This window comes from Marinobacter lacisalsi (assembly GCF_042651045.1).
Classification (GTDB): domain Bacteria; phylum Pseudomonadota; class Gammaproteobacteria; order Pseudomonadales; family Oleiphilaceae; genus Marinobacter; species Marinobacter lacisalsi.
Genome location: NZ_JBHSDI010000061.1, coordinates 1 through 57,671 on the forward strand (window position 1 = coordinate 1; position 57,671 = coordinate 57,671).

A 57,671-nucleotide genomic window follows, 5' to 3' on the forward strand; every position below is an offset into this window, starting at 1 on the left:
TTCTGATCAGCCCACTTGGGCTAACCAAAAGTATCCGTCAGTTCACCGGATCTCGCGGGGAATCCACCGGTCCGCTCGCTACCGCGAAGCGGTTTAGTTCAACAGGTATTAGACCGCGTTCCGCATTATTACGAAAAAGCCAATTCTAGATAACTCCGCTTTTCGCAGGATCAGTCGCAGCCTGGAAGTTCCAATTTCCCAACAGGTTAGCTCAATTTCGCCTGCTGAACTACGTAATCGCTTGACTTCCACATTTTGCTCATCTAATACTACTGTACGGATATGGCTCTTCACTTCTTTTAGTGGGTAACCCTTTATTTCCCTGCCGTTTTTGGTCACTGTTATCCCATTCGATTAACCCGATGGATGGTGACCGACATTGGATCAATGCACCCTCTACGAGCAGATTCTTGGGCTCTCAGCTCCTTGGTTTGTCTCAGACGTTGAGCTTGATAAAAGCCAGAGCGAAGTCGTAGTCCGGGTCGACATAGATAAAGGCACAGCGCTTGTCTGCCCTCGATGTGGCCGTGCCTGCCCGGGTTACGACTCCCGGGAACGTCGTTGGCGTCACCTCGACACCTGCCAGTTTCGAACGCAGGTAGTTGCCCGGGTCCCCCGCGTGCAATGTCCGGAACATGGCTGTCTCACGGTCAGTGTCCCTTGGGCTGAGCAGAACAGCCGGTACACGCTGCTATTTGAAGCCTTTGTCATCAGTTGGCTCAGGGCGGCCTCGATCTCTGCGGTCAGTAAGCAGCTGCACCTGAGCTGGACCGCCATCGACAACATCATGGAACGAGCGGTGCGACGGGGCCTTGCCAATTTGCCTGATCGAGACACGACTCGGCTGGCTGTCGATGAGACAGCCTTTCGCAAAGGGCACGACTACGTAACGATCGTCTCCAACGGCCATGGGCAAGTTCTGGCCGTGGAAGACGGCAGGTCTGCGCACAGCCTTGGCTGCTTTTACGCCAGCCTGGATGAGACTCGCAAGCAAGAGATCATCTCGATCTCCATGGATATGAGTCCGGCTTATCAGAAAGCGACGTTTGACCATATCGAGAAGGCCCATAAGAAGATCGCCTTCGATCATTTCCATGTCGCGCAGATGCTGACCCGAACGCTTGATGCCACTCGCAAGGCTGATATGAAACGAGCGGATAGCTCCATGCGGCAAGAGATTCATCGAAGTCGATACACTTGGCTACGGCACCGCAAGTGCCTTGAAGAACAGCAGATCCAACAGATCAGGCAGTTGTCGGATGTGCTCAAAGACACCGGTTTGGTGTGGTACCTCAAGGAGAAGGCGCGAGATATCTGGCGCGGCTACCGGGTCAAAGGCGCTCGTGGGGCGTGGCAGGAATGGATCCAAATGGCCCGGGTCACTGGGGTTCGAGCTCTTATTTCCACGGCCAATCAACTCGAAATCAAGCTGTTTGGCATCCTCAATGCCATGCGTTTCCAGGCCTCCAATGGACTAGCGGAGGCAATCAACGGACAGGTTCGAGCTTTAAAGGTCCGGTCCCGGGGATTCCGGAGCAAGGAGAGATTTAAACGGGCAATCTTGTTCCATTATGGCGGGCTGCCTATGACACCTAACCCACACGGATAAGTGAAGAGCCACGGATATACAGACTTATTAAAAAGGAGCCAATATGGACGGCAATCACCAGGCACCGAAACCACGGCTGCGGGAGCAGTTTCGCGCCGTCATCCGGGTGAACCGGTACAGCATTCGCACGGAAAAATCTTACTGGTACTGGATTCGCTATTTCATCCGCTTTCACAGGATGACCCATCCAAGGGACATGGGGCCACAGGAAGTGAACGGATTTTTGACCTGGCTCGCAGTTGAAAGACATGTCGCTTCTGCCACGCAGGCCCAGGCATTGAACGCGCTGGTATTTCTTTATTCAAAAGTACTGGGCACGCCGCTGGGTGATATTGGGCAGATTGTGCGTTCGAAAAAACCAAGGCGGCTTCCAGTGGTCTTTTCTCATGACGAAGCGATGCGTGTTATCAACCCACTGGATTCACCCTATCGACTACTGGCGTCGTTGATGTACGGCTCAGGATTGCGGGTAACGGAAGCATGCCGTCTCAGAATCAAAGATGTCGATTTCGGGCAGCAGGTTATCACGGTGCGCGATGGCAAGGGCGCCAAAGATCGGACCACGCTACTTCCAGCCACGCTCGCCAGTGACCTGAGAGCCCACATTGAGAGGATTCGTCAGGCATGGAAGCAGAACGAACCGTCCATGCGAAAACCGGTCAGTTTGCCTTTCGCGCTGTCCCGGAAATACCCCAACGCCGGCTCAACACTCGCGTGGCAATGGCTGTTCCCTTCCCACTCTTTCAGTGTTGATGATTTGGGCAATACCGTACGCCATCACATTCATGTCAGTTCGGTCCAGAAAGCGATTAAACAAAGTATCGAAAACGCCGACATTGGCAAACCGGCCAGCAGCCACACGTTTCGTCACACGTTTGCCACTGAGTTGTTAAAGCGTGGCAACGATATTCGTACGGTTCAGGATCTTCTTGGCCACTCCGACCTCCGCACCACCCAGATTTATACCCATGTGCTCGGCCAGGGATTTCCAGGTGTTCGCAGCCCTTTGGGTTAGCCGGCCTGGTCAGGCCGGTCAGTCAATATCGAACGCAGTTCCTGATTGTCGGAAGGTGCCCCCCACCCATTCCCATGCACCAGCTCCTCCAGCGGTAGCCGCGACCGCCAGCCCTTTTTCTGCAGTTCCGGCTGGTCCAGGAACTCGCTGACGTAACCCAGGCACAGGTAAGCCAGGGGGTAGACGTGTTCCGGCAGGTTCAGGGTATTGGCCAGTTGCTGCTGGTCCAGGATGCTGACCCAACCCACGCCGATGCCTTCCGCGCGGGCCGCCAGCCACAGGTTCTGTACCGCCAGGCAGGTGCTGAACAGGTCGGTTTCCACAATGGAGTTTCGGCCCAGCACGTGCTCGCCGCCCCGGCTGCGGTCGCAGGTGATGCACAGGTTGATGGGGCTTTCGAGGATGCCCTGCAGCTTGAGGTTGCGATAGGTGTGCTGGCGCTCGCCGGTGTAGTTTTTGGCGGCCTTTTCGTTTTCCTGGTCGAAGATCGCTACGATCTGTTCCCGCACGGGTACGCTGTCGATCAGGATAAAGTCCCAGGGCTGCATGAAACCGACGGACGGCGCATGGTGGGCGGCCTGCAGCAGGCGGGCCAGGACGTCGTCGGGAATCGGGTCCGGCAGGAACTGGGAGCGCACGTCCCGCCGCTCATGGATGGCCCGGTACAGGCCCTGGCGTTCTTCGTCGGTGAAGGGGCGGTTGGGGTCGGTCATCGGCGTTCCTTTTGCAGGCCCAGCAGGTTTGTCAGCCAGGCCGTGTCCAGATGGTGTTCCACCTGATCGGCCAGGCGGTCAAGTTGTTGCTGCCGGTGTTGCTGATAGTCCACCGACTTGCCACCACCCACCATACCGGCCCAGCTCAGGATGGCGTCACAAGCGGCCGGCTCATTGAAAATGCCGTGTACGTAAGTGCCCACTACCTGGTTATCGTCGCTTACGGCGCCGTCTGGACGGTCGCCCAGCCGTGCCAGGGGCCTGTCCAGCGCGGGCCCGGCCGAGACGCCATTGTGCATTTCGTACCCGCTAAAGCCCACGCGTTCGGCGTGTTCCGGGTCAAGCCCGATAAAGTCTCCGCACACCTGCCTCAGCTGCTTGCCAGCGACCATGCAGGTGGCCATAGCCAGCATACCCAGGCCTTCGGTAATGCCAGCGTCACCTTCCAGCCCATCCGGATCATCAACGCTGTTGCCAAGCATCTGGAACCCACCGCAGATGCCGAAGACCTTGCCGCCATACCGCAAATGCCGTTGGATAGCTTCCGGCCACCCCTGGGAGCGAAGCCATTGCAGATCCGACCGGGTGCTTTTGCTGCCGGGCAGGATGATCAGGTCCGCCGGAGGAATAGCCTGGTCCGGGGCGATGAACTGCAGGTCCACATTGGGGTGCAGGCGCAATGGGTCAAAGTCGTTGTGGTTACTGATGCGGGGCAGCAGCGGCACGATGACTTTCAGGGCGCCGGCTTCACTATCACCGCTGGTGCCGACGCTGTCTTCCGCGTCTACCACCAGCCCATGAAGGTAAGGCAGCACACCCACCACCGGCTTGCCGGTGCGTTCGTTCAGCCAGTCCAGCCCCGGGTCCAGCAGGGCCTTGTCGCCCCGGAAGCGGTTGATGATGAAGCCGCGGGTACGCTCCCGCTCACTGGGTGACACCAGCTCCAGCGTGCCCACCAACTGGGCGAATACGCCGCCCCGGTCGATGTCCCCCACCAACAGCACCGGGCAGTCCGCCGCTTCGGCAAAGCCCATATTGGCGATATCGTTGGCACGCAGGTTGATTTCCGCCGGGCTGCCGGCGCCCTCGGCAATGATCACATCGTAGCGACGGGAAAGGGCCTGCCAGGCCGCCATGACGGACTGCATCGCCTCAGCCTTGTAGGCGTGGTAGTCGAGCGCATCCATGTTGCCGTGCACCCTGCCCCGCAGGATCACCTGGGCGCCCCGGTCGCTCTGGGGTTTCAGCAGCACCGGGTTCATGTCGCTGTGGGGCTCCAGCCCGCAGGCCAGGGCCTGCAATGCCGTAGACCGGCCGATCTCGCCGCCATCCACGGTCACGGCACTGTTCAGGGCCATGTTCTGGGGCTTGAACGGCGCCACTGATACCCCCTGGCGCGCCAGCCAGCGACACAGGGCGGCCACTACGGTGGTCTTACCCGCATCCGAGGTGGTGCCCTGGATCATCAAGGTCGTCATGATTGTTCACTCGTGAACGGGGTCACCGGTCAACGTAAGGGGGTAGCCGGCACCTCGTGGAACAGCGGCAGGGATGCCGCGGAGGAATTTACAGCACAGGGACGTGCTGTAAATTCCGGTGGAACGAGGTGCCGGCTGCCCCCGAGAGTTATCGGATAGGCTCAAAATCAGAGCTCCACTCCCTTTTGCGCCTTCACCCCAAGATCCTTGAAGGCATGCTTGACCACCTTCATCTCGGTCACCGTATCCGCCAACTCGATCAGCTCCTCGGGAGCATGCCGGCCGGTTACCACCACATGCTGCATCTCCGGCCGGGCCTGGAGGTCATCCAGCACCCGGTCCAGGTCGATGTATTCGTACTTCAGGGCGATATTCAGCTCATCCAGCAGCACCATGTCGTAGCTGTCGTCCTTCAGCATACCTGCGGCAATGTTCCAGGCATCTTCCGCAGCCGCCACGTCCCGCTCACGGTTCTGGGTGTCCCAGGTATAGCCCTCACCCATCACGTGGTAATCCACGTTGGGCAGCTTACGGAAGAAGGCATCCTCGCCGGTACTGAAGGCGCCCTTGATGAACTGCACGATGCCCACCTTCATGTCATGGCCCAGGGCCCGGGCGACCATCCCGAAACCGGAACTGCTCTTGCCCTTGCCGGAGCCGGTCAGCACCAGCAGCACGCCCTGCTCCTTCTGGGCACGGGCGATGCGCTCCTGCATGATCTGTTGCTTGGCTTCCATCCGGCGGGCATGGCGATCCGGGTCTTTGGCGCGTTCACGCATGATTGCTCTCCTTCACTTGAATCGGCTCGCCCCGGAAAATCTGCGCAACCACAGCGGGGGCGGAGGGGAAATAACCGTGGAAATAGCTGGCCACCAGGCCGTTGTGACTGAACACCGGCTCCCCCTCGGTACCCGCCACCTTGCGGGTGCGGGCCAGGGGCTGCCAGTCGGTGCTCAGCCGGGAATGATGATAGGTATGGCCCCGCAGTTCACCGTGAGCCGTGGCCAGGCCCTGCAGACCCAGCGCCTGGAGCCGGTCAGCCATTTGAGCCTGGCCGGGCATCAGCCCCAGTAACCGGTGGCTGTCGCCGTTCTTGTCGATCAACTGCTCGCAGCAGGCCATCAGGCCGCCACATTCAGCCAGTATCGGTTTGCTCGCGGCGTGGTGGGCCCTTATGTCGGCCAGCATGGTGGTGTTCGCGGCCAGCCTGGCCCCATGCAGTTCAGGGTAGCCCCCGGGGAGCCAGAGCGCGTCAGCCTCCGGCAAGTGGCTGTCCGCCAACGGGGAGAAGAACATCAGCTCAGCTCCCATGGCTTCCAGCAGGTCCAGGTTGGCGCAGTAGAGGAACGCGAAGGCCGCGTCCCGGGCGATGGCAATCCGGGTGCCTTCCAGCAGTCCTGGCGGTGGCTCGGGAGCCTGGCACTCGAAGTGGACCGGTCTTGGCAACTGGCCAAGGCCGGCCTGTTGCAGGACCTCCGCGGCGGCATCCAGTCGCGCATCCAGGTCGTTCACCTCAGCGGCCTGCACCAGCCCCAGGTGGCGGTCCGGGATGTTCATGGCCTCGTTGCGAGGAATGGCACCCAGCAGCTCGATGCCTTCTGGCAGGCTGGCCCGCAGCATGTCGCCGTGGCGAGGGCTGCCAATGCGGTTGGCAATCACCTGATGCACCGGCAGCTCCGGGTCAAAACGAGCCAGCCCCAGGGCCACGGCCCCGAAGGTCTGGGCCATGCCGCGGGCATCGATCACTGGTAACGCCGGTATGCCCATCAGCTTCGCCAGATCGGCACTGGACGGGTCGCCGTCAAACAGCCCCATGGAGCCTTCCACCAGAATCAGGTCCGCCTCCTGCGCGGCCTCCGCCAGCCGCCAGCGGCATTCATCCTCGCCGGTCATCCAGGGGTGTAGCTGATACACGGGCTGCCCGGAGGCGACCTCCAGCACCATGGGGTCCAGGTAGTCCGGCCCGTGCTTGAATACCCGTACCCGGCGACCGGCATTACGGTGAAGGCGGGCCAGGGCGGCGGTGACCATGGATTTGCCCTGGCCGGAGCCAGGGGCGGTGATCATGGCTGCTGGGGTGGTTGCTTTAAACAAGTCACTCTTTCCTTGTCATCGTGTTTTAGGGCTGCGTTGGATTACGACTTCTTTGGTACGAACACCGGTACTCCATCCGCTTCCACCATGATCAGCTTCTGGTCATACAGTCGCTCCAGAACTGACGGCACCAGCATCCGCTCTGCCGGGCCCCAGCAGGCCTCGCCATTGGGGAACAGGAGTAACAGGTGATCACACCAGCGGGCGGCCAGGTTCAGGTCGTGCAGGCACATGAAGACTGCCTTGCCGGACTTTGCCTGATTTTCCAGCAGCCGCAGCACCGCCACCTGATGGTGCAGGTCCAGATGGTTGGTGGGCTCATCCAGCAGCCAGATGTCCGGGTTCTGGGTCAGTATGGTGGCAATGCCCACACGCTGGCGCTCGCCGCCGGACAGGGTGTTCACCAGCCGGTCCGAGAGGTGTGCCACATCCAGCGCTTCCAGGGCTTTCTCCGCCAGGGCCAGGTCCTCGCCGCCCTCCATCTGCCAGGGCGACAGCCAGGGGTGGCGGCCGATCAGGGCGGTTTCCAGCACCGTGGCGGGGAAGCCATCCTGCCGTTCCTGGAACACCAGGCCAAGCTGTTGTGACACTTCCCGGCGGCGAATCCGGGTCAGTGAACGCTCGCCCAGCCAGACATCGCCGCTGCGGGGCGTCCTTAGTCCGGCCAGGGTATGCAATAAGGTGGTCTTGCCCACGCCATTAGGGCCCAGCACGCCCCACACCTGACCGCTTTCCAGGGCAAAGTCCAGCGGCTGGCCGGAGGCCCGGTCGGGAATGTCGATCACCAGTTGTCGCGTCTGTAACGGATTCATCAGCGGCTCCGGTACAGCAGGTAAAGGAACGTGGGTACACCCAACAGTGCCGTGATCACCCCCACCGGCAGCTGTTCCGGGGCAATCACCACCCGCGCCAGGGTATCCGCCAGCACCAGCAGGGTGCCGCCCGCCAGGGCACAGGCCGGCAGGATCAAGCGTTGGTCGTTACCCAGCAACAGCCGCAGCATATGGGGCACCACCAGCCCGACAAAACCGATACTGCCTGCGGTGGTGACTGCCGTTGCCGTCAGCAGACTGGCGCCGATGTAGATCATCCACTCCAGGGGGCGCACGTTAACCCCCAGCGCGGCAGCCTGCAGCGGGCCACGGGCCAGCACGTTCAGGCTGCGCCCCACCGGCAATACCAGCAGGCAGGTCAGCAGTAACAGCCCCATCGCCGGCCAGGGGCTGCGGGCGTAGGACACATCCCCCATCAACCAGTAGAGCATGCCGGGCAGGCGCTGGGCGGGGGCGATGGCCAGCATCAGGGTGATCACCGCACCCCATCCCGCTGCCACCACCACACCGGTGAGCAGCAACCGCGACGGCGTCCAGCTGCCGGTGCCATGGGCCAGGCCGAACACCAGCAGGGTAGCCAGCAGGGCGCCACCAAAGGCGGACACGCTGACCACGATGGTCGCCAGCCCTGCCAGCATGGCCAGCAGAGCTCCAACGGCCGCACCACCGGACAGGCCCAGCACGTAGGGGTCCGCCAGCGGGTTGCGCAGCAGCACCTGCATCAGCGCACCGGCCACCGCCAGCAGGCCACCGGTGGCAAAGGCAGCGAGGGTGCGGGGCAACCGTAGCTCCAGCACCAGGGTCTGATGTAAAGGCTCACCCCCGCCCAGCGCGGCCGCCAGCACCTCACCCGGCGACAGGCTGACACTGCCGGTGCCCACCGAAAGCACCATGGCGGCCAGCCCGGCACAGGCCAGGATCAGCAGCGGCGCGATCAGCGGGCGGGCGAGTGGCATCGGTTATTGCGCTCCGTGGCGACGACGGGCCCGGGCCTGGTCCAGCTTCTCGCAGAACAGCCGGCTGCCCTCCAGCATCCGGGGCGTGGGCCGCTGGATCAGGGACGGGGGCACAAAGAAAAGGTTGTCACGACGGGTGGCGGTAAGCTCGCCATACTGTTGCCAGTGGGTGAGCCAGTGGCGGTTTTCCTCACCCATGCCACCGGCGAGAATCGCTTCCGGGTCCGCGGCCAACACCGCTTCCTCGCTGATCCTTGGCACCAACCGGTCCAGTTCGCCGAACACGTTCACCCCGCCGCATAGAGTGACCACCTTTCCGATCAGGTGATCGTCGTTCACCGTCATCAGCGGTTCATCCCACACCTGGTAGAACACCGGCACCGGGTCGGCGTCGCGGTAGGTGGCTTCCAGCTCGGCGATGCCCCGGCGGAAGTGGTGGGCGACCTTGTCGCCATGGGCTTCGGTACCGGCGAGGGCCGCCAGCTGCCGGATGGTGTCAGAGACCTCATCAAAACTCCGGGGCTCGATGGAAAATACCGGAATACCCAGCTCCCGGATGGTTTCCAGCTGCTCCGGCGGGTTACCGGTGACCCAGCCGATGACCAGGTCCGGCTTCAATGACACCAGCCGTTCCAGGTCCATGCGGGTATGACTGCCAACCGAGGTGACGTCCCTTGCCTCCGGCGGATAGTCGCTGTACGCCACTACGGCCACCACCTTGTCGCCAGCGCCGGCGGCCCACACCAGTTCAGTTGCACCGGGTGATAACGCCGCAATGCGGGTGGCCGGCTGGTCCAGACACAGCCGCTTTCCGCTGGTGTCGGTGGCGCATACCTCGTCCGCCTGAGCGGTAACGCTCCCCAGCACCAGGGCAATGGTCATGAACGTGCGGATTAGCATGCGGCGAACAGACTCCCGGCAGACTGGCATGATGAATGGTTGTCCTGGCTATCTTCCGGTGGTGGCCCACCCTTGCGGGCCGCGTTGAAGGCCTCCCGCTGCGCTGGCTCCAGCCGGTCGGCCACCCAGTCCATCAGCGGGTGGTCCGGGCGGGTGTGGCCGTCGCCGGGCAGGCCATGGTCGACGATGCCACTGGCAAAGTCACGGGCAAGCTGGTCCAGCACGAACGGGTCGGCGTCCCAGAACCCCCGCTTGGCGGCCAGCAGGGTAATGGCCTGCATATGGGTTTTCACGTGGGCATTGTGCCCCTGTGACAGGAACTCATCCAGCCCCAGCTCATGACGGTCCTGGAAGTAAACGTCGTTAACGTCCCCCCACACGCCGGAACGCACCACCTGCGGGCTGGTCACCTGCCAGCCCCAGAGGTTGTCCAGAAAGTCGCTACCCATAGTCCGCGCCCCGGCATAACCGTGCTCCATCAGCGGCGCCAGCCATTGTGGATTGAGATTGCGGGATCGCAGCTCCACATCCAGCGCCCGTTGCAGGGAGCTGATCTGGGGGTTGGCCGGGTCGGCATACTGCAACACCCGGTTTTGCGGCGGCTCGCCCCGCAGGTGTTCCACGGCGTTGGACAGGCCACCCTGGAAATCAAAGCCGTCGTCATTGTCCAGCAAACCATAAAGGTAGCTGGCCCGACCCAGGTAGGTGTGACCGACGGTCTGTAATTGGCGATCGAACGCCTGGTGGCTGGCCTCGCCATTGCGATTGACGCCATAGACATGGCCCATGCGACGGCGATAGGCGTCGCCCAGCTGTTGCCGGTCACTCCAGGCACCGGAGCGGGAAGCCAGCCGGTTGACGCCGGCACCGTAGGCACCGGGCGCTGCGCCAAATACCCGGTAGGAGGCGGTGGTGCCGGCCTCTTCGGATGACATGCCGTCAGCGATCAGGGTTTGCGCGTCTTCCACCCATCGGCGGGCCACGCCATTGAGTTCCAGGGGCTCGGTGCCGGGGCGACGCATCTCCGGGGGCAAGGTCGATAATGCCTGGTCCAAGGCGGGGGTCAGCGCCGGGTGGGCGCTGCGAATGGTCTCGGCGGACGCATCCAGTGCCATCAATACCGCCTGGTCCAGCCATTCCAGTTGGCTGCCGTACAGGTCCCGGAACAGGCCGGAAGTGGTAAAGACCACGTTGCGACGGGATGTTACGGGTTCGTCGGGCCCCACGGGCAGGCGCTCAAGGTCCTTGACGATGCCGCGGCTGTTCCACACCGGGCGGACGCCCAGCAGTTTCATGCCGAAGGCGATCATCACGCCCTCGTCCCGCACGGTATCCGAGGCCCACAGCACCAGGGCATCGCTGTCCTCGCTCTGCCCGCCCCGGTCATCCAGAGCCTTGTCGGTCAGCTCGGAAGCCAGCGACCAGGCCACGCGGGTGGGGATCAGGTCGTCGGACAGGGCGTGGAAGTTGCGCCCGGTGGGCAGCACTTCCGGTGTCCGCAACGGGTCGTTGCCCTGCCCCGGCGCTACAAACCGCCCATCCAAAGCCGCCAGGAAGCTGTCACGCTCGTGCGCCGGAGACGCCGCCAGCCACTCCCGCCAGTCCGGGTCCGGGTCGCCATCCTGACCGGCCATGGACGTGAGCATGGTATCCAGTTGCTCCGCGTTCCAGTCCTTGCCGAACACGTGCAGGCCCAGGGGCATGAAATGCTCCTGCATGTCGGTGACATAGTGGCCGGCCTCGTGCACCAGCAGGTCCGGCGACAGCTCATCGACGGAGACTTGCTCCCGCGACAGCCCCATCTCGTTGGCGATCTCCCGTTCCAGGTCATCGCCGATGTCCAGGTCGCGGATCTTTTCCCGTAACAATCTGACTGCTCGTTCGCGGGTTGGGCTGTCCGGCTCGGAGGCGGACTCCCAGGTTTCCACCAGCTGACGCAGTTCCAGCAGATCGTCATAGAGTTCGGTGGCCGCCAGCGGTGGTGTCAAGTGGCTGATCATCACGCCCAGGGCCCGGCGCTTGGCCTGTATGCCTTCGCCCACGCCGTCGACGATGTAGGGGTAGATTAGCGGCAGGTTGCCCCCGAGCAGGTCGGGGTAGTCATCCCCGCTCAGGCCGGCCCGACGCCGGGGCAGGAACTCCCGCGTGGAGTGGCGACCCAGATAGACCAGCGCATCCGCCTGGAATTCATCCTTCAGCCAGTGATAGAAACCCACATACTGATGGGTGGGCGGGAAGGTGGTATTGGCGTGCAGCAGTTCCTCGCTCACCTCCCAGCCCCGGGGCGGTTGCGGCCCGATAAAGATATTGCCGAAGCGCAGCCCCGGGAACACCATGTTGCCGTCCACCACCATGGACTGGCCCGGCGCCTCGCCCCAGCCCCGCAGGCCGGGAATGCCCGTGGCCGCCAGGGTTTCCCTCTGGGCTTTCACCGCGTCGCGCTGGCCGCCTTCGGTCAGGCGCTGGCGCCACAGAGTCTCGTACTCGTCCAGCTCTGTCAGGGCCCTCGGGCGGTTGGGGTGTTGCAGGTGTTCGATCAGGTGGCGCAGGTCGCCGATGCCCCGGTCCAGCACATCCAGGGCGATGTCCTGTTCGCCGAGTTCGTGGGCCTGTTCCAGGCGGGCGTGGAGATAGCCCAGCGGTCCGTGGACCAGTTCCTGCTGTACCACGTCGGGAAGCGTTTCCAGGTAGGCACGATAATCACCGGCGGACAGCTGTGGCACCTGGTCCGCCATGGCGCGCAGGGAGCGGGGGTCGTCGGTCAGGTTGACGCCCTGCGCCTGGATGCGGTCCAGCAGGGCCTCCGGGCTTTCCGGCAGGGGGCCCGTATCGTAGCCCTCATCCTTCAGCCAGTGGAGCATCTCGAACAGGGAGGCGGGCACATCCAGGTTGTCCGCGCCCACGTTCTGCCGGCCCGGCGGGTGATTGTAGTAGATGAGGGCAACCCGCTTGTCTTCATTGGCCCGGCTCTGCAACGTCTGCCAGCGGGACAGGCGCTCGGACAACGCGTCAATACGGTCTGGCACCGTACGTGTCAGGGACAGGGCCACGCCGGTGAGTTCGTGGATCTGTTCCGGCTCGGACACCGCCAGCACCAGTGGCTGGCTGACGCCCTGCAGTTCCGGCATGGCCAGCTTGTAGTGCACCTTGTCCGCCGGCACGCCATCAATGGAAAGCTGCCACTGGTTGTGGGTGCGGGAGGCAAGACGAAGGCCCTTGATGACTGGCACGTCCAGTTGCTCCAGGGCCTCGGTCACCTGGCGGCGGCCTTCGCCACCGCCAACAGTAAAGTCCTGCAGGCTGACAATAGCGGACAGGTTAGCGTCGCCGACCGTGTCAGGCAGAGCCCGTACCGCCTCCAGGCTGGCCCCACCCCAGCGGGCGAGCACAGCAAAGCACTGCATGCCGCGGGACTCAAGGGCCTGGCAGGTGTCGTCCAGCACGGCACGGTCGCCGGGGCGGTCGCCACTGTCCAGGTCCAGCAGTGCCACCACGGGCCCTGACTGCAAGCCAAGCTGCGTGGGATCTTCCATCGCCTTGCCGTCCCGGTAGTAGCGGATCAGGGAACGGGATGGCAGCTCGGGTACGTCCAGATCATGACCTGCCTGCACCAGCAGCCAGCGCAGCAGGGCGTCCATATGATCCGGGGTCCGCCCCTGGTAGAGGATGCGGCCCTCAAGCCAGGATGCCTGACCAGCAAACCGGCTCTTCAGGCCCTCGTTATGGGCCGCAACATCGGCACCCGGGTCCGGCGCCGCCATCAGCTCGTTGAGCTGCTGGTCATCCAGATCGGCCAGGGGTGACTCGCCGTCCAGGCGTGACAACCGGGTCAGGGATCGGTCTCCGTTCACCACCAGGATGGGAAAGGGCCGCTCGACGGCTTCAGCACTAACAGCCTGGGCCAGCCGGCCTACCTGCTCGCCAAACACGGCTGCCATGAGCACGGCATCGGCCTTGTCGATCAGGTCGGCCAGTTCGGCCTTATCCAGCCTGGCCACCTGCTCCGGCGTGCGGAGGATGACCTGGTGGTCCGGGTAGGTCTCGGCAAACGCTTCAGCGCCGGCGGCCAGTTCCGCGGCGGAACGCTCTGATACCACGCCCAACAGCGTGGCTCCGGAAACATGCGGCGCCACAGCCGTCAGTATTACCAGGGCAAGGTATTGCAGATAGGCCCGCAGGACGGTCGGAACGTACTCCATCATCACCCTCTCCCTGGTTGGTACTATCGAATGTCGTAACGCACGGTCAGCAATGCCGTACGACCGGCGGCGATGTACTTGTGATCGTCATCATACCGGGCGGTGGAGTATTCCTTGTCGAGAACGTTTGCCACCGTCAGGCGGGTGGACCAGTCCTCAGCAAACTGCCAGCCGGCGCGCAGGTCCAGGGTGGCAAAGCCGGGCAACCGGTCCTCGTTTTCCGGGTCGTCGTAACGGTAGCCCTCGGCCAGCAGGGTGCCGCCAAGATTCCAGTTGCCAATGGTCCGATCGAGGTCCAGGCGCAGGGATTGGGCCGTACGGCGAGTCAGGCGATTGTCGCTATCCCGGTCACGGGGGTCCTGCAGGGTCAGAGCGGCCTTTGCCTGCCACTGATCGAGTTCGAAGCCGGAGCTTAGCTCCAGGCCGCGAATACGGGCGTTGTTGACGTTGCGGGGCGAGTAGTAGGGATCTCCTGGTGTCCAGGCAATCAGGTTGTCCACCTCCAGCTGATAAAGGGCCACGTCCCAAAACCAATGCGCATAGCGGCCGCTGGCGCCCAGCTCGAGGCTTTCGGACTCTTCCGGCTTCAGGTCAGGGTTGCCGACAAAGATTACGCTGCCGTAGTCCTCTTCTGGATAATAGAGGTCATTGAAGGTGGGAGCACGGAACGCCGTGTTGTAACCCGCACGTACCCGGTGATGGGCATCAAACTGGTAGCCCGCAGCCACCCCGCCGGTCGTTTCCTTGCCGAATGCTTCGTTGTCGTCCCCACGAAGGCTCAGTTGCAAGTCTGCCGGGCCGAAGTTGAACGAGGCCTGAGTAAACAGGGCCGCGTTGGTGCGACTGTTTTCATCATAACTCTCGCTGGTATCCACTTCGTCGTTCTGGAGTTCACCACCAATGACCAGCTCGTGTCGCCCCAAAGCCAGGGTATTGTCCCAGCGGGCTGTCCGGCTAGTCGTATTGAACCAGGACTCTGTGGAACCGAAACGGTCCTGTTCATCCCGGGATTCACTCAAACGGATACCCGTGCGCCAGTTGTCACTGACCGGTGCTTCCAGGGACCCGCCAATAGTGCGCACCATGAAGTCGGTGTTGCCACCCTCGAATTCTGAATTGCCGGTGCTTTGCATGAACAGCACACTGGCCTTTCCACCGTTGTCCAGTTGGTGGACCACGCGGCCAAAGCCATCGGTATTACGATGCCCCCGGTCTTCCCCATCTTCAATAATGGCAGTGCCGTCGGTCTCACGATGAAAGCCGCTCAGGGTCATGCCGGTATCGCCGCGGCTGGCGGAAAAGCCTGCCCCGCCCTGGCGGGTATCGAAACTGCCGCCACCCAGCTCGACCCAGCCTTCAGTCGCCTGCCCAGGTTCCGGCAGAAACGCCTGTACCACCCCGCCGACCGCATCGGCGCCATACAGCGAGCTGCGGGGACCGCGGACAATTTCCATGCGGTTGATCATGGATACCGGTACATGCTGCCATGGGGCGCTGCCGTTGGTGGCCGAACGCAGGCGGATGCCGTCAATAAGCAGCACCGTGGACTCGCTGCTGGTACCCCGGGTAAAGACGCTGGTGGTCTTGCCGAATGAGCCGTTGGAGATAACATTGATGCCTGGCTGCCCTTGGAGCAGGTCCTGCATCTCGGCCGGCTGTTGGCGTTCGATTTCTTCTTCATCAATGACAGTCACCGAGGAAAGACTCTCGCCCTGGGTTCGGGGCCCGAGGGTGGCCGTCACCACAATGGGATCCATCGCTGTCGGACCGGCTTCCTCCGCCGGGGCAGCCGCTACGGAAAGGGGCAGAAAAATACAGGCAGGCAGGACCAGACCAAGACTGGCTGGATCGGTAATACGCATGTTCGGATCTCACTGACTAACCGCGCGCACCCGCACGGTGATGATACGTCGCTGCAAAGGTCAGGGAGATAAAAGCCCGCAGGCAGGGTGGGCAGGACAGGAGGCTCGGGAAGACGCGCCGGATTCACCCACCATTTGCCGCCCTCCGCAGCACCAGGTGTGTTATCAGGCCGGTCTCCGGGCTTATGAGCGGCTCAGCATGCTGAACCGGGTGATCACCTTCCCATACCCGGGGTACAGTGGCGTGTTCGATCACCCTTGACTCAATTACCGTTGCGGGGGCAGCGTCGGAATTGCCTGTTGGGGGCGCACCGACTTCCCAAATTCCCGGGTCTGTATCTTCCCGGGACACCTGAAAACAGGGCGACAGGCTAGCAACCGGTCCTGCGCTGGTCAACGACATTCATCAAATGCTGCAGGGTGCGCTCCAGACGTTCCCACTCGAACTCATCGCCAGGCAGCCCGATACGCAAGGCCTGGGGATTGTCGAAGTGGCGCACCAGGACACCCCGGCCGGCGAGGAAGTCCGCCATGGCCGCCGCATCGGGGTGAACCAGGTAGCGGTACAGCAGGGTGCCGGTGGTAGCGGGCAGGCCCAGGCTCTGAATCGACTGATCCAGACGGTCGCTGTCGGACCGCAGGCGCTCCAGGGTCTTTTGTTGCCAGATGGTGTCCTTCAGTGCCCGCGCCATGATGTAGCGGGCGGGGGAACTGAGCGACCAGGGCCCCAGCCGGGCGGCCAGGGCGTCGGTAATGGCGGGTTCGGCGTAAACCGCCCCGGCCCTTACCCCGGCCAGCCCGAAGAACTTGCCCAGGGAGTGCAGCACCACCAGGCCCGGCGCAGACGCCATGGGCACCATGCTCAGGCCCTGGTAGCCAGTGGCGAAGGCTTCATCCACCACCAGCCAGCCGTCCCGCTCCACCAGGGCGGCATGCCAGTCCAGCAGCCGATTCCGGCCCACAATCATACCGGTGGGATTATTCGGGTTGATCCACACCATGACATCCAGGGAGCGTAACCAGCCATCCCCCTCACGGATCTGATCCAGGGTCACCGGGACCACCTCATGGCCGGCCAGGGCCCAGCAGCGGGCGTGTTCTGAAAAACCGGGCTCGGGCACACCCACCCGGCAGGGGGAACGCAGCAGCGGCAGGGTCTGGATGGCGGCCTGGCTGCCCGGCACCGGCAGGCAGCCGGCGCTGCCGGGCGCCCGGCTCCAGTCCCGCAGCACCAGGCCCAGGCCATCGTCTTCCTCCGGCAGCAGTCGCCACAGGTGATCGGGCAATGGCGGCACTTTCCAGCCCCGGCGATTGATGCCCGTGGACAGGTCCAGCCAGTGATCCAGGGGAATGCCCCAGCGACGGGCGGCTTCGATCAGCCGGCCACCATGGGCGAGTGTCGTACTCATCCCTTACCTCCCGTTACTACCAGGGTGCCAAGTAACACCAGCGCCACCCAGAGCCATGCACCGTGGGTAACCAGGACCAGCGCCGCGCGGATAGCGCCCGCTGATGCCGCCTTGCCGGCACCCAGTATCGGGCGGCGGCGAATGCGGGCGCCATAAGGCGCTGCCCCACCGAGTCTGACGTCAAGCGCACCGGCACCCGCGGCCATCACCGGCCCGGCATTGGGGCTGTCCCAGGCAGAGGCCTGGGTCTGCCAGCATCGCAGGGCCTGGCGGGTGTCGCCGAGCACCGCGTAGGTCAGCGCGGTCAGCCGTGCCGGTATCCAGTTCATGACATCGTCCAGCCTCGCGGCTACCCGACCAAAGGTCAGGAAGCGCTCACTACGATAGCCCCACATGGCATCAAGGGTATTCACCATCCGGTGAAGCACCACCCCCGGCAGACCCGCCACCAGAAACCAGAACAGGCTGGCAAAGACGGCGTCAGCGCCATTCTCGAGCATGGATTCGGTGGCAGCCCTGGCAATGCCCTGCTCATCCAGCCGTTCAGCATCGCGGCTGACAATGGCACCGACCGCCCGTCTCGCCCCGGTGAGGTCCTGTTTTTCCAGTGGCACTGCCACCGCCAGACCATGCTCCCGCAGTCCACGCAGGGACAATGCCAGCCATAGCCCCACGGCCTCCACCACGAACACCAGCCACCAGGGCGCCGCCTGCACAACCAGCCACGCCAGCAGCGTCAGCGGGACCACAAGAGCCACAACCGCCAGCAGACCGCGAGCGATTCCAGCGCCTGCGCCCCGGTTCAGGCGCTGTTCCACGGCCGCCGCCAGATTGCCGAAGCCCACCACCGGGTGCCACCGGCGGGGTTCGCCCAGGCAGTGGTCGAGCAATAATGCGGCACCACATACCAGAGCGGGTACAACCATCTCGTTCAATCGCCCGTTTCCCGTGTCTGCAAAAGACCCACAGTCTACGCCACCGGGATACGTTCTTGACACTGACCGGCGCACATCCGACCATTTTGGCCCGGAATCGTCCCCGAGCCACCCCACAATCCACCGACGGACCACCACCATGCCCCTGCCCTCAGCCTGGACCAGCCCACCCCAGCCGACGGACGCCGCCGCCCGACAACGGGCCCTGGCCCGCCAGGGCATGCTCACCAAACCCTCGGGATCCCTGGGCCGGCTGGAGACACTGGCGGTGGACCTGTGTGCCATGCAGGGCCATGACCACCCGGTGATCGATCAGGTGGCCATCACGGTGTTTGCGGGCGACCATGGTGTCTGCGACGAGGGGGTGTCGGCCTTCCCCCAGGCGGTTACCGGCCAGATGATCGCCAACTTTGCCAATGGCGGGGCCGCCATCAGCGCGATGGCCAGGGAACTGGGCGCCAGCCTGGAGGTGGTCAACCTGGGAACGGCCACCCCGTTGGAAGGACAGCTTGAGGGCGTTCGTCACCGGCCCATTGCGCCGGGCACCGCCAACCTGATGCGCCAATCGGCCATGACCGAAGACCAGGTCAGCGCCGCCCTCCAGGCGGGAGATGCCGCCGCCGGACGGGCAGCCGATGCCGGTGCCCACCTGTTTATTGCAGGGGATATGGGCATCGGCAACACCACCTCGGCCGCCGCGCTGGCCTGCGCGCTGCTGGGTGAAGCCCCGGAGGCACTGGTGGGCCCCGGTACCGGCCTGGATGCCGAAGGCCTGTCCCACAAGGCGGCCGTGGTGGTCCGCGCCCTTCAGCGCCACGGCGGTCACCGTGACCCGCTGACGGCACTGCAGTCCCTCGGCGGGCTGGAGATCGCGGCAATCACCGGGGCGATCATGGGCGCCGCCCAGCGCCGGATTCCGGTACTGGTGGATGGTTTTATCGTGTCCACCGCCGCGTTGGTGGCGGTACGGCAACAGCCGCAGGTGCGGGAGTGGCTGCTGTTCGGCCACCGCTCGGCGGAACCCGGCCACCAGCGGGTGCTGGATGCCCTGGAGGCCACACCGCTGCTGGATCTGGGCATGCGCCTGGGGGAGGGCAGCGGCGCCGCCATCGCCGTGCCGCTGCTGCGCTCGGCCTGCGCCCTGCACAATGGCATGGCCACGTTTGACGATGCCGGCGTGAGTAACCGGGCATGACCACCACCCTCATCGACCTGATCCGCCATGGCGAGCCCGAAGGGGGGCCCATGTTCCGGGGGCAGACCGACCACGCCCTCAGCGAGCAAGGCTGGCAGCAAATGCGCCGGGCCATCACGCCAGAGGACCACTGGGACGTGATAGTCACCTCCCCCCTGCTCCGTTGCACCGGGTTTGCACGGGAGATGGCCGACCGGCTCGGGGTGCCGATGCATACCGAGCAACGCCTGCAGGAAATCGGCTTCGGAGACTGGGAGGGCCATACGACCGACCAGGTCATGGCAACCTGGGGCGATGCCCTGCAACAGTTCTGGAGCAACCCGGTGGCTTACCCGCCCCCCGGTGGTGAAACCCTGGCCGACTTCCGGAAGCGGGTGTCACAGGCCTGGGCCCACTGGACGCAAGCGCTGGCCGGTCAGCGGGTGCTGGTGGTCTGCCATGGCGGGGTCATCCGCATGGTGCTGGCCGAGATCCTGGAAACACCGCTGGAAGCCGCCTTCCGCACGATGGCGGTGCCCTATGCCAGCCGCAGCCGCATCCGGCTGGACGAGTCACCCCATGGGCGGCTGGCGTGCCTGCTCAGCCACGGCTCACTTCAGGGTTAGCTGAAGACCGGCGACGCTCATCAATACCCGGTCACAGCGGCTGGCGAGGGCCTGGTTGAGCCAGCCCAGTTCATCAGCAAAGCGCCGGGTCAGCGGGTCCATGCCAATAATACCCAGGCCCACTTCATTGCTGACGATAATGACCTCCCCGGGATAGTCCACCAGCGCATCCAGAAACCCCTGCCGATGTTCAGAGAACCGGCTCTGGGCGATGTGCAGCAGGTTGCTGACCCACAAGCTCATGCAGTCCACCAGCAGGCAGGGGGCGGGGGATTGCGCGCCCTTCGCCGACAACACGGCCGCCAGGTCCACCGGTTCCTCCACCAGCCCCCAGTCACTGGGGCGCTGGTCCTGGTGGCGGGCAATACGGCGCGCCATTTCGTCATCGCCGGCAGTGGCGGTGGCCAGATAGACCACCGGGCCGGCAACCTCAACGGCAAGCTGCTCTGCCAGTGAGGACTTGCCCGAGCGCACGCCCCCCAGGACCAGTGTTTTTGTGTCGCGGTTGCTCATGCAGCGTTTCCTCTTCCTTTGCCATGATCAGGTTTCTGCCGTCACTTGCGACTAACGGAGACATCGGGCAGGACCGGCATAGCTGCTATAGTGCGATAAACATTACAGGATTACAGGTTCGACAATGCAAGCGGAACTGATCGACATCCGGAATCACCTCCAGCAACACTCGCCCTTTGCCGAGCTGCCTGAGTCTGTGCTGGACGACGTCGCGGGCAGCATCGAGATAGCCTATTTCCGGGCCGGATCACAGATCCTGGAACTGGGCCAGAAGAACACCGACCTGCACTATATCCGCAGCGGTGCCGTGGAGGTTTACCGGCGCTCCGGGGAACTCTACAACCGTGCCGGCGAAGGTGAAATATTCGGGCAGTTCGGGCTGCTGATGGGCAAGAAAGTGCGCTTTCCCGCCACCGCCCTTGAAGACACGCTGGTGTACCTGATCCCCTACCCGATGTTCCAGCACCTGTTCGACACCCAGGAGGTGTTCGCCGACTTCGTGGAAGTCGAGGACAACAGCCGGCTGCGCTCCGCTGTCAGCCGGTCCCAGCAGGGCAACGAACTGATGACTTCGCGGGTGTCGCGGCTGATCAGCCGGGAACCGGTCATGGCTCCTGCCACGGTGCGCCTGCAGGAAGCCGCCCGCATCATGACCGAGCAACGGGTATCCGCCCTGCCGCTGATTGAAGGCAGTGGCGAGAACGTGGGCGATCTGGTGGGCATTATTACTGACCGGGATCTGCGGACCCGGGCCGTGGCCGATGCGCTGCCGTCGGAGACGCCCATTGCCGATATCATGTCCCGGGAACTGATCACCATACGGGCGGACGCCTTTATCTTCGAAGCCATGCTGATGATGCTGCACAACAACGTGCATCACCTGCCGGTGGTGGAAAATGGCAAGACCCGTGGTGTGATTGCCCTGTCCGACATCCTCAAGTACGAGTCCCAGAGCAGCCTGTATGTGGTCAGCAACATCCATCGCCAGCAGGATGTGAAGGGCCTGAAAGCGGTCAGCAAGGACGTGCGTGCCAGCTTTATACGCATGGTCAATGAAGATGCCAATTCCCACATGATTGGCAGTGCCATGGCCGGTATCGGTCGCAGCTTCACCCAGCGCCTGCTGGAACTGGGTGAGGAGAAACTGGGCCCACCACCGGTGCCTTACTGTTTCCTGGCGCTGGGCTCCATGGCCCGGGACGAGCAGTTGATCGTGACCGACCAGGACAATGCCATGGTGCTGGACGACAGCTTTGACCCGGAACAGCACGACGAGTACTTCCTGGCCCTCGCGACATTCGTCAGTGATGGCCTGGCGGAATGCGGTTACACCTACTGCACGGGCGACATCATGGCCACCAACAAGAAATGGCGGCAGCCCCTGTCGGTATGGAAGGACTATTTCATCGACTGGATCGACAACCCCAAGGCGGAGGCGTTGCTGAACAGCAATATCTTCTTCGATCTGGATGGGGTGTACGGGGAAATGGCTCTTGCCGACGCCCTCAAGGAGTTGATTGCCACCCGGGCCCCGGACAGCCAGCGATTCCTGTCGCTGCTGGCCCGCAACGCCCTGAATCGCACGCCGCCGCTGGGTTTTTTCCGCAAGTTCGTGCTGGAAGAAAGTGGCCAGCAACGGCACACGTTCAACCTCAAGCGCCGGGGCACCGCGCCGGTGTCTGACCTGATCCGCGTGCACGCCCTGGCCTGCGGGTCGCGACGCCAGAATTCCTTCGGCCGGCTGACAGACATCGCCAAGACCCGGATTCTGCCGGACGATGGTGCAAACAACCTGCGGGACGCCATGGAATTTATCGCGATCGTGCGGATCCGGCACCAGGCACTGGCCATGGAAGACGGACGTGAGCCTGACAACAATGTGCGGCCGGAGGACCTCTCACCTTTTGAGCGCAGCCACCTGAAGGAAGCGTTCCAGGTTGTCAGCCAGGCCCAGAAATTCCTGCGGTACCGCTACAATGCCCCCATTCCCAAATAGGTTGCGGGAGTCCCATGAGCAGCAACGAAGCAGAACAGGCCAGCGGGCAGAGGTCCCCTGGCGACTGGCCGGGAAAGCTGTCAGCCCTGGCCGGCAAGGCCCGTGACCCTGGGCTGAAGGCCTTCTATGAGGCCGGGTGTGTGCCGCCCGACACGCCGATATCGAAGGTTCCGATGGTGGCGGTGGATTTCGAGACCACCGGGCTGGATCCGGACCAGCACTCCATTGTCAGCATCGGCCTGGTCCCTTTCACCCTTGACCGGATCAGCCTGCCAGGGGCCCGGCACTGGGTTGTAAGGCCACCCCTGCCCCTGCATCAGACATCCGTGACCATTCACGGCATTACCCATTCGGACATTGAACACGCGCCGGATTTCGGGGACATCCTGGGGGAACTGCTGCCGGCCCTGGCGGGCCGCATAATGGTGGTTCACTACCGTGCCATAGAGCGACCATTCTTCAACGTGGCAGTGGAATGGCGGCTGAAGGAAGGTATCGATTTTCCATTAATCGACACCATGGCCAACGAGGCATACCTGCACCCGGACCGGAACCCCAGCCGCTGGCAGCGACTGATGGGCCGCCAGCCGATATCCATACGCCTGGCGGACAGCCGGCTGCGCTACCACCTGCCCCACTACCCGGGCCACAACGCGCTGATTGACGCCATCGCCACCGCCGAGTTGTTGCAGGCGCAGGTCCGCCATCACTTCGGGGCGGATACGCCGGTCAGCGACCTCTGGCTATAGCATTTTCCAGCTCAGGGCTCCCGGACCTCATCGATATACTCGCCGTAGCCCACCGCTTCCATCTCGTCCAGCGGGATAAACGCCATGGCGGCGGAATTCATGCAGTAACGAAGGCCAGTGGGGGCCGGGCCGTCATCGAACACATGGCCCAGGTGCGAGTCCGCATGGCGGCTGCGGATTTCCGTACGGGTCATCCACAGTTTGTTGTCCTCCTTTTCCACCACCGCATCGTCGCTGACCGGCCGGGTAAAGCTGGGCCAGCCCGTGCCGGACTTGTACTTGTCGCGGGAGGAGAACAGCGGTTCACCGGAGACAATATCCACGTACAGGCCCGGTTCTTTATTGTCCCAGTACAGGTTGTCGAAGGCCCTTTCAGTGCCATCTTCCCGGGCAACCTCATACTGCAGGTCGGTCAGTTGGCTGCGCAGCGTCGCCTCGTCCGGCATGGTGAAGCTGGCGGCGTCAAAGCCCGCGCCAGTGACGATACGGCTGAATGCTCCGGCCCTGTTGTCACTGCTGGCGCTGTCAGAATCCGGCTGGAAGCGGGAGAAATCCACATCCTGCTCCTCTTCCGTCCAGTACTTGTCGATAAACTGGAAACGGCCGCTGTTGAAGGTGTAGACCTTGTAGCGAATCGGGTTCTTCTTGTAATAGTCCTGGTGGTAGTCCTCGGCCTCATAGAACTGGTCCAGCTCCGTGATTTCGATCACCACCGGGTCGTCGTAGCGGCCGGATTCCGCCAGCGTCTGTTTGGCAGTTTCCGCCAGCTGCTTCTGCTCCTCATTGTGGTAGAAGATGGCCGGGCGGTACTGCTGGCCCCGGTCCACGAACTGACCGTCGGCATCCGTGGGATCCATGAACCGCCAGAACCCTGCCAGCAGTCCTTCATAGGTCATCTTGTCCGGGTCATAGTAGACCTGTACGGCCTCGGTGTGGTTGGTCTGTCCCGATGAGACCTGCTCGTAGGTGGGCGACGGCTCGCTGCCGCCGGCGTAACCGGATACGGCTTCCACCACACCGGGGATCTTCTCGAAGCCGGCCTCGACACACCAGAAGCAGCCGCCGGCAAAGGTGGCTACCGCCAGATCCGGATCGTCCGGCGCGTGGACCGAGCGATTGTCTTTCTGTGCAAATACCCCGGTGGACAGGGCGGCAAACGCGATCGGCAGAGCAATCAGACTGGCTACCAGTAATCGTTTCATAACAACATCTCCTGATCATTGACCCTGTCAGTATGAGGGCATGACGTAACAGGGTGTTCCCTGAATTCTTACGAATGAATAACGATCGGGATCAGGCACCGCCGGCACGGTGGACAGGAAGCTGGATCCGGAACTCGGCGCCACCGCCGGCGCGGTTACCAGCCCTGATGCTTCCCTGCTGCAGGTCCATGATGTGGCGGGCAATCGCCAGCCCAAGGCCCGCATGCAGCCCCTCAACCTTGCCGGCGTCCTGGCTGCCACGATAGAAGGGATCAAAGATATGGGGCAAATCCTGCTCCGGTATGCCCGGGCCGGCATCCCTCACCATGACGGCGGGCGCACTGGTCCCTTCAAAACACAGCTCAACAACACCACCTGCCACGCTGTACGACAGCGCGTTGCTGATCAGGTTATCCAGCACCCGCTCGGTCATGGCCACGTCACCGCTGGCCATGGGCATGGCCGGATCGCCGGTCACCATTAAGGCCACCTGGCGGCGGTCGGCTTCCTGTTGGTGCTTCTGGACCACATCGTAGACCAGTTCGGCCAGGGAGAAGGGCTCCGTCTCCGGCTTGCGTTCACAGGCCTCCAGTGAGGCAAGTTCGAACAACTCGTCCACCAGCCTGCCCAGGCGACGGCTTTCCCGCAACGCGATATCGAGGAAAGCGTCCCGCTCTTGCGGGCTCAGTCGACCGGACCGCAGCTTCAGGCTCTCGATGTAGCCCTGGATGGAGGCTAGGGGCGTGCGCAGGTCATGGGACACCTGGGCAACCAGGCGCCGCCGCTGGGTGTCCTTTTCCTGCAACTGCCGGATCTGGGAGGTAATCCGGCTGGCCATATCATCAAAGGTGACGCCCAGGTAGTCGATCTCGTCGCGCACTACCGGGCGCTGCTGACGCCAGGTCTTGCGGGGTTCGCGGCTCATGTCGCTGTGTTCGAACTCCGCCACCAGGCCGGTCAGACGGGTCAGCCGCCGGGTGAGGATGCGGAACACGGCCAGACCGGCCAGCAACGCCACCACCAGGCTTGCTCCCAGGGCCCAGGCGGCCATCTCGATGTAGTGCCCGCTACGGGCCATGGCTTCGGCGGAGTCGTATTCTCCCCCCCGAAGTACCACGTAAAGGTAGCCCTCCCGTCGTTCCTCGGAGGGCACCGGCGTCACCGAGAATACCTTGCGCCGGTCATGGCTTCTGGGGTCATCGCCCAGCACCGGATAGTCCGCCATGTCCCCGAGCAGACGCCGGACAGGTTCCAGTGAGACGCGGTTGCGTTTGATCTTGTCGGGATCCGCCGAATAGGACAGGATGCGGCCCTCTGTATCCAGCAGGTAGATCTCGATACTGGGATTAATGCTCATGTAGAGTTCAAACAGGGCCTTGAGGGCCTGCTGGTCCAGCTCGCCATCCGCCACCAGGTTGCGGTCGGCCACCAGCCGTTTGGCCAGGTCCCGGTTCAGTTCCTGGTCTATGGAGGCGTTGTACTGCTTCAGTGATCCCAGACTGAGCACCGAAAACAGAACCGCCACGGCCATCAGCAGCAGGAAAAGGCCAAGGGAAAGCCGGGTGAACAGGGTATTGGCCATCGTTCAGTCCCTTAGCCGGTAGCCAACGCCCCACACCGTTTCCACAAACTCGGGGTGAGCCGGATCCCGCTCGATCTTGCCCCGCAGGCGGTTGATATGGGTGTTGACGGTGTGTTCATAGCCGTCGTGGTTGTACCCCCAGACGGCATCCAGCAACTGGCTGCGGGAGTACACCCGACCGGGGTTGGAGGCAAAATGCCAGAGCAGGTTGAATTCCCGGGCGGTCAGCTCCACGGGCTGCCCGTGCACCAGAACGCTGCGCCGGGCCGGATCGATACGCAGGCCGTCCCGGACAATCTCCTGGTCCGGCGAGGCATTCACATCCCGCCTGGCCAGGGCATCCACGCGGCGAAACAGGGCCTTCACCCGCGCCGCCAGCTCGGCCACGCTGAAAGGTTTGGTGAGGTAGTCGTCGGCCCCCATTTCCAGCCCCAGCACCCGGTCCAGCTCGGTGCTTTTCGCTGTCAGCATCAGTACCGGCACGTAATCTGTGCCGGCCCTGATTTCACGGCATACCGCAAGCCCGTCCAGGCCGGGCAGCATGAGGTCGAGGATCACCAGATCCACGCCCCCTTCCCGGAACCTGTCGAGCCCGGTGTCGCCCCGGTCCGCCAGCACCGGATGCAGCCCCAGATCCTGGATGTGCATCCGAACCAGCTCGGCGATACCGGGATTGTCTTCGATAATCAGTACAGTACGGCTCAAGCGAAGGTCCGTCAGTGGTCGTTCATGGTGTCTTTTTTCATGTCGTCATCCATCATGGCATCGTCCTTCATGGCATGGTCATCATCCATCATGGTGTCCGGGGACATGGCGTCTTCCTTCTCCATCATGTCGTCGTTCATCATGTCGTCATCGTGCATGGCCTTGTCTTCCATCATGCCATCATCCATGGCCTCTTTCTCCATATGATGATCTGCCACGGCAGACGAGGCGGCAGTGGCCAGTGCCAGGGTGAGCATCAGTGCGATGTGTTTCATGGTTCTCTCCTTGATTAACGGTTGGTGAATCAGACGATTGCCTGTTCACGAGCCATTCTGGAGAGACGATGTCACGACACACTCACGCGCCCCTAAACAGTGTGTCCGCTATTGATCACAAAAGTATCACGCCGGCCCCACAGGGACCGGCGTGACATCATGGCAGGATAAAAGACTGGAAGTCAGGGGTTGCCGGCGTGGGGCACCGACACCCGGGCGGTGTACAGAGCGGCCTCGTTGGCCTGCTTGCGCCGCTTGGCGGAGGAATCCGGAGCACAGCACATCAGCAATGTGCGGCCGTCGGTGTCGCCCAGCATACAGGCAAAGACGCCCAGGCCATCCGGGGCCTTGATCTCGTCGGTGATCTCGCCACCTTCCGCTACACGGATGCAGCGCTGGTTGAAGGCATCGGCGATCCAGATCTGACCCTCCGCATCCAGGCCACAACCATCGGGGCCTATGCTGAGCTGCTTCAGCATCTCGGCGCGGGGCCCTGCCGCCGGCCGTGAACCGAATTCGGCCCAGGCGCGACGGTCATAGAGCTCGCCGTCGTCGGCAATGGTGAAGGCAGTCATGCTGTTGCCGAAGGTCTCGCCGACCACCAGGGTTTTCTGGTCCGGGGTTATGACCATGCCATTGGGGAAGTACAGGTCCTCAGCGGCGACACTGAGGTTGCCTTCCGGGTCAATGCGCATCAGCTTCGCCGGCATCAGGTCCTCACCTTCCATCAGGTCGAACCCGAAGTTGCCTACCCAGGCATTGCCGTCGTTGGCCACCACCAGGTCATTGACGTGGCCGGTGGCATGGTCGGAAAGATCCGCATACTCGCTGACCTCGCCGTCTGGCGACCGGCGCATGACCTTCTGGTCCACCATCGAGACAAACAGCAGGGAGTCATCCGGCAGCCAGCCCAGGCCTGAAGGCTGGTGAGGCACGTCCAGTACCTTGTCCACCAGCCCGTCCACCGTCACCGTGTAAATGGCCTGACGGTAGAAGTCGGAGACCCACCAGCGGTCATCCCGCCAGCGGGGCCCTTCAAAGAATTGTCCACCGTCGGTGAGCAGGTTGACGTCTGCCATGGTGCCGTCTCCTTACAGAAGCCCCATGAGGCGATCACGAATGAGAGTGTCCGCGTCGCTCATGATGCGGTTGATCAGTTCCTCACAGGATGGCACATCGTGGATCAGTCCGGCTACCATGCCGCAGCTCCAGGCCGCCTCGTCCATCTTGCCTTCGTGCAATACCAGCTTGCCCTTGGCACCGGAGACCAGGTGACGGATATCCTCGATCTGGGTGTCGGCACCCTTCTCTTTCTCGATACGGATAATCTCGTCCACCGCCGCGTTTTTCAGCACGCGCTCAGTGTTACGCAGCGGGCGCATGACCAGGCGTGTCTGCAGTTCGTCGGACTCGACGATGGTTTCCTTCACGCGATCATGCACCGGCGCTTCCCGTGTGGCCAGGAAGCGGGTGCCCATATTCATGCCGTCGGCACCCAGGGCCAGCGCGGCCACCAGACTGCGGGCATCGGCCATACCGCCGGAAGCGACGAAGGGGATCTCCAGCTCCTCGGCCGCCCGGGGCAGCAGGATGAAGTTGGGGATGTCGTCCTCACCGGGGTGGCCGCCACACTCGAAGCCGTCGACGCTCACCGCATCACAGCCAATCTTCTGGGCCTTGAGCGCGTGGCGGACAGAGGTGCACTTGTGGATCACCTTGATGCCGGCCTCATGAAGCGCGGGCATGTACTTCTCCGGGCTGCGACCGGCGGTCTCCACGATCTTTACGCCGCCGTCGATAATGGCCTGGATGTACTCGGGATAGGGGGGTTCCTGGAAAGATGGCAGGAAGGTCAGGTTGACGCCGAAGGGCTTGTCGGTCAGTTCCTTGCAGCGGGCGATTTCTTTCGCCAGGTCATCGGGCGTGGGCTGGGTCAGCGCAGTGATAATACCCAGGCCACCAGCATTGGAAACGGCAGCCGCCAGCTCCGCATAGCCCACCCAGTGCATGCCGCCCTGGATGATCGGATGCTCGATGCCAAACAGTTCAGTGATGCGTGTTTTCATGGAACTCCCCTGATGAGTAGTGATCGTTATTGGAATGGTGCTCCATTATTCATTAGGGGGAATCATTTTACAAAAAAGGGCGGCCCGAAGGCCGCCCCGATCAGACATGGTTGTTTCTGCCCCTGTTCCGGGAGACAAAGTCCTGCTTCAGAAACTGCTCCAGAAGCCACATTTATGATCCGTGCCGAACTGCGCCGTTGTCGTGGTCGCTATTCCATCGGGGTCCAGTTGGATGATTTCTCCGGTGGCGCTGACTGCGGGCCAGCTCACTCCAGTGCCATCGGACGGATTGGGGTCGCCGGTCTTCGCAAAATTGGCCCAATACGAGGTCATGGCATCCGCCAAATCGAGAGAAGCCGACTGCATCCCGTTGGCTTCACGACTGGCCCGGGAACCGAAGATGTACTGGATCTCGAAGGCATGGGCCGCTCCCAGGTCGAAGCTGTAGAAGCTTGCATCGCCTATGATCGAGGGAGCGTCCCTGTCCTGAAATTCGTAGGCATAGACCGCATTTTCACTGCTGGCAACCAGCTGCCCGATCTGCCCCAGCATTCCGCAGGAGAAGACCACGTCGGTGCCGACAGCACTAACGGCGACGCTGGTGTTGTCGTACGCCGACAGCGGGTAGTAGCCGTTGATGATGCTCTGCGCCGTGGCTTCATCAACGCCAATCAGGCTGGCCACCTCGGGTGCATAATCATCCGCATCCAGAATCGCGTCTGCCTCAGGCTGGCCGGCGCGCAAGCGAGTCGCCTCGCCAATAGCCACGAACAACCGCCATTCGTCCAGGTTACTGCCGGTCATGACCGGAACTTTATTGTAATCTCCGTCCGTCAGGGAAGTGCTGATGCTCTTTGGCAGGATGTCGCCGCGACGGCTGGGAACAAAATCCAGACCGGCAGCGGCCTGAGCAGCCTGAATCACAGACGCATCAAGCTCACGGATACAGGCGATATCAGAACACGATGACTCAAGGCCCTGGTAGAACGTATCGCCAGCAGCCTCAATGGCAGCCTGGTCAGGCTGTATAGCAGTGTAAGCACCGCTCTGCACGATAGCCTTGTCGAACAGCTCTGTCGCTGTCGGGGAAACAACGTGCGACAGGACACTCGCACCACCGGCAGACTCACCGAAAATTGTCACGTTGTCCGGGTTGCCGCCGAAGCTTTCGATATTGTCCTGAACCCATTGCAGGGCAAGCTGCTGGTCCAGCAGGCCCCAGCTACCTGAATAACCATCGGGGTCCTCAGCGGCCAGGTCCGGGTGGGACAGGAAGCCCAGCACACCCAGACGATAGTTGATGGTGACCACCACAACGCCCTGATCGACCAGATCGGTCGGTACATAGCTGTTGCCTGAGCCCGTCTCGAAGGCACCCCCATGAATCCATACCATGACAGCGTTCGTGCCATCGGCATCTTCAGGCTGGTACACGTTGAGGTACAGGCAATCCTCTGTGGCAGTTGCTGCGCCAAAGGTGCTCTGGGGCTGGATGCAACTGCCACCGAAACTATCGGCACTCAGGGTTTCTGTCCAGGGCTCCGCTGGGACCGGGGCTGCGTAGCGCAGGTCGCCCACAGGAGGCTGTGCATAGGGAATGCCTTTGAAAGACAGGCCCCAGGATTCTTCAACGCCTTGTACATCACCCTGCTGGGTCGACCTTACCGTGGGATCTGGCGTGGGTGCAGGGTCATCGTCAGAGCCCGAGGAGGATCCGCCACAGCCGGAAAGCAGCGCTGAGCCGAGAACGGCACCCAGGGCCAGTTGCCAGGCCCTGTTTCTTGTCATGTTCATGGTAATGCCTCGTTGTTATTGTCTCAGAGAGTTCATTCGTCGCGCCCCATAAAGCGAGCATTCGCTTTATGGGAGGAGCATTCAGAAGGTTAATAGGGTGGCAACCTACTGTCTGGAGCAGGAGGGTCCATAGTGGGCCGCGAGGGGAGACTGAAGTTTTGTTCCGCAATATTACGCCGGCATTCGCCAGGCCCGGGGCGGTAGCACTCCGCTCCGGGCCTGGGCGACCGGGCTTAGCGCGGCAACAGAGGAGGGTTATCCCAGTAGGCACAGTTGTGGGCATCTTCCGCCATGCTGGCGTTGACCAGTGCGGCGTTACCAAGGGTCGACGGTTCCAGCTCCATCAGCTCACTACCGTTACCGTAGGCCGTCCAGGTGGCGGTACCATCATCGAGACTTGGGTTGCCATTGCGTGCGAACTGGACCCAGTACTGGATCATCTGCTCCGACAGGTCGATCTGGGCATCGGTAGCGCCCCGTTCACGCATTGTCTCTTCCGAGTTCAGCACGTACTGGATCTCGAGGGCATGAGCAGCTCCCAGGTCGAAGCTCAGCCCGGCCGTCAGCGGTCCGAACAGACTCGGAGCGTCCTGGTCGGTAAACCAGTAACCGTAGGTATTGACCCCCTGGGCGGACAGGCTTTCCACCTGGTCGATCTGGTTGCAGGCAAAGCGCCAGGAGGTCTGGATCGAAGCCAGGGCCAGGGTGAAACGGTCTGGGTCGGCCGGGTCGGTCACCACTGGCGAGTTAAGCGGGCTGTTGCTGGTATTCAGGTAATCGTTCCCGATCTGGGCTACATCAAGACCACGCGGGTCCGTACCCAGCAGGGCCGTCAGTTCCGTGTCGTACTCATCCCTCGTATCCACCGGATTCGGGGAGGGTGGGTCCATCAACAGGAACGGAATTTCATCCAGCGCCAGGAACAAACGCCCTTCGTTCAGGTTATTACCGGTCATCACCGGCACGCCTTGCGGGAAGGTGGCATCACCCTGCTGAGTCAACGCCGCCTGGATGGAATGAGGCAGCATGCCCTGACCCCAGGTGGGGTTGAACCACATATCGCCCTGGGCCGTCAGAATTTCCTCGGTGGTAATCCCCTCGTCCCGCAGGCAGGCTGCCACGTCAGGCGCCGATTCGCAGCCAAGCGCGGCTACAACCGGTGCACCAATGACCGTTTCACCAACGGCTTGCGGAATCTGTGTGGGCTGATAGGCCCCACTCTGGACAATGGCCTTGTGGAACAGGCCCTCGGAGCCGGTGCTGGCCCCGGCGGATACCAGCTGTGACAGCACGCTGTGGCCACCGGCGGACTCACCGAAGATGGTCACGTTATCCGGATTGCCACCGAACGCCCCGATGTTCTCCTGCACCCATTCAAGGGCCAGTTGCTGGTCCAGCAGACCGAATTGACCGTTCCCCTCAGGCAGACCGGCGGCTGGCAGGAAGCCCAGAATACCCAGCCGGTAGTTCATGGTGACTACCACTACGTCCTCGGACACCAGCCGGAATGGCTCATAGGATTCGCCCCCGGAACCGGTGATAAAGGCCCCGCCGTGGATCCACACCATCACCGGCAGGTTGTTGCCCGATTTCGGCTTATACACGTTCAGGAACAGACAGTCTTCATCCAGGCTGTCGGCAAACCCGTTGAAGGCACTACCGGTTTGGGGACAATTGTTGCCAAACTCATCCGCCTGCAAGGTTCCCTCCCACGCGCCGGCAGGCTGGGGAGGCGCAAAACGCAGGTTACCGACCGGTGGTTGCGCATAGGGAATCCCCCTGAACGCAATCATCCCGGGCTCATTGGTTCCGTTGACCTTGCCCTGGCTGACCGTAGTCTCGGTATTGACCTGGGTGGGGGTCTCATCGTCGGAGCCCGATCCGCCTCCGCCGCCACAACCCGCTAACAGGGTTGCAGCCAGCACAGTGCTGCACGACATCCACCAAAAGGTGTTCTTGTTATGAAATTCCATGATTCAGCCTGCCTTGATCTGTTGTTTTTGTAGCCTGGCCAGGCACCAGGCTGACCAGAAACGGTCGCAATAAAGAAGCAGTCCCTCCAGGTGAAGAAGGGTCGAAAACCTGTCAACAGATTAAGGGCAAAGGATGGGAGCTGTCTGGCGCCCAGACGAGGAAGAGTGAGGAGAGATGGTATGTCGTGTCACTTCCCTGTGACACATCCTGCAATTCGTCTCAGTCTTCGGAGAGACGACGGCGCAGGGTGAACGGTGAGAAGTACCGTTTGCCCGGGAATTCGTCCTCGTAGAGGCGGGCGCGCCCGGATTCGTTCACCAGACCGGAAACGTGGTACAGGCCTTTATGCAGGTCATGGAAGACATCGAGGGAATTTACCACGCCGGGCAGATCGTAAAAGTTCTTGAGCATGCCGGTGGATACACGCCACAGGTTACCCTTGTCATCGTACTGATCCGCCACGGCGATGTTCCAGCTGTCCTCGTCAATATAGAACACCCGCTTGTGGTACAGGTGGCGGGCGTCTTCCCGCAGGGTAGCCTCCACCACATGCACCCGGTGCAGTTCCCAGCGCATCAGGTCCGGGTTCAGGTGCTGGTCGCCGAGCACTTCATCGTAGGTGTATTTATCATTGGAGAGCTCGAAGTTATTGTAGGGGATGATCTTCTCTTCCAGCCCCTTGTACTCCCAGTTGAAACGGTCCGGCGCTCCGTTGTAGAGGTCGGTGTCATCCACGGTACGCAGACCACCTGATGATGCAATCGGCGCGTCATAGCCCAGGCTGGGTGCCTGGCGAACCTCACCGGCGCTGAACCCCCAGGCCTTACGGGGCTCCTTGACCTGGTCCAGGGTGTCGTGAGTCAGTATGCCGCCCCCGGCGTACTGCTCCGGCGCGGTCACCGTGGACAGGTAGTAGTTGGCGATATTGTCCAGGGTCTCCTTGCTGCCGCCTTCCAGGTTCCAGTTGAAGAAAACCTCCTGGCGCATGGTAACCGGGCGGAACTTGCCGCCGACAACCACAACTTCGGAGAATTCCCGCTTGACATAACGGCCACGCCAACGGGTGGTGTGGTTCCAGATGGCCTGCTTGGCCTTTTCCTCGCTGGTGCCGTGGAGGATCGGGAACGGATGCCCGCCGAAGGCATTCTTGATGCCGTTACCACCATCAGCCAGAGAAGCTGAGGTAGCATTGTTGCGGGTGTTAACAACGATATGGTCCGGCGCGGTGTGGGTCCGGCGTGTCGGGAATACCCGTACCTTGAAGGTGTCCGGATACCGGTTGATCAGGGCGGCCACCCCGTCCGGCAGCACATCCCGGTATTCCTCGATATTGTCGGCGGTCACCACGTAGCGCGGCTCATCGTCGGGGTAAGGATTGACATGGTGGTCGCCGTTACCCTGATAGCCATCGGGGATGGTGGTGTCACCGCCCGTCCAGCGGGGAATAGTGCCTTCCGAGTTCCCCGCCCGGATCGCCCCGAAAGGCGTCAGGCTGTTACCCAGGCGGTTGGCCTGGGCCTGGGACACGGCAGCGTGGGTGGTGGTTACGCTGGCCACGGCCAGCAACGAAATGCACAGTGCGGGGATCAGTTTTTTTTGCATAGTCTCGTACATCTTGGCCGACCATCTTTTTGTTTTGACTACAAACAGGAGCCTGACAGTCACCACTCCTGTCGCCTGAGTCGTCTAACGGACATTATGGGATCTTGTCGCATTCTTAACTATTTCTCATGAACTTGCTAGCGCCCAGCCCCGACCTTACACGCCGTTACATAGTGGCGAGCAATCAGTCACGCTGATTTCACAGAAATTAACAAAAAGCCTCTTTATTCGGACAAACGCCGGCGCAGGGTAAAGGGCGAAAAGTAACGGTCGCCCGGAAAATCATCCTTGAACACCCTTGAACCCTCGGTTTCATTCACCAGCCCCTGAACGTGGTAGCGGCGTACCTTCAGATCATGATAAGCCGCAATGTCGATCCACACACCGGGCAGGTCGTAGAAGTTTTTCAGCATGGCCATGGTCACCCGGTAAAGATTGCCCTGGTCGTCGTACTGATCCGCCAGGGCAATGTTCCAGCTGTCCTCGTCGATATAGAACACACGCTTATGGTAAAGATGGCGGGCATCCTCCCGCAGGTTGGCTTCCACCACGTGCACCCGGTGCAGTTCCCAGCGGGTCAGGTCCGGGTTCAGGTGGTAATCACCAAGCACTTCGTCGTAGCTGTACTTGTCGCTGGACAGTTCAAAGTTGTTGTAGGGGATCAGCTTCTCCTGCAGCCCCTTGTATTCCCAGTTGAAACGGTCCAGCGCACCATTGAAGACGTCGGTATCGTCCACCGTGCGCAGGCCACCGGAAGAAGCGATCGGCGCGTCATAACCCAGGCTGGGGGCCTGGCGAACCTCACCGGCGCTGAACCCCCAGGCCTTGCGGGGCTCCTTGACCTGATCCAGGGTCTCATGGACCAGAATGCCACCGCCGGCGTACTGCTTGGGAGCCAGCACGGTGGACAGGTAATAGTTGATGACGTTGTCCAGGGTCTCCGGGCTGCCGCCCTCCCGGTTCCAGTTGAAGAAGACCTCCTGACGCATGGTAATCGGCTGGAACTGGCCACCCACTACGACCACTTCGGCAAACTCCCGCTCCGTGTAGCGGCCCCGCCAGCGGGTCAGGTGATTCCACATCGCCTGCATGGCCTTTTCCTCACTGGAGCCGTGAAGAATCGGGAAGGGGTACCCGCCAAAAGCGTTCTGGACCCCGTTACCACCGTCCACCAGGCTGGCGCGGACCGCATTCTTGCGGGAATTCTGGGCGATATGGTCGGGTACCGTGTGGTTCCGGCGGGTCGGAAACACCTTCATCCTGAAGGTGTCGGGGTAGGCCTCAATCATCGCCGCGGCGCCATCCGGCACCACATCGCGATACTCCGACAGATTGCTGGCGGTGACCACATAGCGGGGCTCATCATCCTTGTAGGGATCAACATGGTGGTCACCGGTCCCCTCGTACCCCGCTGGGATGGTGGTATCACCACCAGTCCAGCGCGGAATAACACCATCGGAACTGCCGGCACGAACGGCACCGGAAGGCGTCAGGCTGTTGCCCAGCCGGTTGGCCTGGCTCTGGGAAACAGCGGCATGAGCCCCGTTGGCGCTGGCCACAACCAGCAGTGCAGCACAGAGGATGGGGAGTAATGTTCTAGGCATAGTGATGTATCCCTGGACGAGGAGCCTGCGGTTTCCTGTCACACAGACGCCTCGTTGACTCATTGATTGGGTGACTCCAGGAACGACCGCACCGCTGTTCCTGTTGCGGCTTTTTTCAGAAAAATTCCGTGAAATATAACGACAGGTTGGCGACTCGGACTGGGCCTTCAAGAAATGGCTCGAGATGCCGTTAACCATTCAAATAGAGCGATTCGGGTTACATTTTGGAACGGAGCCCGATCGCAAATCCGGATATTATTTGTACAGTTTTCCGCCCCCTGTCCTTTTAGAAATCTTTGGAGTTATAACATGAAACTGATGGAGCGACTGCGTATTCGTTCACGTCTGTTAATAGCGGTACTGGTTCCCGTGGTGCTCACAGCGGGTGCCCTGGCCTGGGTAACCGCAGACCAGCTTCGGGCCAATGGGGAGGCGGAGGTGGAACGGTTGCGCGCCAGCCTGCTTGAAGCCCACAAAACCGGGCTCAAGAACCTGGTGGAGGGCGCAAGAGCCCTGATCCGTGAGGAATATGACCAGGAAAAGTATCCGGAAGAAGAGGCAAAAGAGCGTGTAAGGAATAAACTCCGGTCCATCGTGTTCGGTAACAATAACTACCTTTATGCTTACCGCGACGATGCTTACATGCTGATTTTCGCCCCAGATCCCAGTATCGAAGGGTTTTCCGACGAAACCACGGATGCCAGCCGAGCTTTGCTGGCCAAACTGTTCGAGGTGGGCCGCAACGGCGGCGGGTTCTTCCGCTATGAATTCGATAACCCAGCCACCGAAGAAAAGACGCCTGAGCCGAAGCTCTCCTATTCCATCACACTGGACAAATGGGACTGGGTCATGGGTGCCGGCGTATACATTACAGATATCGACAAGGCGGTTGAGGCGGCCCGTCAGGAAATCGAAGAGCAGATTACCAGTGCACTGCTGACCATCCTCAGCATTACCGTCATCATCGTTCTGATTTCCGTTGGCTTTGGCATCTTCATGGGCCGCACGGTAACCAGACCCCTGAGCCGGGTGACCCGAACCATGCAGGACATTGCCGAAGGCGAAGGCGACCTGACCCGCCGCCTGCCCGACGACGGCAATGACGAACTGGCCGATATGGGACGTCAGTTCAATGCCTTCGTCAGCAAGATTCACGGCACGATCCGGGAAGTGGGCGATACCACCAACCAGGTGGCATCGGCGGCGGAGCAACTGAGCCGGGTAGCCCAGGAAACCCGCTCCGCAGTCCAGACCCAGGGTTCCGAAACGGATCAGATTGCCTCAGCCATCACCGAGATGGCGGCAACCATCCACCAGATCTCGAAGAACGCCAGCGAAGTACAGCAGGCTGGTGCCGATGCGGACCGGCTGGCGAAGGATGGCGGTCAGACCATGGCCGGCTCCCAGCAGTCAGTGAACAAACTGTCGCAGAACATCATGGAAAGCGCGGAAGCCATCGAAGCCCTGGCCGCCCGCAGCGACGAGATCCAGAAGGTGCTGGACGTGATTCACGAAGTCACCGACCAGACCAACCTGCTGGCACTGAACGCGGCTATCGAGGCTGCCCGTGCCGGCGAACACGGCCGTGGCTTTGCCGTGGTGGCCGATGAAGTACGTCAGCTGGCCAAGCGCAGCGGCGAATCCGCCGGTCAGATCCGTGAGATGATCGACGGCTTTATCAGCGAATCCCGCGGTGCTGTGGATCGTATGCGTTCATCCCAGGGGCTGTCCGAGGAAACCGTAGAGCGAATCAACCACGCCAGCTCGGCCCTCAACACCATTGAACAGTCGGTGGAGCATATCCACGACCAGGTTACCCAGATTGCCACCGCCTCCGAAGAACAGAGCCACGTGGCCGAGGAAATCAACCAGAACGTGGTACGCATCGTGGAGGCTGCCCAGAACAGCGACACCGGCGTCACCCAGACCAACGATGCCAGCCAGGAACTCGCGCGCCTGGGCGAGCGCCTGCGGGAGCTGGTCACCCAGTTCCGGGTGTGACCGCCTCCGGCTGCCGGGTGGTGGTTCAGGCTTCGCGAAGAACCACCGCCCGGTTGCGCCCGGCATCCTTGGCTTCATAAAGTGCCTTGTCGGCCATCCTGAACAGCTTCTCCCGGTCCGTAGCATGGCCAGGCACCACGGCCAGCCCGGCGGAAAAGGTCAGGTTGGCCGGCCCCTCCGGGCCGAAATCCAGGTCAGCGAAGGCTTCCCGTAACCGCTCGATAACGTCCAGCCCATGCTCGGCATCGAGCCCTGGCAGCACCAGTACAATCTCCTCGCCGCCAAACCGCGCAGCCACGTCGTGCCTGCGACTCCGCTCCATCCTACACGGCATCCGCAGGAAGAACGTCAGGCGTCGCCCGGAATCACCACCCGGTTGCGGCCCGTATCCTTGGCTTCGTAGAGCGCATTGTCGGCTGTCTTGAACAGGCTTTCGCGGTCCGTGGCGTGGTCAGGGACCACCGCCAGCCCGGCGGAAAACGTCAGGTTGGCAGGCCCGCCCGGGCCGAAGTCCAGTTCTGAGAAAGCCTGCCGCAACCGATCGACAACGTCCCTGCCACGCTCGGCATTCAGCCCTGGTAGCACCAGCACAAATTCCTCGCCGCCAAACCGGGCAGCCACGTCGTGCTTGCGGCTGCCATCCTTCAGCAACCCGGCCAGGGCGACCAGAATGCGGTCGCCCACATCGTGGCCCCAGGTATCGTTGACCCGCTTGAAGTGGTCCAGATCCATCATGCAGAAACTCAGGTGGCTATGCTCACGAAGGGTGCGGGGGATTTCCTGCTCCAGCACTTCATCCAGCCAGCGGCGGTTGTACAGACCGGTGAGCGGGTCACGGATGGATTCTTCCTTGAGCGCCTGGCTCAACTGCTCGTTCCTGGCAAGCTGGTCGCGCAGACTGGCCTCTGTCTCCTTCAGCGTCGTCACATCCCGGAAACCATACACCACACCCCGGATCTTTCCGGTATTGCCATAGAACGCATTCTTCTGAACGCTGAGACAACGGTTGTGGACCTCAATCTCGGAGGCCATTTGGCCATTCGTGTACAGGTCCGGAATCAGTTTTTCAATCGGCTCGCCGCGCGACAGCTCCTTTCCGGGTGGTTCAAAGAACTCCCGCGCCTTGGGATTGCGGTCCACCAGGCGGCCCTGGCCGTCGGTTACCAGCACGCCGTCCGCCATGTGCTCAAAAACCAGCGAGCGGGCAATCGGCATGACATCCAGAAAGCCCTGGCTGCGAATGTTCAGCAGCATTACCACCGCAGTGACCAGAAACCCGAAAGGACTGATATCAAGGTCCTGCAATGGTTCCGGCAGGGCGCCGACAATGGTAAGAATGTTGGCGGCGGATGACGCCAGCCCCCCGATCAGGAGAACAGCTGCCTGCATCCGGTAGGTGCGGGAGCGGACAATGAAACGGACCAGGAGACCATAGGCGATGAGCGTCAGGGAATAGGAGTAGAGGGTGTGAAGCCAGAAGACGGGCCCTCCGGTGAAACTCTGCCCCTCACGTGCAGCGAATCCCGCAAGAAACCAGTCGTGATAGATGCCATCGGTTAACGCCACCACCACTACCAGGGTGGGTACGATACTGAGCCCCACCACCAGACGTCGGTTGAGGCGGGCAATGACGCCGGTGTACAGCAGCACAAACGTCAGCAGCGACGCGGGCAGAGCGCCCACACCGATAAACATGAGCCGGAACCAGAACAACGGCAGGGCATCGGGCTGGGGGATGACTTCGGGGAGTTCAGGCCGCAGCAACTGTATTGCGTAAAACAGCGTCCACCAGCTGATCCCCACCATCATGACCGCTACCGAACCGGCGGCGGGCGTTTCACGGCGTGCCCAGGCATACCGGGCAAGGAACAGCGTAACCAGGCAGGAAATAAACAGCGCTGTAACAAACAGCATTCACCAGCTCCCGGAGTTCATGGTCAAATTGCCAAATGGGTTGTTGTTTTTAGTCCCAATATGTTGGAAAGTCGTACTCATTTACGAGACGTTACCGGGAAGGTATCGTCACAAAATAGAGCGCTGGCTCTATTCCAACAGAAACATGTAGTGTATGTAACAAAAACAATGTCAAAAAAGGTAGCGGCTGTAACACGTTTGCTACTTTTTAGTGCCTAAAGTGAGACCCCCGTGGCAGTAACACAATCTCCGCTACAGCGCGAACTGCAGAAAACCCGCAAGCGGTCTTCCGGGGCCACACCGGAGGATGCGTTCAACAAGGCCCGCCGTACCTGGCTCAAGGGCCAACGACTGCATCTGGCCGAACTGGCGGAAGAGCTTGGTATTGGCCGCGCCACCCTGTTCCGGTGGGTAGGCAACAAGGACCTGTTGCTGGGGGATATTCTCTGGTCACTGTATATACCGATCCGCAGCTCAATCGTGGCATCCACGCCAGGGCATGGCATTGAGTATATTGTAGAAGTCTATCGGCGGGTTAACATCGAACTGATTACTGCCAAGCCCCTTCAGGAGTTCGTCAAGCAGGATCCCGAGCATGCCCTGAGGGTACTCACCTCCTCCGCCTCCACCATGCACGGTCGTGTCGTAGAGGCCAATACAGTGATGATCCAACAGCAGATCGACAAGGGCTATCTGGAAAAGCCCCCCATGCGGGTAGAGAGTCTTTCCTATTTTATGGTTCGCCTGGCGGAGTCCTGCCTGTATTCAGACGTTATTCTGGGCCGGAAGCCGAACATCGAGGAAGTCGAGGAAGCATGCCTCGCGGTGCGTATCCTGCTGGGCGGCAAGCCCTGAGGACAGGACTCACCGCGTTTGCAGCATCGACAGTACCTGCGGCCTATTACATATTGGCGCGATGCTGCGCGCCATCCACTGGAATACAGGCGCCCGTCACCCAGCTGGCCGCGTCCGACGCCAGGAATACCGCCACATTGGCCACCTCATCCGGTTTACCGAAACGCCCCCAGGGAATGCGCTCCAGTGTGCTGTGGTAGCGGGGCGAATTTGCCTTCTCAGCTTTGTCCCAGACCCCACCGGGAAACTTGATGGAACCCGGCGCAATGGTGTTGACCCGGATTCCGTCAGGGCCGTGATCCACCGCCAAAGACTTGCCATAGCTGATCAAGGCTGCCTTGGTGGCGGCGTAGGGCTGAGTCGTACCGACCTCAATGCCTGAAATCGACGACAGGATGATGATATTGCCGCTGCCCGCTGCCTTCATCCAGGGCAGCACCCTGTCCACTGCCCGTACCGTCGACATCAGATCCAGGGTGATGTTGGCATCCCAGGCCTTGAGATCGTTACCGGCCCCCAGGGCAGAGACATTGCTGACGAGGATATCCACGCTGCCGAGCTCCTGGCGCGCGTTATCCAGAAAGCCATCAAGGCTGTTCTTGTCACCAACATCACAGGCTTCGGCATAGCCTTTGACGCCCAGCGTTTCGATCTCATTTTTTGTGTCCAGCAGCGGCCCCTCACTACGGGCACAAATGGCGACATTAACGCCTTCCGCAGCCAGTGCCAGCGCAATCGACCGGCCAATACCCTTGCTTCCGCCGGTTACGACGGCATTTTTGCCTTTTAGACCCAATTCCACGGAGATAGCTCCTTTTTGTGATTATTTGCCACGGAATCCGTGGCTAATTCTTAAAGATTGATCACTGCCATGGTAATCCGCGAAACGCACACCAGCTTACCCTCGTCCGTCTCGATACGAATCTCCCAGACCTGGGTGGAGCCGCCGACATGCAGCGGGCGTGCGGTACCGTGCACCCAGCCTTTCGACACGGATCGGATATGGTTGGCATTGATCTCGAGCCCGACACCCGCGGTGCCCTCCTTGCGCAGGCAGTGGTTGGCCGCGACGCTGCCCAGGGTTTCCGCCAGCACCACCGAGGCACCGCCGTGGAGGATGCGGTGTGGCTGCACAGTGCGCTCATCCACCGGCATCCGCGCGCTGATGTAGTCGTCACCGACATCGGTAAACTCGATACCCATATGGGAAACCGCGGTCTCCAGGCTGTGTTCCGTCATGCTTTCGATGGTGGGAGTAATCGTCCAGATACTGCTCACGGGGGTGCCCCTCTCGTTATTGGTGTTGGTCTCTGGCGGGCAGCGGGAAAACCGGTTGGAGCTGCCCACAAAAAAAACGGGCATTCCCCCACGGGAACGCCCGTTTTCATTAGGCTACTATATTTACCCGATCAGGCCCGGGTATTACAACTGTAGCGCACGAACCTCGAGGAATTCCTCCAGGCCCCACTTGCCGAACTCGCGGCCGATGCCGGAGTGGCCGAAGCCACCGAACGGTGCCAGCGGGTTGAAGGCACCGCCGTTGACGAATACCTGACCGGTGCGCATTTTGCCGGCCAGTTTCTTCGCCTTATCCTGGTCACCGGACCAGACAGCACCCGACAGGCCATAAGCCGTGCCGTTGGCGATGCGGATCGCCTCTTCTTCGGTCTCATAGGGAATGATGCACAGCACCGGCCCGAAGATTTCTTCCTGGGCAATACGGCTGTTGGGGTCGACGTTACCGAATACGGTTGGTTTGACGAAGTAGCCGTCTTCCAGACCTTCCGGTGCCTCGGCGCCACCGGCCACCAGGGTAGCCCCTTCCTCGATGCCCAGCTTGATGTAGTCACGCACCTTGTCGCGCTGGTCCGCGGAGGCCAGCGGGCCCAGACGGGTGTTCTCGTCCATCGGGTCACCCAGCTTCACGCCGTTGGCAATAGCACCGGCAATCTCGCAGGCCTGGTCGTGCTGGTCCTTGTGTACCACCATGCGGGTCAGGGCAGTACAGGTCTGGCCACTGTTCATCAGGCAGTTCATGAACGAGCCTTTGACGGCGGCTTCCAGGTCCGCATCCGGCAGGATGACGGAAGCGGATTTGCCACCCATCTCCAGGGCGATACGCTTGAAGTCGTCCGCCGCTGCATGGGCAATCAGGTGACCGGTACGGGTAGAACCGGTGAAGGACACCATGCGCACCTTCGGGTGCTTGATCAGGGTGTCGCCCACTTCCTGACCCAGGCCACAGACCATATTGAACACGCCCTTGGGCAGGTCCGACTCGTCCAGGATTTCCGCCAGGATAAACGCACTCTGGGGAGACACCTCACTGGGCTTGAGCACGATGGTGCAGCCAGCGGCCAGGGCCGGAACCACCTTCAGGATGACCTGATGCAGCGGGTAGTTCCAGGGGGTGATACAACCAACAACGCCTACCGGTGCGTACTGCACCTCGGAGTTACCTGACTGCTCGGCAAACGGGTAGTCCGGCAGCATGTCCAGGTAGGTCTCGGTGACCTTCATCGGCATACCGGCCTGGATCATGCCAGCCAGCTTGATGGGCATACCCACTTCACGGGCTACCGCCTGGGCGATTTCAGGGGCACGCTTCTGCAGGCCTTCGTGCAGCTGCTTGAGCACCTTGATGCGCTGATCCAGCGGCGTTTCGCTCCAGCTCTCAAACGCGGCATCGGCGGCGTCGATGGCCTGCTCCATGGCGGCACGGTCGGAAGACGGCACCTTGGCGATGACCTCACCTTTGGTACCTTCGTGCACGTCGATGGTATCGCCGGACCAGTCAACCCACTGGCCGTTGATGTAGTTCTTGCTCAGGTTGTTCATTGTTGCGCTCCTTATCGGGAGTCCGTTTTATTAGAGAAAATCAGGCCACAGGCGTTATTCGAAAACGATCACGCCTCGGGCATTCTTGCCTTCCAGCATGTCCTCAAAGGCCTTGGGCGCTTCGTCGATGCTGTAGGTCTGGGTGATCAGCTCATCCAGCTTCAGGCGGTTGGCCTTGTAGAGATTCAGGATCTTCGGGAAATCATACTGGGGCCGCGCGGAACCCAGCCAGCTGCCTTTCACGGTGCGCTCATCCGCGGTCAGGGCAAAGGTGCTGATGGACGTCTTGTCCTTCATGTCGGCGACACCAACCACCACCACGGTACCGGCACGGCCCAGGGCCTTGTAGGCCTGCTCGACCACATTGCCGTTACCCACGCACTCGAAGGCATAGTCTACGCCGCCGCCACTGAGTTTCTTGATGGCCTTGCTGACGTCTTCTACCTCATTGATGTTGATGGTGTGCGTAGCGCCAAACTCCCGGGCCATCTCCAGTTTCTTCTCGTTGGTGTCCACGGCGATGACCATCTCGGCACCGGCGGTCACACAACCCTGGATGGCGTTCAGACCAACACCACCGATACCGAACACGGCGGCACGGGAACCCGGCTCCAGATCAGCGGTATTGAACACGGAGCCGACACCGGTAATCACCGCACAGCCCACCAGGGCCGCGCTGGCCATGGGCACGCCTTCGTCAATTTTTACGCAGTTATCCTGGTGCAGGGTGGCGTACTCCGCCATCACGCCACAGGCGCCGAACACGTACAGGTCTTCACCATCCTTGCCATGGGTACGCACGGTACCGTCCGGCAGGGTGACCAGGGACTTCTTGGCGTTTTCACACAGCACCGGACGACCTCGCACACAATTGCGGCACTTGCCACACATGGTGATGAAGGTGCTGACCACGTAGTCCCCTTCTTTCAGGTCGGTGACGCCTTCGCCCACGTCGACCACCACGCCGGCGGCTTCATGACCGAGTACGAGGGGTGGTGGGTACTGGATCTTGCCGGTGGTGGCGGAATGGTCACTGTGGCAGACGCCACAGGCCGCAACCTTGATGGTGACTTCGCCCCGCTTGGGAGCATCGACGGTGATGGTTTCCACCTGAACAGGCGTGCCCCATTCGCGGCAAACAACAGCTTTTGCCTCACGGCTCATGGTATATCTCTCCTGCTTGATAGATCGTTATTGGAAAACCGGTCAGAAGCTTTCTGCTTCCACATCCAGGGCGGCAGTGTCCACTTCCTTCAACAGCCGGGCCAGCCCCTGCACCCTGGGCAGTTCATAGCGACTGAAAAAGTCGCAGGCGTTCAGCTTGCCCCGGTAAAAGGCCTCGGGTTGCGGGCCGCCGTTATCCAGCGCGCTGGCAGCCACCAGAGCCTGGCGCAGCCAGAGCCAGCCCACCACCATATGTCCGAAGGCTTCAAGATACAGTGACGCATTGGCGAGCGCACGCTCTACCTGCCCCTCTTTCTTCACAGCCAGAATAATGTCAGTCGCCTCAGACAACTGGCTAACGGCGTCCTCAAGGCGCTGCGCGTTGTCCGCCAGCCGCTCGTTGGCTTTTGCCTCTTCAACAGTGGCCGCGATGCGACGCAGCAGCTCCTGATAGTAGCGTCCACCAGCCATGGAAACCTTGCGTCCGAGCAAGTCCATCCCCTGGATACCGTGAGTGCCTTCGTGGATCGGATTGAGGCGATTGTCCCGGTAGAACTGCTCCACCGGGTATTCCCGTGTATAACCATAACCACCGTGCACCTGAATGGCCAGGCTATTGGCTTCCAGGCAATACTGGGAGGGCCACGACTTGATCAGCGGTGTCAGCAGGTCCAGCAGGCCGGCGGCCATCTCGCGATCTTCATCGGTTTTCGCCACCTTCTTCTCGTCCACAAGCCGTGACCCCTGCAGGGCAAGGGCAAGCCCCCCTTCCACATAGGCTTTCATGGTCAGCAGCATACGGCGGATGTCAGCGTGTTCGATCAGTGGCACCTGGGGCGTTTGCGGATCCTTGTTTCCCACTGGCCTGCCCTGGCGGCGCTCGCGGGCGTATTCCAGGGCATGAAGGTAACCCGTATAGCCCAGCATGACGGCACCCAGACCCACCCCGATGCGGGCCTCGTTCATCATATGGAACATGGCGGCCAGACCATTATGGGGCTCGCCCACCAGGTAGCCCACGGCACCGTCCTTTTCACCAAAGTTGAGCATGGTGGAGGTGGTGCCCCGGTAGCCCATCTTGTGGATCAGGCCTGCCAGGGCCACGTCGTTGCGCTCACCCAGGCTGCCATCCTCGTTCACCAGGAACTTGGGGACGAGGAACAGGGAAATACCCTTCACGCCGGGAGGCGCGTCCGGCAGGCGCCCCAGCACCATGTGAACGATGTTTTCGCTCAGCTCATGGTCGCCGGCGGAGATGAAGATCTTGTTGCCCTTGAGGCGATAGCTGCCATCACCGGCCGGCTCGGCACGGGTGCGCAAATCACCGAGGGAGGAGCCGGAATGGGGCTCGGTCAGGCACATGGTGCCAAAGAAGCGGCCAGCAAGCATGGGCTCGGCGTAGCGCTGCTTCTGCTCGTCGCTGCCCTGGGTGAGAATCAGGTTGGCCGCCGCGATGGTCAGCCCCGCGTAGGCCTGGGTGCCCACATTGGCGCCCTTCAGAAGCCCCACACACATCTGGCCCACGGCGCTGGGCAGCTGCATGCCACCCCGCTCGAAATCCTGGCTGGCTGCCAGCAGGCCGGTTTCCTTCAGTACATCCAGGGCTTTTTTTACTTCCGGGCGCATGACCACCCGGCCGTTCTCGAAGGTGGGCTCTTCCTCGTCCACCGCCCGTGCATGAGGAGCAAACTCTTCGGCGGCCACCTTCAGGGCCAGGTCCAGCGCTGCCTGCAGGGTTTCACGGCTATGGTCGCTGTAGCGGTCGTACTGGAGGAAATCTTCAACCTGGTGAAGTTCGAACAGCTGGAATTCGAGATCACGGGTGTTAATGATGTTCTGTTGCACTACATCGGTTCCTTGGAGATTCGGGGTTTTCCCCCACTTCATCGCCATACATTCCCTCTCCCCCGGAGGGAGAGGGCCAGGGTGAGGGGGAGCGCCCGAAGGGCGCTGGAAGCCAACCGTCGCTCCACCCCAGGCAGCCCTTGTCAGGGTGGCAGCGATCAGACCTGGGAAAGTGCCTGCCCCACCCTCTCCCCAGCCCTCTCCCCTCAAGGGAGAGGGAGCAGGAAAGGAGTTCGTCGCCACCCCGGATGGCTATAAAAAAGGGGGCGAACTCTCGCTCGCCCCCTCTTCAATCCGCCTGTTTATACCACTTCAAACAGGCCGGCAGCACCCTGGCCGCCGCCGATGCACATGGTCACCACCACGTACTTGGCGCCGCGACGCTTGCCCTCGATCAGGGCGTGGCCGGTCAGGCGTGAACCGGTGACACCATAGGGGTGCCCCACGGAGATGGAGCCGCCGTTAACGTTCAGCTTCTCCATGGGGATACCCAGACGGTCACGACAGTAGACGACCTGGGAGGCAAAGGCTTCGTTCAGCTCCCACAGATCGATGTCGTCCATGGTCAGGCCGTTACGCTCCAGCAGACGCGGAATGGCAAACACCGGGCCGATGCCCATCTCGTCCGGCTCGCAGCCGGCGACAGCGAATCCACGGAAGATGCCCATGGGCTCGATGTTGTTCTTCTCGGCGTAGGTGCTGTTCATCACGGTGCACACGGAGGCGCCGTCAGACAGCTGGGAGGCATTACCAGCGGTGACGAAGTTGCCTTCACCACGAACCGGGTCCAGGCCCTGCAGGCCTTCCAGGGTGGTGTTCGGACGATTGCACTCGTCCTTGTTCAGGGTGACCTGCTTTTCGCTGACTTCGCCGGTTTCCTTGTCCTTCACCATCATGGTGGCGTCAAAAGGCACGATCTCGTCATCGAACTTGCCGGATTCCTGGCCGGCAGCAGTGCGCTGCTGGGAAATCAGGGCGTACTCGTCCTGAGCCTCGCGGCTGACGTTGTAGCGCTGGGCCACGATGTCGGCGGTCTCGATCATGGACAGGTACAGCTCCGGCTTGTTCTTCATCAGCCATTCGTTGGTGGCGCGGAACTGGTTGAGCTTGTCGTTCTGCACCAGGGAGATGGACTCGACACCCCCGGCGACCATGGCGGGCACCTTTTCGGAGACCACACGCTGGGAGGCCAGCGCAATCGCCTGCAGGCCGGAGGAACAGAACCGGTTGATGGACAGGCCGGCAGTGGTCACCGGCAGACCGCCACGGATGGCCGCCAGACGGGCCATGTTCTTGCCCTGGGCACCTTCGTGGAAGGTGGCGCCGAGGATCACGTCCTCAACGATGTTCGGATCGATACCGGCGCGCTCAACGGCGTGCTGGATAACGTGGCCAGCGATATCAACGCTGTGGGTGTTGTTCAGCGCGCCCCGGTACGACTTGCCAAGACCGGTACGGGCAGTGGAGACGATAACTGCATCAGGCATTTGCTTGTCCTCTTGAAACGGTTTTTGCTGCGGTTCCCGCACCTTCCTGATTTCCAGGTAGGTGCAGGGGGGCCTGTTTTTATCCCCTCTCCCCTGGAGGGAGAGGGTTAGGGTGAGGGGGAGCACCCGAAGGGTGCCTGAAGCCAGGCACCGGAGTTGACCGCTCCCCCTCTCCCCCGCCCCCTCTCCCGCCGGGGGAGAGGGGAGGCCAAGCCGCAACAATTCAATAAAGGCTTACAGGTCGCCGAACTTCTTGCCTTCAGCTACCAGCTTCTCCAGAAGCGGAGACGGCTCCCACTGCTTGCCGCCGACTTCCTTGTGGTACTTCTTCACGGCGTCCAGGATCTTGTCCAGGCCGATCTGGTCTGCCCAGAACATGGGGCCGCCACGGTAAGCCGGGAAGCCGTAGCCGTAGATCCAGGTGATGTCGATGTCCAGGGAGCGGTCGGCAATGCCTTCGTCCAGGATCTTGGCGCCTTCGTTGATCATCACGTACATGCAGCGCTCGAGGATTTCCTGGTCGCTGATCTCGCGGGGCTCGATACCCTGCTCCTTACGGAAATCAGCGATGATCTGATCCACTTCCGGATCGGGGATCGGCTTGCGGTTGCCTTCCTCGTACTTGTAGGTACCGGCCATGGTCTTCTGACCCAGGCGGCCCTTCTCGACCAGCTTGTCCATCCAGCTCGGCGGTACATTCTCGCCGGCCTTGCGGCGCTCTTCGCGAATGCTGTGGCCGATATCGATACCCGCCAGGTCACCCATGGCAAACTGCCCCATGGGGAAGCCGAGGTCGGTCAGCACCTTGTCCACCTGCTGTGGGCTGGCGCCATCGTCCACCAGGGACATGGCTTCGGCACCGCGCTTGTGCAGCATGCGGTTGCCCACGAAACCGTGGCAGTTGCCAACCAGTACGCCGACCTTCTTGATCTTCTTGGCCAGGGCCATGCCAGTGGCCTTCACTTCGTCGGAGGTCTTCTCGCCACGGACGATTTCCAGCAGCTTCATGACGTTGGCCGGGCTGAAGAAGTGCAGGCCAATCACATCTTCCGGACGCTTGGTGGCGGAAGCGATCTCGTCGATGTCCAGGGTGGAGGTGTTGGAGGCCAGGATGGCGCCGGGCTTACACTTGGCGTCCAGCTCGCTGAAGATCTTCTTTTTCAGGTCCATGCTTTCGAAGACGGCCTCGATCACCAGGTCCTTATCCGCGAAGTCATCGTAGGTCAGGGTGCCGTCGATGAGGCTCATGCGCTCTTCAACTTGCTCCGGGGTGATACGACCCTTCTTGGCGGTGGCTTCGTAGTTCTTGCGGATGATGCCCAGGCCCTTGTCCAGGGCTTCCTGCTTCACTTCCGCGATGGTGACGGGAATACCGGCGTTGGCGAAGTTCATGGCGATACCGCCACCCATGGTACCGGCGCCGATTACACCCACTTTCTTGATGTCACGTACCGGTGTGTCCTTGGGCAGCCCCGGAACCTTGGAAACTTCACGCTCAGCGAAGAACGCGTGGATCAGGCCGGCACGCTGGTCTGACTCCATCAGTTCGCCGAACAGTTCGCGCTCGCGCTTCATGCCTTCTTCGAAGGAAGAGGACGTATAAGCGGCCTCCACGGCCTCGGTGCACTTGAACGGTGCCAGCAGGCCACGGGCCTTCTTCTTCAGACCTTCGCGGAACTTGTCAAAGACATCGCTGCCCTTCTCGGCCTCCAGCTTGTCGTTCTGCTCGCTGACACGACGCACCGGTTTGCCTTCATCGACAACCTTCTGTGCAAACGCCAGGCCGGCAGCCTTGACGTCGTCATTGCTGGCCACTTCATCGACAATGCCCAGCTCAGCGGCATTCTTCGCGGCAACAAACTCACCAGAGGTGATCATTTCCAGGGACTTCTGGGCACCTGCCAGACGCGGCAGACGCTGGGTACCACCGGCACCGGGCAGCAGGCCCAGCTTCACTTCCGGCAGCCCCACCTTGGCGCTGGGTACGGCAATACGGTAGTGACAACCCAGAGCCACTTCCAGGCCGCCGCCCAGGGCAGTGCCGTGAATGGCCGCGACAACCGGCTTGTCGGTGGCTTCGATGAAGTTGACGACCTCCGGCAGACCCGGCTCCTGCATGGGCTTGCCGAACTCACGAATGTCTGCACCGGCAATAAAGGTGCGACCGTCACATACGATGAGGAGAGCCTTGGCGTCCGCATCATCACGACCTTGCTGGATGGCGCCCTGGATACCGGTACGAACGGCGTGGCTGAGCGCGTTCACCGGCGGGTAGTTGACGGTGATAACGCCGATGGCGCCTTCGCGGTTATAGGTTACGACGTCGGACATAGATCCTCCTTGCGCAAACATGGAATGGAGTTTTATTAAGCGAAACAGACCGGAGATTTAATACAAGTTTGCGGAATGTTTCAACCTTCGCTGGCTAAACAGCAACCAGATTTCCTTGAGGAACACGATTGTACGCCTCTTGACGAGGGTGAGAAAAACACGGGGCTGACCGAAAAAACGGTGAGGATGGTGGTTAACGCCCTGTAAGAAAATGAAGGCAACGTTATTGCCCAGCTTCACTGTAGGGAGAGGGCTACGGTCACAGTAAGAGGGAGCACTTTAAAGCCCCTCTCCCTTGAGGGGAGAGGGGTTGGGGAGAGGGTGGAGCCAGCAACTCCGCAGTCCGGCGCCTTTCACCCTCACCCTGTCCCTCTCCCCTCAAGGGAGAGGGTGCCAATATCGCTGGCAGGTGCTTTGCACTAGACCCCGAGCGACTCGATATCGCTGGCCAGCATCGCCAACTGATGGGCGATGGAGCTACGCAGCTTGTCGCCGGACACCAGATAGGATGGGGCGGCACAGGTCAGAGCCATGGTGGTGCCATCCTGGAGGCGAACCGGCACGCCAGCGGCATTGATATTGCGGTCCCACTCACCCAGCGTCAGGCAGAAGCCATGCTCCCGGTAATCTTCCAGGGCCCGGTCCAGGCCTTCCTTCTTTTCCGGCCAGCCTTCAGGGCCGTATTTCTCGGCCAGGGCTTCCATCACAATCTTGCGACCGTCTTCGGTAAGAGACGACACATAGGCACGGCCGGCAGCGGTGGTAGCCATGGGCAGCTTGAGGCCGATTTCCATGCGCAGCAGGGAGGCTTCCGGCGGCATCCGGTTTTCCACATAGATCATATGCAGGCGGTCGCGGCAGGTCAGGCCGACCGACATGTTGTTGCGACGGGCGAACTCATCCATGTAGGGCTTGGCAAGCTGGCGCACCTTGAGATTGGAGACATAGGCATAGCCCAGCGCCAGCACGCCCGAGCTGAGCTGGTACTTTTCCAGCACCGGGTTATAGCTGAGGTAGCCCAGCCTGGTCAGGGTATAGGTCATACGGGACACAGTAGGCTTGGGGAGCCCGGTCAGACGTGCAATGTCCTGATTACCCAGGATGACCGAACCCTGGCTGAATGCACGTAGTACATCCAGCCCGCGGGAGAGGGCCTCTACAAACTTGCGGTCCTTCTCCGGCTTTTCCGGTGCATCCGGGGACGCTTCGACCAGATCTGCTTTTGTTTTAGTATTCAAGGTCATAGTTTCCGGTGCCTCAAAAAGCCCCGGGGGCACCAACCCGAACGCACCGGATTGCAGCGTATCCCCCAGGGCACTTCAGTAAAATGAACGTTAACCTCAGCAGCCGCGCATTTTACGTGTACTACCGTCTCACGGCCATGGCCTGACCCAAAAAACCCCAAGAATCAGCCCAGAGCGAAGCGCCAGGAAAGAACCGTCGCCACCCCAGCAAGCTCACCCGCCTGGCGAACCAGAATAACGGGAATGGCGGCCATTTCGGTATAACGTTCTGCCTTGCGGAACAGCTTAGTTAATTAGGAGGAAAGATGCCAACCGCAATTTGGTAACGGTAGGCAGCTATTGAAGGAAGAAAGATCACCACCAGCCGCAACACAGCCCGTGGGCCCATGCCTTCGCACTCAACCGGGCAACCTCAGCCGCCCAACACTTAGCTAAGCACCCGTTTCATTCTGCAACACCATTTCTCAAAAAAAGAGTAAAAAAGTCATCAGAGCTATTGCATGACAAAAAATTTATTCCTACTATCCGGGGGACTGCTAACTGGAAGGCATCCTGACTGAAGTGGCTAATGATAGGCTGCAGTCGGAGCAGAGAACAAAAAAAGCACCACGGAAGTGTGACTCTTATCAGACACACGAAAAAAAGTGTTGTCCCAGCCCGAAAAGGCTATTGCCTTTACCGGTTTCTCTGCTAAGACTGTACCTGATCATTTGCCCATAACTGCCTTGATTGGACTGCAATTTGCACCAGCCAGGGGCGGGCAGTCGACCAGAACACCAACAGGCTTCAAATGGCCTGACATGAACTGGCCACAGGGATAACAACCGGAGGTTTGACAGAGCAAAAAGGAATAAATACAGCAAAAACAAGCACGTAGTAAAGCGTCACTGAGTCCAACAATCGAGTCGATGAGACAAAAATAAGGGTTTAAAACCATGGCACAACAAAGCAAGATCACTTCCCGCCCGATGACCAAGGCACTGGGAACCGCATCCATCCTGAGCATGGCAATCGCCGGCGCCAGCGTCGCGAATGCTATCCAGACAGATTTTGGTGTTACTTACCAAGCCGACGCCTTTTATGTAGACGGCGACGCCTACGGCAACGACGGTTCAGGCAACGGCCTGGCCAACCTGCTGCGTCTGAAAGCTGACTTCAAAGACGAAAACACCGGAGTTTCCCTGCACACCAGCATCCAGCTGGCTGGCGACACCTGGACTGGTGACACCCGTGATGATGCCGGCCCCGGTTACAGCAGCCAAGGCAATGAGAGCGTCACCCTGGACACTGGCTACGTCCAGATCCCAGTTGGAGGCAACCTGATCCGTGCCGGTCGTCAGGCGGCCAGCTGGAACAACTGTCTGCTGGTCTGTGACGACCGTCGTGACCGTATCAGTTTCCTGGCACCCACCAGCATCGGTACCTGGGTTGCACTTTATGACCGTCGTCTTGATGTCCTCGGAACTCCTAACGGCGTCTTCGATAGCAATGACAGCGGCGACATGTTCTCTGGCGGCCTGATTACCCGCCTGGGTGGCATGAATGTTGGCCTGCTGTATGTTCACTTCTTCAAGAACTCTGAAGATGCAATCTACCCGTTCCAGAACGTACACATCTTTTCCCCGTACATCAGCGGCTCGATCACCGACGGTGTCAACTTCGCCACTGGTATGAACTACGTTTGGGGCAACGAGGATAGTGACGGCGATTCACCTTTCGGTGATGGAACAGTAAGCGGCCTTGACTTTGGAGCCGGCTATTCCGGTTATGCGCGCTTGCACGGTAATGCCGGCATGCTGGACTGGGGTGTGCAGTACGTGGGCGCTATTGACGGCGGCCTGGTTGACCCGGGTTTCGACACCTACTCCAGCCTGCTGAACAGCAACCCGGCTTCCACACAGAACCCAACGTCCCTGGCGAGCATGGGTCGTGGGTTTGGCATGGAAGAGTATGACGAGCACCTGGTTATCGGTAAGCTTGGCTTTAACGTGACTCCCAAGCTGAAGCTGACCGGCGCCGTGGGCTGGTTCAGCGCCGACATCGGTCAAATGGACGTTGATGACACATCCATGATCTATGACATCAGCGCCAACTACCAGGTCAATGATGCAGTGAGCACTGTCGCGTCTCTGGGCATCATGACCGAGAACGAAGCCGGTGTTAGCGGCGGTGGCAACAACATGTATACCACTGGTGCTGCTACCGACTTTGATGACGAAGACCTGATGGCAGCCAACGTAGGTCTGCGCGTCAAGTTCTAAGGTTGAGCTTAATCAGGTAATTTAGCGACCCTCGGGCGGGTCAGGGCATTGCCCTGACCCGCCCTTTTTGTTTTTATGCCAATAATTCCATCCCCGCCAAGCTTTATCAAAGGTTTCACAATCATGGACATGAAGTGCCGTATCTTTCCCGCCGTTTGCCTGACAACCCTGCTGATCGGTGGATGTGTCTCTTCGGACCAAGCAGAAAAGCAATTAGAAGCAGCAGACTCGGAAGCTGGCCTCAATATGGAGGAAAGTGAATGGAGCACGCCGTTCTGGGAGCGGGGTGGATCAACCCCGGTTGAAGAGCGCAATCGCGAGGTCTCATCCTCTTCCGTTACGGCTATACCCGCCAGCGGCCAGCTTCGCACCAATCTGGCAATCATCGGCGCCTCCGACTCCCTCTATCGGGAACTGGACAATACCGCCGCCGATTATGGTTTCCGGCTGATCCCCCGATCGGAACTGCGGGACGCCCTGACCAACACTCCAGCCTGTGGCGACACAACCTCGGCAGACTGCGCCGAAGCCCTGGCTGCATACCCTGGCTCGCGTCTTGTGGTCACCGTTGAGGACGGATCGTCCGTAACGATCGTGGATGCCGCCAGCGGCGCCCGCTGGGGCACGACAGATCTGACCTCCGGTAAACAGGGTGAGGAATTGCTGGAGCTGGCCTCACAGCGGGCCGACATCGCCCCCTGGGCCATGAAAGCCTTCCGCGCCGATGACGGCCGACTGTACCTGTCAGCAGGCCGCGCCAATGGCCTGGAAGCCGGCGACGAGCTGGCCATTCATGAGCCTGGCACCCTCGTCCGCGCCCCCAATGGCCAGCCCATCACCTGGCGCGTCGGTGAGCGAGTGGGTACCCTGCGTATCGGCGAGCTGTTCGGCAGCGACCTGGCGTCGCTGGTGCCGGCAGACGGGCAACGCCCGACGCCGGAGCATGATTTGATTCTGATTGAGGACTAAGCAACAAAGACTGCATCCCAGGCGAAACCCCTCACACGCCTGATCAGGGGCGACCACTTAGTCGCCCCTGTTTTTGCCTATCCCTTATTCATCTACTGATATCCCTTCGTTTTCGACACGTTGACACGCAAGTGTTTGTCGCTAAGATGCTGTATATATTTGGCTCTTCACTTATCCGTGTGGGTTAGGTGCCATAGGCAGCCCGCCATAATGGAACAAGATTGCCCGTTTGAATCTTTCTTTGCTCCGGAATCCCCGAGACCGCACCTTTAAAGCTCGAACCTGTCCGTTGATTGCCTCCGCTAGTCCATTGGAGGCCTGGAAACGCATGGCGTTGAGAATGCCAAACAGCTTGGTTTCGATCTGGTTGGCCGTTGAGGCTAAAGCTCGAACTCCTGTCAGTCGAGCCATGTGAATCCATTCCTGCCAGGCCGCGCGAGCGCCTTTGACGCGATAGCCCTGCCAGATGTCCCGTGCCTTCTCCTTGAGGTACCACACCAGGCCGGTGTCTTTGAGAGCATCAGACAGGGCCCGGATTTGCTGAATCTGCTGCCCCTCAAGGCTCTTGCGATGGCGTAACCAGGTGTATCGGCTTCGGTGGATCTCCTGACGCATCGAGTGATCCGCCCGCGCCATATCAGCCTTGCGAGTGGCATCCAGCGTCCGGGTCAGCATCTGTGCAACATGGAAGTGATCGAAGGCGATCTTCCGATGGGCTTTCTCAATATGGGCAAACGTCGCTTTCTGATACGCCGGACTCATATCCATGGATACCGAAATGATCGATTGCTTGCGCGGCTTCTCCAGGCTGTCGTAAAAGCGACCGAGGCTGTCTGAGGACCGGCCGTCTTCCACCGCCAGAACCTGGCCCTGGGCATTGGAAACGATCGTCACGTAATCGTGCCCCTTACGGAATGCAGTCTCGTCGACAGCCAGCCGTGTTGTATCGCGGTCGGGCGCATTGGCCAGGCCCCGACGCACAGCCCGTTCCATGATGTTGTCGATAGCAGTCCAACTCAGGCGCAGCTGTTTGCTGACCGCTGAGATTGAGGCTGCTCTGAGCCAGCTAATAACAAAGGCTTCAAATAGCAGCGTGTACCGGCTGTTCTGCTCAGCCCAAGGTACGCTGACCGTCAGGCAACCATGTTCCGGACATTGCACGCGGGGGACCTGGGCAACTACCTGCGTTCGAAACTGGCAGGTGTCGAGGTGACGCCAACGACGTTCCCGGGAGTCGTAACCCGGGCAGGCACGGCCACAACGGGGGCAGACAAGCGCTGTGCCTTTATCTATGTCGACCTGGACAACGACTTCGCTCTGGCTTTTATCAAGCTCAACGTCTGAGACAAACCAAGGAGCTGAGAGCCCAAGAATCTGTTCGTAGAGGGTGCATTGATCCAATGTCGGCCACCATCCATCGGGTTAATCGGATGGGATAACATTGACCAAAAACGGCAGGGAAATAAAGGGTTACCCACTAAAAGAAGTGAAGACCCATATATTTTCAGTGTATGGATGCACAGCATGGCAAAGGACCATCGGTATAGCCACGACCAGAATTTCAAGAACCTGATTCTCGACTATCCCCTGAAGGCGCTGGAAGTTTTCTGCCCCCAAGAGGCCGAAGCCCTCGACCAGGAGAATGTCCGCATCATCCCGTTACGGCAGGAACAACTCAAGGAAAGACTCGGCAATCGTTTCCGGGAACTGGATGTGCCGTTGCTGGCAGAATGGCCTGACGGTCGAAGAGAAGCGCTGCTATTCGTGCTCGAAGAAGAGTCGGACCCTCGCCGATTTTCGATCCATCGCCTCGCCCACTATTGCCTCGATCTGGCAGAACTTTGTGATACCCAGCGGATTGTCCCGGTGGTCATATTCCTGCGCACAAGCGGAAACGAAACAGACCATTTAACATTGGGTGGCGACCACCACCAATACCTGAACTTCCGCTACATACGCTGTGCACTTCCAGAGTGGGAAGCTGAAACCTGGTGGGATAGCCCTAACTTGGTCGCAAGACTGCTGCTGTCCGTGATGCATTGGCGTGATGACCAGAAACTGGAGGTTTATGCCCGTTCAGTAAGAGGCCTCACAACGCTGGAACCAGACCCCGAAAAGCAACTCAAGTACATTGACTTCATCGACATCTACTCAGCCCTGGATGATAATGAAATGGAACAGTACAAGGCACGGTACCCGCAGGAGAACCAGACCATGACAAGCCTGAGCGAGCGCTTGAGAGCAGAAGGCATGGCCGCCGGAATTCAAAGTGGCGAGCGAGCAGTGTTGATTCGACTCCTTGAACGTCGCTTTGGTCCACTGAATTCTGAAATTTTGGCTTGCCTCAACGACGCAAGCCAAAAACAGCTGGAAACCTGGGCTGACCGGATACTGGATGCCGAATCATTGGACGAGATCTTTCAAACGCATTAATTCGAAAATGGGTTCCGAGGCTAAAGAACTAACCGAATACCCTTTTGAGCAAAGGCTCCGACAGTGAAAATCAAATACTTTCAGGACTCAGACACCCTGTACATTGAACTGCGGGTGACGGACGTTGCCGAAACCCGGGATCTTGATGAGAACACCACGCTGGATATCGATCATGACAGGCAAATCTGCGCGATCACGTTCGAGCATGCCAGTGAGCGCACGGACATTCCTGATTTTTCCTACGAGCAAGTGGCAGCCTGAACGAAATTGATACCTCTCCCCTGAGCGACTATCCCGCCTTGGGATGCCAGGACCACGAGGCTACGGCCAGATGGCAGTACAGTCGCTCACTCTCTCCCCACCCGGTCTTGTCTATTATCGGACCAGTGAATCTCGGGGTTTCAGGCTCAGGTCTGCGACAAAGGCTCGGCCTCCGGCCCGGAAGACGGCGGAGACTGGCGGTT

The 57,671-nt window shown here is 60.9% G+C and carries 46 protein-coding genes and 1 riboswitch (1 of these 47 running past the window's edge); of the genes, 12 read left to right on the forward strand and 34 right to left on the reverse strand.

Annotated elements, in window-relative coordinates; translation table 11 throughout:
• Positions 1 to 379: 379 nt before the first annotated feature.
• Positions 380 to 1,609 carry an ISL3 family transposase gene (locus ACFOZ5_RS17315; protein ID WP_379889652.1) on the forward strand — a complete coding sequence of 410 codons (1,230 nt, stop codon included), beginning with the start codon at positions 380 to 382 and terminating at the stop codon, positions 1,607 to 1,609.
• Positions 1,610 to 1,652: 43 nt separating this feature from the next.
• Positions 1,653 to 2,624, forward strand: coding sequence for an integron integrase (locus ACFOZ5_RS17320; RefSeq protein ID WP_379889654.1), 972 nt, complete (start codon positions 1,653 to 1,655; stop codon positions 2,622 to 2,624).
• On the opposite strand, the gene bluB is transcribed toward ACFOZ5_RS17320, so the two are convergent.
• From bluB to cbiB, 11 genes are all read right to left on the reverse strand, one after another.
• On the reverse strand, positions 2,621 to 3,337 hold the full coding sequence (gene bluB / locus ACFOZ5_RS17325; RefSeq protein ID WP_379889656.1) for a 5,6-dimethylbenzimidazole synthase: 717 nt from the start codon (positions 3,335 to 3,337) through the stop codon (positions 2,621 to 2,623). The genes ACFOZ5_RS17320 and bluB overlap by 4 nt on opposite strands.
• A complete protein-coding gene (locus ACFOZ5_RS17330; protein ID WP_379889658.1) occupies positions 3,334 to 4,815 on the reverse strand; it encodes a cobyric acid synthase in 1,482 nt (493 codons plus the stop codon). The genes bluB and ACFOZ5_RS17330 overlap by 4 nt, the downstream gene beginning before the upstream one ends.
• Before the next feature lie 167 nt (positions 4,816 to 4,982).
• Entirely contained in the window at positions 4,983 to 5,594 is a 612-nt protein-coding gene (gene cobO, locus ACFOZ5_RS17335; protein WP_379889660.1) for a cob(I)yrinic acid a,c-diamide adenosyltransferase, read from the reverse strand.
• Entirely contained in the window at positions 5,587 to 6,882 is a 1,296-nt protein-coding gene (locus ACFOZ5_RS17340; RefSeq protein WP_379889861.1) for a cobyrinate a,c-diamide synthase, read from the reverse strand. Before ACFOZ5_RS17340 ends, cobO begins: the two co-directional genes overlap by 8 nt.
• A gap of 68 nt (positions 6,883 to 6,950) precedes the next feature.
• Positions 6,951 to 7,721 (reverse strand): ABC transporter ATP-binding protein, encoded by a 771-nt coding sequence (locus ACFOZ5_RS17345; protein ID WP_379889662.1) that lies wholly within the window; start codon positions 7,719 to 7,721, stop codon positions 6,951 to 6,953.
• A complete protein-coding gene (locus ACFOZ5_RS17350) occupies positions 7,721 to 8,698 on the reverse strand; it encodes a FecCD family ABC transporter permease (RefSeq protein WP_379889664.1) in 978 nt (325 codons plus the stop codon). Before ACFOZ5_RS17350 ends, ACFOZ5_RS17345 begins: the two co-directional genes overlap by 1 nt.
• Positions 8,699 to 8,701: 3 nt before the next feature.
• Positions 8,702 to 9,598, reverse strand: a complete 897-nt coding sequence (locus tag ACFOZ5_RS17355; protein WP_379889666.1) for a cobalamin-binding protein — start codon at positions 9,596 to 9,598, stop codon at positions 8,702 to 8,704.
• Positions 9,592 to 13,800, reverse strand: coding sequence for a cobaltochelatase subunit CobN (locus ACFOZ5_RS17360; protein WP_379889668.1), 4,209 nt, complete (start codon positions 13,798 to 13,800; stop codon positions 9,592 to 9,594). Before ACFOZ5_RS17360 ends, ACFOZ5_RS17355 begins: the two co-directional genes overlap by 7 nt.
• Before the next feature lie 20 nt (positions 13,801 to 13,820).
• Entirely contained in the window at positions 13,821 to 15,659 is a 1,839-nt protein-coding gene (locus ACFOZ5_RS17365; RefSeq protein WP_379889670.1) for a TonB-dependent receptor domain-containing protein, read from the reverse strand.
• Positions 15,660 to 15,810: 151 nt separating this feature from the next.
• Positions 15,811 to 16,030, reverse strand: a riboswitch (cobalamin riboswitch).
• Positions 16,031 to 17,068 (reverse strand): threonine-phosphate decarboxylase CobD, encoded by a 1,038-nt coding sequence (cobD, locus tag ACFOZ5_RS17370; RefSeq protein WP_379889672.1) that lies wholly within the window; start codon positions 17,066 to 17,068, stop codon positions 16,031 to 16,033.
• A complete protein-coding gene (gene cbiB / locus ACFOZ5_RS17375; RefSeq protein ID WP_379889863.1) occupies positions 17,065 to 17,994 on the reverse strand; it encodes an adenosylcobinamide-phosphate synthase CbiB in 930 nt (309 codons plus the stop codon). Before cbiB ends, cobD begins: the two co-directional genes overlap by 4 nt.
• 148 nt (positions 17,995 to 18,142) lie before the next feature.
• Here cbiB and cobT point away from each other — a divergent pair, with 148 nt between their 5' ends.
• A complete protein-coding gene (gene cobT / locus ACFOZ5_RS17380; RefSeq protein WP_379889675.1) occupies positions 18,143 to 19,198 on the forward strand; it encodes a nicotinate-nucleotide--dimethylbenzimidazole phosphoribosyltransferase in 1,056 nt (351 codons plus the stop codon).
• On the forward strand, positions 19,195 to 19,803 hold the full coding sequence (locus ACFOZ5_RS17385; RefSeq protein WP_379889678.1) for a histidine phosphatase family protein: 609 nt from the start codon (positions 19,195 to 19,197) through the stop codon (positions 19,801 to 19,803). The genes cobT and ACFOZ5_RS17385 overlap by 4 nt, the downstream gene beginning before the upstream one ends.
• On the opposite strand, the gene cobU is transcribed toward ACFOZ5_RS17385, so the two are convergent.
• A complete protein-coding gene (gene cobU / locus ACFOZ5_RS17390; protein ID WP_379889680.1) occupies positions 19,789 to 20,316 on the reverse strand; it encodes a bifunctional adenosylcobinamide kinase/adenosylcobinamide-phosphate guanylyltransferase in 528 nt (175 codons plus the stop codon). The genes ACFOZ5_RS17385 and cobU overlap by 15 nt on opposite strands.
• Positions 20,317 to 20,440: 124 nt before the next feature.
• Between cobU and ACFOZ5_RS17395 the strand changes: the two genes are divergently transcribed.
• Both ACFOZ5_RS17395 and ACFOZ5_RS17400 read left to right on the forward strand, forming a co-directional pair.
• Positions 20,441 to 22,312 carry a putative nucleotidyltransferase substrate binding domain-containing protein gene (locus ACFOZ5_RS17395; RefSeq protein ID WP_379889682.1) on the forward strand — a complete coding sequence of 624 codons (1,872 nt, stop codon included), beginning with the start codon at positions 20,441 to 20,443 and terminating at the stop codon, positions 22,310 to 22,312.
• Positions 22,313 to 22,326: 14 nt separating this feature from the next.
• Positions 22,327 to 23,061 carry a 3'-5' exonuclease gene (locus tag ACFOZ5_RS17400; protein WP_379889684.1) on the forward strand — a complete coding sequence of 245 codons (735 nt, stop codon included), beginning with the start codon at positions 22,327 to 22,329 and terminating at the stop codon, positions 23,059 to 23,061.
• An 11-nt stretch (positions 23,062 to 23,072) separates the two neighbouring features.
• On the opposite strand, the gene msrA is transcribed toward ACFOZ5_RS17400, so the two are convergent.
• The 10 genes from msrA to ACFOZ5_RS17450 all read right to left on the reverse strand — a co-directional run bounded on the left by msrA (position 23,073) and on the right by ACFOZ5_RS17450 (position 35,865).
• Positions 23,073 to 24,263, reverse strand: a complete 1,191-nt coding sequence (gene msrA, locus ACFOZ5_RS17405; RefSeq protein ID WP_379889685.1) for a peptide-methionine (S)-S-oxide reductase MsrA — start codon at positions 24,261 to 24,263, stop codon at positions 23,073 to 23,075.
• Between the two features lie 91 nt (positions 24,264 to 24,354).
• On the reverse strand, positions 24,355 to 25,845 hold the full coding sequence (locus ACFOZ5_RS17410) for a sensor histidine kinase (RefSeq protein WP_379889687.1): 1,491 nt from the start codon (positions 25,843 to 25,845) through the stop codon (positions 24,355 to 24,357).
• Between the two features lie 3 nt (positions 25,846 to 25,848).
• Positions 25,849 to 26,550, reverse strand: a complete 702-nt coding sequence (locus ACFOZ5_RS17415; RefSeq protein WP_379889689.1) for a winged helix-turn-helix domain-containing protein — start codon at positions 26,548 to 26,550, stop codon at positions 25,849 to 25,851.
• Positions 26,551 to 26,561: 11 nt separating this feature from the next.
• The gene (locus ACFOZ5_RS17420) at positions 26,562 to 26,825 is read right to left on the reverse strand and encodes a hypothetical protein (RefSeq protein WP_379889691.1); all 264 of its coding nucleotides are present in this window, start codon (positions 26,823 to 26,825) and stop codon (positions 26,562 to 26,564) included.
• A gap of 182 nt (positions 26,826 to 27,007) precedes the next feature.
• On the reverse strand, positions 27,008 to 27,904 hold the full coding sequence (locus ACFOZ5_RS17425; RefSeq protein ID WP_379889693.1) for an SMP-30/gluconolactonase/LRE family protein: 897 nt from the start codon (positions 27,902 to 27,904) through the stop codon (positions 27,008 to 27,010).
• Positions 27,905 to 27,916: 12 nt separating this feature from the next.
• Positions 27,917 to 28,891, reverse strand: coding sequence for an NAD(P)H-dependent flavin oxidoreductase (locus tag ACFOZ5_RS17430; protein ID WP_379889695.1), 975 nt, complete (start codon positions 28,889 to 28,891; stop codon positions 27,917 to 27,919).
• 147 nt (positions 28,892 to 29,038) lie between these two features.
• Positions 29,039 to 30,685: a carboxylesterase/lipase family protein gene (locus ACFOZ5_RS17435; RefSeq protein WP_379889697.1), complete on the reverse strand. Its 1,647-nt coding sequence runs from the start codon at positions 30,683 to 30,685 to the stop codon at positions 29,039 to 29,041.
• A 233-nt stretch (positions 30,686 to 30,918) separates the two neighbouring features.
• Positions 30,919 to 32,625: a carboxylesterase/lipase family protein gene (locus tag ACFOZ5_RS17440; protein WP_379889699.1), complete on the reverse strand. Its 1,707-nt coding sequence runs from the start codon at positions 32,623 to 32,625 to the stop codon at positions 30,919 to 30,921.
• Positions 32,626 to 32,878: 253 nt separating this feature from the next.
• Complete coding sequence (locus tag ACFOZ5_RS17445) at positions 32,879 to 34,261, reverse strand: DUF1329 domain-containing protein (protein WP_379889701.1); 1,383 nt, start codon at positions 34,259 to 34,261, stop codon at positions 32,879 to 32,881.
• 224 nt (positions 34,262 to 34,485) lie between these two features.
• On the reverse strand, positions 34,486 to 35,865 hold the full coding sequence (locus ACFOZ5_RS17450; RefSeq protein WP_379889704.1) for a DUF1329 domain-containing protein: 1,380 nt from the start codon (positions 35,863 to 35,865) through the stop codon (positions 34,486 to 34,488).
• 309 nt (positions 35,866 to 36,174) lie between these two features.
• Here ACFOZ5_RS17450 and ACFOZ5_RS17455 point away from each other — a divergent pair, with 309 nt between their 5' ends.
• The gene (locus ACFOZ5_RS17455; RefSeq protein ID WP_379889707.1) at positions 36,175 to 37,866 is read left to right on the forward strand and encodes a methyl-accepting chemotaxis protein; all 1,692 of its coding nucleotides are present in this window, start codon (positions 36,175 to 36,177) and stop codon (positions 37,864 to 37,866) included.
• A 25-nt stretch (positions 37,867 to 37,891) separates the two neighbouring features.
• On the opposite strand, the gene ACFOZ5_RS17460 is transcribed toward ACFOZ5_RS17455, so the two are convergent.
• Entirely contained in the window at positions 37,892 to 38,188 is a 297-nt protein-coding gene (locus ACFOZ5_RS17460) for a GGDEF domain-containing protein (RefSeq protein WP_379889709.1), read from the reverse strand.
• A 26-nt stretch (positions 38,189 to 38,214) separates the two neighbouring features.
• Entirely contained in the window at positions 38,215 to 39,780 is a 1,566-nt protein-coding gene (locus tag ACFOZ5_RS17465) for a diguanylate cyclase (protein WP_379889711.1), read from the reverse strand.
• 231 nt (positions 39,781 to 40,011) lie between these two features.
• Here ACFOZ5_RS17465 and ACFOZ5_RS17470 point away from each other — a divergent pair, with 231 nt between their 5' ends.
• Entirely contained in the window at positions 40,012 to 40,635 is a 624-nt protein-coding gene (locus ACFOZ5_RS17470; RefSeq protein WP_379889713.1) for a QsdR family transcriptional regulator, read from the forward strand.
• A 46-nt stretch (positions 40,636 to 40,681) separates the two neighbouring features.
• Here the strand turns inward: ACFOZ5_RS17470 and ACFOZ5_RS17475 are convergent, their stop codons facing one another.
• The 8 genes from ACFOZ5_RS17475 to ACFOZ5_RS17510 form a co-directional block, all read right to left on the reverse strand.
• Entirely contained in the window at positions 40,682 to 41,437 is a 756-nt protein-coding gene (locus ACFOZ5_RS17475; RefSeq protein WP_379889716.1) for an SDR family NAD(P)-dependent oxidoreductase, read from the reverse strand.
• Between the two features lie 50 nt (positions 41,438 to 41,487).
• A complete protein-coding gene (locus ACFOZ5_RS17480) occupies positions 41,488 to 41,913 on the reverse strand; it encodes a hotdog fold thioesterase (protein ID WP_379889718.1) in 426 nt (141 codons plus the stop codon).
• A 144-nt stretch (positions 41,914 to 42,057) separates the two neighbouring features.
• On the reverse strand, positions 42,058 to 43,473 hold the full coding sequence (locus tag ACFOZ5_RS17485) for an aldehyde dehydrogenase family protein (protein ID WP_379889720.1): 1,416 nt from the start codon (positions 43,471 to 43,473) through the stop codon (positions 42,058 to 42,060).
• 54 nt (positions 43,474 to 43,527) lie between these two features.
• On the reverse strand, positions 43,528 to 44,637 hold the full coding sequence (locus ACFOZ5_RS17490) for a zinc-binding dehydrogenase (RefSeq protein ID WP_379889722.1): 1,110 nt from the start codon (positions 44,635 to 44,637) through the stop codon (positions 43,528 to 43,530).
• Between the two features lie 42 nt (positions 44,638 to 44,679).
• A complete protein-coding gene (locus tag ACFOZ5_RS17495; protein ID WP_379889725.1) occupies positions 44,680 to 46,482 on the reverse strand; it encodes an acyl-CoA dehydrogenase in 1,803 nt (600 codons plus the stop codon).
• Positions 46,483 to 46,784: 302 nt separating this feature from the next.
• A complete protein-coding gene (locus ACFOZ5_RS17500) occupies positions 46,785 to 47,969 on the reverse strand; it encodes an acetyl-CoA C-acyltransferase (protein ID WP_379889728.1) in 1,185 nt (394 codons plus the stop codon).
• A gap of 234 nt (positions 47,970 to 48,203) precedes the next feature.
• Positions 48,204 to 50,300: a 3-hydroxyacyl-CoA dehydrogenase NAD-binding domain-containing protein gene (locus tag ACFOZ5_RS17505; protein ID WP_379889730.1), complete on the reverse strand. Its 2,097-nt coding sequence runs from the start codon at positions 50,298 to 50,300 to the stop codon at positions 48,204 to 48,206.
• A 419-nt stretch (positions 50,301 to 50,719) separates the two neighbouring features.
• Positions 50,720 to 51,514 carry an IclR family transcriptional regulator gene (locus ACFOZ5_RS17510; RefSeq protein ID WP_379889865.1) on the reverse strand — a complete coding sequence of 265 codons (795 nt, stop codon included), beginning with the start codon at positions 51,512 to 51,514 and terminating at the stop codon, positions 50,720 to 50,722.
• 965 nt (positions 51,515 to 52,479) lie between these two features.
• Between ACFOZ5_RS17510 and ACFOZ5_RS17515 the strand changes: the two genes are divergently transcribed.
• Positions 52,480 to 53,805 carry a hypothetical protein gene (locus ACFOZ5_RS17515; RefSeq protein WP_379889732.1) on the forward strand — a complete coding sequence of 442 codons (1,326 nt, stop codon included), beginning with the start codon at positions 52,480 to 52,482 and terminating at the stop codon, positions 53,803 to 53,805.
• Positions 53,806 to 54,051: 246 nt separating this feature from the next.
• A complete protein-coding gene (locus ACFOZ5_RS17520; protein WP_379889734.1) occupies positions 54,052 to 54,774 on the forward strand; it encodes a hypothetical protein in 723 nt (240 codons plus the stop codon).
• Positions 54,775 to 54,945: 171 nt separating this feature from the next.
• Here ACFOZ5_RS17520 and ACFOZ5_RS17525 read toward each other — a convergent pair whose 3' ends face one another.
• Positions 54,946 to 56,175, reverse strand: coding sequence for an ISL3 family transposase (locus ACFOZ5_RS17525; RefSeq protein WP_379889736.1), 1,230 nt, complete (start codon positions 56,173 to 56,175; stop codon positions 54,946 to 54,948).
• 123 nt (positions 56,176 to 56,298) lie between these two features.
• On the opposite strand from ACFOZ5_RS17525, the gene ACFOZ5_RS17530 reads away from it, so the two are divergent.
• Positions 56,299 to 57,207, forward strand: coding sequence for a DUF4351 domain-containing protein (locus ACFOZ5_RS17530; RefSeq protein ID WP_379889738.1), 909 nt, complete (start codon positions 56,299 to 56,301; stop codon positions 57,205 to 57,207).
• Between the two features lie 63 nt (positions 57,208 to 57,270).
• Entirely contained in the window at positions 57,271 to 57,468 is a 198-nt protein-coding gene (locus tag ACFOZ5_RS17535) for a DUF2283 domain-containing protein (RefSeq protein WP_379889740.1), read from the forward strand.
• Positions 57,469 to 57,614: 146 nt separating this feature from the next.
• Here the strand turns inward: ACFOZ5_RS17535 and ACFOZ5_RS17540 are convergent, their stop codons facing one another.
• Positions 57,615 to 57,671 carry the 3' portion of a branched-chain amino acid ABC transporter permease gene (locus ACFOZ5_RS17540; protein ID WP_379889742.1) on the reverse strand. 1,149 nt of this gene lie beyond the right edge of the window, so 57 of the gene's 1,206 nt are visible here — the last part of the coding sequence; its start codon lies beyond the right edge, outside the window; the stop codon is at positions 57,615 to 57,617.

Excerpts from the sequence above, each read along its gene's own strand:
- ACFOZ5_RS17420 (WP_379889691.1), bottom strand. The coding sequence starts at position 26,825 with ATGAAACACATCGCACTGATGCTCACCCTGGCACTGGCCACTGCCGCC.
- ACFOZ5_RS17515 (WP_379889732.1), top strand. The coding sequence starts at position 52,480 with ATGGCACAACAAAGCAAGATCACTTCCCGCCCGATGACCAAGGCACTG.
- ACFOZ5_RS17400 (WP_379889684.1), top strand. The coding sequence starts at position 22,327 with ATGAGCAGCAACGAAGCAGAACAGGCCAGCGGGCAGAGGTCCCCTGGC.
- cbiB (WP_379889863.1), bottom strand. The coding sequence starts at position 17,994 with ATGGTTGTACCCGCTCTGGTATGTGGTGCCGCATTATTGCTCGACCAC.
- ACFOZ5_RS17455 (WP_379889707.1), top strand. The coding sequence starts at position 36,175 with ATGAAACTGATGGAGCGACTGCGTATTCGTTCACGTCTGTTAATAGCG.
- ACFOZ5_RS17345 (WP_379889662.1), bottom strand. The coding sequence starts at position 7,721 with ATGAATCCGTTACAGACGCGACAACTGGTGATCGACATTCCCGACCGG.
- ACFOZ5_RS17385 (WP_379889678.1), top strand. The coding sequence starts at position 19,195 with ATGACCACCACCCTCATCGACCTGATCCGCCATGGCGAGCCCGAAGGG.
- ACFOZ5_RS17360 (WP_379889668.1), bottom strand. The coding sequence starts at position 13,800 with ATGATGGAGTACGTTCCGACCGTCCTGCGGGCCTATCTGCAATACCTT.
- ACFOZ5_RS17340 (WP_379889861.1), bottom strand. The coding sequence starts at position 6,882 with ATGATCACCGCCCCTGGCTCCGGCCAGGGCAAATCCATGGTCACCGCC.
- cobD (WP_379889672.1), bottom strand. The coding sequence starts at position 17,068 with ATGAGTACGACACTCGCCCATGGTGGCCGGCTGATCGAAGCCGCCCGT.
- ACFOZ5_RS17450 (WP_379889704.1), bottom strand. The coding sequence starts at position 35,865 with ATGCCTAGAACATTACTCCCCATCCTCTGTGCTGCACTGCTGGTTGTG.
- ACFOZ5_RS17440 (WP_379889699.1), bottom strand. The coding sequence starts at position 32,625 with ATGTCGTGCAGCACTGTGCTGGCTGCAACCCTGTTAGCGGGTTGTGGC.
- ACFOZ5_RS17365 (WP_379889670.1), bottom strand. The coding sequence starts at position 15,659 with ATGCGTATTACCGATCCAGCCAGTCTTGGTCTGGTCCTGCCTGCCTGT.
- ACFOZ5_RS17460 (WP_379889709.1), bottom strand. The coding sequence starts at position 38,188 with ATGGAGCGGAGTCGCAGGCACGACGTGGCTGCGCGGTTTGGCGGCGAG.
- ACFOZ5_RS17395 (WP_379889682.1), top strand. The coding sequence starts at position 20,441 with ATGCAAGCGGAACTGATCGACATCCGGAATCACCTCCAGCAACACTCG.
- ACFOZ5_RS17350 (WP_379889664.1), bottom strand. The coding sequence starts at position 8,698 with ATGCCACTCGCCCGCCCGCTGATCGCGCCGCTGCTGATCCTGGCCTGT.
- ACFOZ5_RS17330 (WP_379889658.1), bottom strand. The coding sequence starts at position 4,815 with ATGACGACCTTGATGATCCAGGGCACCACCTCGGATGCGGGTAAGACC.
- ACFOZ5_RS17355 (WP_379889666.1), bottom strand. The coding sequence starts at position 9,598 with ATGCTAATCCGCACGTTCATGACCATTGCCCTGGTGCTGGGGAGCGTT.
- ACFOZ5_RS17425 (WP_379889693.1), bottom strand. The coding sequence starts at position 27,904 with ATGGCAGACGTCAACCTGCTCACCGACGGTGGACAATTCTTTGAAGGG.
- ACFOZ5_RS17520 (WP_379889734.1), top strand. The coding sequence starts at position 54,052 with ATGGAGGAAAGTGAATGGAGCACGCCGTTCTGGGAGCGGGGTGGATCA.
- cobT (WP_379889675.1), top strand. The coding sequence starts at position 18,143 with ATGCCCCTGCCCTCAGCCTGGACCAGCCCACCCCAGCCGACGGACGCC.
- bluB (WP_379889656.1), bottom strand. The coding sequence starts at position 3,337 with ATGACCGACCCCAACCGCCCCTTCACCGACGAAGAACGCCAGGGCCTG.
- ACFOZ5_RS17410 (WP_379889687.1), bottom strand. The coding sequence starts at position 25,845 with ATGGCCAATACCCTGTTCACCCGGCTTTCCCTTGGCCTTTTCCTGCTG.
- cobO (WP_379889660.1), bottom strand. The coding sequence starts at position 5,594 with ATGCGTGAACGCGCCAAAGACCCGGATCGCCATGCCCGCCGGATGGAA.
- cobU (WP_379889680.1), bottom strand. The coding sequence starts at position 20,316 with ATGAGCAACCGCGACACAAAAACACTGGTCCTGGGGGGCGTGCGCTCG.
- ACFOZ5_RS17500 (WP_379889728.1), bottom strand. The coding sequence starts at position 47,969 with ATGCCTGATGCAGTTATCGTCTCCACTGCCCGTACCGGTCTTGGCAAG.
- ACFOZ5_RS17485 (WP_379889720.1), bottom strand. The coding sequence starts at position 43,473 with ATGAACAACCTGAGCAAGAACTACATCAACGGCCAGTGGGTTGACTGG.
- ACFOZ5_RS17320 (WP_379889654.1), top strand. The coding sequence starts at position 1,653 with ATGGACGGCAATCACCAGGCACCGAAACCACGGCTGCGGGAGCAGTTT.
- ACFOZ5_RS17465 (WP_379889711.1), bottom strand. The coding sequence starts at position 39,780 with ATGCTGTTTGTTACAGCGCTGTTTATTTCCTGCCTGGTTACGCTGTTC.
- ACFOZ5_RS17490 (WP_379889722.1), bottom strand. The coding sequence starts at position 44,637 with ATGAGCCGTGAGGCAAAAGCTGTTGTTTGCCGCGAATGGGGCACGCCT.
- ACFOZ5_RS17445 (WP_379889701.1), bottom strand. The coding sequence starts at position 34,261 with ATGCAAAAAAAACTGATCCCCGCACTGTGCATTTCGTTGCTGGCCGTG.
- ACFOZ5_RS17530 (WP_379889738.1), top strand. The coding sequence starts at position 56,299 with ATGGCAAAGGACCATCGGTATAGCCACGACCAGAATTTCAAGAACCTG.
- ACFOZ5_RS17505 (WP_379889730.1), bottom strand. The coding sequence starts at position 50,300 with ATGTCCGACGTCGTAACCTATAACCGCGAAGGCGCCATCGGCGTTATC.
- msrA (WP_379889685.1), bottom strand. The coding sequence starts at position 24,263 with ATGAAACGATTACTGGTAGCCAGTCTGATTGCTCTGCCGATCGCGTTT.
- ACFOZ5_RS17435 (WP_379889697.1), bottom strand. The coding sequence starts at position 30,685 with ATGAACATGACAAGAAACAGGGCCTGGCAACTGGCCCTGGGTGCCGTT.
- ACFOZ5_RS17430 (WP_379889695.1), bottom strand. The coding sequence starts at position 28,891 with ATGAAAACACGCATCACTGAACTGTTTGGCATCGAGCATCCGATCATC.